49 protein-coding genes and 1 pseudogene (2 of these 50 cut by a window edge) are annotated in these 57671 nt (G+C 40.3%); 25 read left to right on the forward strand and 25 right to left on the reverse strand.

The genetic code is table 11. The features are described from left to right. Positions 1-473 carry the 3' portion of a substrate-binding periplasmic protein gene (locus tag CWB80_RS00640; protein ID WP_138599821.1) on the forward strand. 220 nt of this gene lie to the left of the window's left edge, so 473 of the gene's 693 nt are visible here — the last part of the coding sequence; the start codon falls outside the window, past its left edge; it ends in the stop codon at positions 471-473. A gap of 138 nt (positions 474-611) precedes the next feature. Continuing rightward, complete coding sequence (paeA, locus tag CWB80_RS00645) at positions 612-1898, forward strand: polyamine export protein PaeA (RefSeq protein ID WP_054552168.1); 1287 nt, start codon at positions 612-614, stop codon at positions 1896-1898. A gap of 15 nt (positions 1899-1913) precedes the next feature. On the opposite strand, the gene iadA is transcribed toward paeA, so the two are convergent. From iadA to CWB80_RS00660, 3 genes and pseudogenes are all read right to left on the reverse strand, one after another. Then, positions 1914-3080, reverse strand: coding sequence for a beta-aspartyl-peptidase (gene iadA, locus CWB80_RS00650; protein ID WP_138599820.1), 1167 nt, complete (start codon positions 3078-3080; stop codon positions 1914-1916). 11 nt (positions 3081-3091) lie between these two features. Beyond that, positions 3092-4500 (reverse strand): annotated as a pseudogene (gene yfcC, locus CWB80_RS00655) (putative basic amino acid antiporter YfcC). A gap of 142 nt (positions 4501-4642) precedes the next feature. Further along, positions 4643-7570 (reverse strand): TonB-dependent receptor domain-containing protein, encoded by a 2928-nt coding sequence (locus CWB80_RS00660; RefSeq protein WP_138599819.1) that lies wholly within the window; start codon positions 7568-7570, stop codon positions 4643-4645. 343 nt (positions 7571-7913) lie between these two features. On the opposite strand from CWB80_RS00660, the gene CWB80_RS00665 reads away from it, so the two are divergent. From CWB80_RS00665 to CWB80_RS00695, 7 genes are all read left to right on the forward strand, one after another. Beyond that, complete coding sequence (locus CWB80_RS00665) at positions 7914-9608, forward strand: cyanophycinase (RefSeq protein WP_138599818.1); 1695 nt, start codon at positions 7914-7916, stop codon at positions 9606-9608. A gap of 87 nt (positions 9609-9695) precedes the next feature. Beyond that, positions 9696-10109 (forward strand): hypothetical protein, encoded by a 414-nt coding sequence (locus CWB80_RS00670; protein ID WP_138599817.1) that lies wholly within the window; start codon positions 9696-9698, stop codon positions 10107-10109. Between the two features lie 71 nt (positions 10110-10180). Beyond that, positions 10181-11269 (forward strand): 6-phosphofructokinase, encoded by a 1089-nt coding sequence (locus tag CWB80_RS00675; RefSeq protein WP_138599816.1) that lies wholly within the window; start codon positions 10181-10183, stop codon positions 11267-11269. Between the two features lie 213 nt (positions 11270-11482). Next, positions 11483-12646: an efflux RND transporter periplasmic adaptor subunit gene (locus tag CWB80_RS00680; protein WP_138599815.1), complete on the forward strand. Its 1164-nt coding sequence runs from the start codon at positions 11483-11485 to the stop codon at positions 12644-12646. A gap of 12 nt (positions 12647-12658) precedes the next feature. After that, entirely contained in the window at positions 12659-15790 is a 3132-nt protein-coding gene (locus CWB80_RS00685; protein ID WP_138599814.1) for an efflux RND transporter permease subunit, read from the forward strand. Next, entirely contained in the window at positions 15790-17193 is a 1404-nt protein-coding gene (locus CWB80_RS00690; protein WP_054552176.1) for an efflux transporter outer membrane subunit, read from the forward strand. The genes CWB80_RS00685 and CWB80_RS00690 overlap by 1 nt, the downstream gene beginning before the upstream one ends. Before the next feature lie 128 nt (positions 17194-17321). Then, positions 17322-17939, forward strand: coding sequence for a TetR/AcrR family transcriptional regulator (locus CWB80_RS00695; RefSeq protein WP_054552177.1), 618 nt, complete (start codon positions 17322-17324; stop codon positions 17937-17939). Positions 17940-18065: 126 nt separating this feature from the next. Here CWB80_RS00695 and CWB80_RS00700 read toward each other — a convergent pair whose 3' ends face one another. From CWB80_RS00700 to CWB80_RS00725, 6 genes are all read right to left on the reverse strand, one after another. Beyond that, positions 18066-18575, reverse strand: coding sequence for a hypothetical protein (locus CWB80_RS00700; RefSeq protein WP_138599813.1), 510 nt, complete (start codon positions 18573-18575; stop codon positions 18066-18068). A gap of 9 nt (positions 18576-18584) precedes the next feature. Then, a complete protein-coding gene (locus CWB80_RS00705; protein WP_138599812.1) occupies positions 18585-19577 on the reverse strand; it encodes a tetratricopeptide repeat protein in 993 nt (330 codons plus the stop codon). Positions 19578-19616: 39 nt separating this feature from the next. Next, on the reverse strand, positions 19617-20129 hold the full coding sequence (locus tag CWB80_RS00710) for an Ig-like domain-containing protein (RefSeq protein WP_138599811.1): 513 nt from the start codon (positions 20127-20129) through the stop codon (positions 19617-19619). A 14-nt stretch (positions 20130-20143) separates the two neighbouring features. Next, positions 20144-21736 (reverse strand): DUF4331 domain-containing protein, encoded by a 1593-nt coding sequence (locus CWB80_RS00715; RefSeq protein ID WP_054552181.1) that lies wholly within the window; start codon positions 21734-21736, stop codon positions 20144-20146. Between the two features lie 122 nt (positions 21737-21858). Continuing rightward, entirely contained in the window at positions 21859-22548 is a 690-nt protein-coding gene (locus CWB80_RS00720; protein WP_138599810.1) for an anti-sigma factor, read from the reverse strand. Continuing rightward, on the reverse strand, positions 22545-23075 hold the full coding sequence (locus tag CWB80_RS00725; protein WP_138599809.1) for a sigma-70 family RNA polymerase sigma factor: 531 nt from the start codon (positions 23073-23075) through the stop codon (positions 22545-22547). Before CWB80_RS00725 ends, CWB80_RS00720 begins: the two co-directional genes overlap by 4 nt. A 335-nt stretch (positions 23076-23410) precedes the next feature. On the opposite strand from CWB80_RS00725, the gene CWB80_RS00730 reads away from it, so the two are divergent. Then, positions 23411-25033, forward strand: a complete 1623-nt coding sequence (locus tag CWB80_RS00730; protein ID WP_138599808.1) for a diacylglycerol kinase family protein — start codon at positions 23411-23413, stop codon at positions 25031-25033. Positions 25034-25037: 4 nt separating this feature from the next. Here the strand turns inward: CWB80_RS00730 and CWB80_RS00735 are convergent, their stop codons facing one another. Next, a complete protein-coding gene (locus CWB80_RS00735; RefSeq protein ID WP_054552185.1) occupies positions 25038-25304 on the reverse strand; it encodes a VF530 family protein in 267 nt (88 codons plus the stop codon). A gap of 56 nt (positions 25305-25360) precedes the next feature. Next, entirely contained in the window at positions 25361-25660 is a 300-nt protein-coding gene (locus tag CWB80_RS00740) for a DUF1496 domain-containing protein (RefSeq protein WP_054552186.1), read from the reverse strand. Between the two features lie 77 nt (positions 25661-25737). Between CWB80_RS00740 and CWB80_RS00745 the strand changes: the two genes are divergently transcribed. Then, positions 25738-25968 carry a TIGR02647 family protein gene (locus CWB80_RS00745; RefSeq protein WP_054552187.1) on the forward strand — a complete coding sequence of 77 codons (231 nt, stop codon included), beginning with the start codon at positions 25738-25740 and terminating at the stop codon, positions 25966-25968. A gap of 53 nt (positions 25969-26021) precedes the next feature. On the opposite strand, the gene maiA is transcribed toward CWB80_RS00745, so the two are convergent. Together maiA and hmgA are read right to left on the reverse strand one after the other, a co-directional pair. Beyond that, the gene (gene maiA / locus CWB80_RS00750) at positions 26022-26651 is read right to left on the reverse strand and encodes a maleylacetoacetate isomerase (protein WP_054563060.1); all 630 of its coding nucleotides are present in this window, start codon (positions 26649-26651) and stop codon (positions 26022-26024) included. 8 nt (positions 26652-26659) lie between these two features. Further along, entirely contained in the window at positions 26660-27955 is a 1296-nt protein-coding gene (hmgA, locus tag CWB80_RS00755; protein WP_138599807.1) for a homogentisate 1,2-dioxygenase, read from the reverse strand. Positions 27956-28058: 103 nt separating this feature from the next. On the opposite strand from hmgA, the gene CWB80_RS00760 reads away from it, so the two are divergent. The 5 genes from CWB80_RS00760 (at position 28059) to CWB80_RS00780 (ending at position 32983) form a co-directional block, all read left to right on the forward strand. Beyond that, positions 28059-28514, forward strand: coding sequence for a MarR family winged helix-turn-helix transcriptional regulator (locus tag CWB80_RS00760; RefSeq protein WP_138599806.1), 456 nt, complete (start codon positions 28059-28061; stop codon positions 28512-28514). 95 nt (positions 28515-28609) lie between these two features. Then, positions 28610-29422 carry a hypothetical protein gene (locus CWB80_RS00765; protein ID WP_138599805.1) on the forward strand — a complete coding sequence of 271 codons (813 nt, stop codon included), beginning with the start codon at positions 28610-28612 and terminating at the stop codon, positions 29420-29422. Beyond that, complete coding sequence (locus CWB80_RS00770; protein WP_138599804.1) at positions 29422-30462, forward strand: extracellular solute-binding protein; 1041 nt, start codon at positions 29422-29424, stop codon at positions 30460-30462. The genes CWB80_RS00765 and CWB80_RS00770 overlap by 1 nt, the downstream gene beginning before the upstream one ends. Continuing rightward, complete coding sequence (locus CWB80_RS00775) at positions 30462-31961, forward strand: ABC transporter permease (RefSeq protein WP_054552193.1); 1500 nt, start codon at positions 30462-30464, stop codon at positions 31959-31961. Before CWB80_RS00770 ends, CWB80_RS00775 begins: the two co-directional genes overlap by 1 nt. 11 nt (positions 31962-31972) lie before the next feature. Beyond that, positions 31973-32983: an ABC transporter ATP-binding protein gene (locus tag CWB80_RS00780; RefSeq protein WP_138599803.1), complete on the forward strand. Its 1011-nt coding sequence runs from the start codon at positions 31973-31975 to the stop codon at positions 32981-32983. Positions 32984-33430: 447 nt separating this feature from the next. On the opposite strand, the gene CWB80_RS00785 is transcribed toward CWB80_RS00780, so the two are convergent. After that, positions 33431-36610, reverse strand: a complete 3180-nt coding sequence (locus CWB80_RS00785; protein ID WP_138599802.1) for a TonB-dependent receptor — start codon at positions 36608-36610, stop codon at positions 33431-33433. 34 nt (positions 36611-36644) lie between these two features. Continuing rightward, positions 36645-37508: a S1/P1 nuclease gene (locus tag CWB80_RS00790; protein ID WP_138599856.1), complete on the reverse strand. Its 864-nt coding sequence runs from the start codon at positions 37506-37508 to the stop codon at positions 36645-36647. 218 nt (positions 37509-37726) lie between these two features. Between CWB80_RS00790 and CWB80_RS00795 the strand changes: the two genes are divergently transcribed. Continuing rightward, a complete protein-coding gene (locus tag CWB80_RS00795) occupies positions 37727-38629 on the forward strand; it encodes a type 2 periplasmic-binding domain-containing protein (protein ID WP_054552196.1) in 903 nt (300 codons plus the stop codon). Further along, a complete protein-coding gene (locus CWB80_RS00800; RefSeq protein ID WP_054552197.1) occupies positions 38616-39563 on the forward strand; it encodes a hypothetical protein in 948 nt (315 codons plus the stop codon). Before CWB80_RS00795 ends, CWB80_RS00800 begins: the two co-directional genes overlap by 14 nt. A 69-nt stretch (positions 39564-39632) precedes the next feature. Here the strand turns inward: CWB80_RS00800 and ushA are convergent, their stop codons facing one another. The 3 genes from ushA to CWB80_RS23205 all read right to left on the reverse strand — a co-directional run bounded on the left by ushA (position 39633) and on the right by CWB80_RS23205 (position 41858). Next, positions 39633-41246: a bifunctional UDP-sugar hydrolase/5'-nucleotidase UshA gene (gene ushA / locus CWB80_RS00805; protein ID WP_138599801.1), complete on the reverse strand. Its 1614-nt coding sequence runs from the start codon at positions 41244-41246 to the stop codon at positions 39633-39635. Between the two features lie 75 nt (positions 41247-41321). Continuing rightward, positions 41322-41519, reverse strand: a complete 198-nt coding sequence (locus tag CWB80_RS00810; RefSeq protein ID WP_054552199.1) for a hypothetical protein — start codon at positions 41517-41519, stop codon at positions 41322-41324. 231 nt (positions 41520-41750) lie between these two features. After that, entirely contained in the window at positions 41751-41858 is a 108-nt protein-coding gene (locus CWB80_RS23205; RefSeq protein WP_365995968.1) for an AgrD family cyclic lactone autoinducer peptide, read from the reverse strand. Here CWB80_RS23205 and CWB80_RS00815 point away from each other — a divergent pair. Then, entirely contained in the window at positions 41827-42504 is a 678-nt protein-coding gene (locus CWB80_RS00815; protein WP_366035299.1) for a peptidylprolyl isomerase, read from the forward strand. The two genes, CWB80_RS23205 and CWB80_RS00815, sit on opposite strands and share 32 nt — an antisense overlap. Before the next feature lie 61 nt (positions 42505-42565). Here the strand turns inward: CWB80_RS00815 and CWB80_RS00820 are convergent, their stop codons facing one another. Further along, entirely contained in the window at positions 42566-42979 is a 414-nt protein-coding gene (locus CWB80_RS00820; RefSeq protein WP_138599799.1) for an MAPEG family protein, read from the reverse strand. A gap of 166 nt (positions 42980-43145) precedes the next feature. On the opposite strand from CWB80_RS00820, the gene CWB80_RS00825 reads away from it, so the two are divergent. Further along, positions 43146-46031: an insulinase family protein gene (locus CWB80_RS00825; RefSeq protein ID WP_138599798.1), complete on the forward strand. Its 2886-nt coding sequence runs from the start codon at positions 43146-43148 to the stop codon at positions 46029-46031. Between the two features lie 49 nt (positions 46032-46080). Here the strand turns inward: CWB80_RS00825 and CWB80_RS00830 are convergent, their stop codons facing one another. Beyond that, entirely contained in the window at positions 46081-47463 is a 1383-nt protein-coding gene (locus tag CWB80_RS00830; protein ID WP_138599797.1) for a Na+/H+ antiporter NhaC family protein, read from the reverse strand. A gap of 284 nt (positions 47464-47747) precedes the next feature. On the opposite strand from CWB80_RS00830, the gene CWB80_RS00835 reads away from it, so the two are divergent. Together CWB80_RS00835 and CWB80_RS00840 are read left to right on the forward strand one after the other, a co-directional pair. Continuing rightward, positions 47748-48152 (forward strand): NUDIX hydrolase, encoded by a 405-nt coding sequence (locus tag CWB80_RS00835; protein WP_138599796.1) that lies wholly within the window; start codon positions 47748-47750, stop codon positions 48150-48152. Positions 48153-48155: 3 nt separating this feature from the next. Beyond that, positions 48156-48647, forward strand: a complete 492-nt coding sequence (locus tag CWB80_RS00840; protein WP_138599795.1) for a GNAT family N-acetyltransferase — start codon at positions 48156-48158, stop codon at positions 48645-48647. Here CWB80_RS00840 and CWB80_RS00845 read toward each other — a convergent pair. From CWB80_RS00845 to CWB80_RS00855, 3 genes are read right to left on the reverse strand one after another with little or no spacing between them, the layout of a single operon-like run. Further along, positions 48630-49241: a PqiC family protein gene (locus tag CWB80_RS00845; RefSeq protein ID WP_138599794.1), complete on the reverse strand. Its 612-nt coding sequence runs from the start codon at positions 49239-49241 to the stop codon at positions 48630-48632. The genes CWB80_RS00840 and CWB80_RS00845 overlap by 18 nt on opposite strands. Beyond that, a complete protein-coding gene (pqiB, locus tag CWB80_RS00850) occupies positions 49241-50896 on the reverse strand; it encodes an intermembrane transport protein PqiB (RefSeq protein WP_138599793.1) in 1656 nt (551 codons plus the stop codon). Before pqiB ends, CWB80_RS00845 begins: the two co-directional genes overlap by 1 nt. Beyond that, positions 50893-52131 carry a PqiA/YebS family transporter subunit gene (locus tag CWB80_RS00855; RefSeq protein WP_138599792.1) on the reverse strand — a complete coding sequence of 413 codons (1239 nt, stop codon included), beginning with the start codon at positions 52129-52131 and terminating at the stop codon, positions 50893-50895. Before CWB80_RS00855 ends, pqiB begins: the two co-directional genes overlap by 4 nt. A 140-nt stretch (positions 52132-52271) precedes the next feature. On the opposite strand from CWB80_RS00855, the gene CWB80_RS00860 reads away from it, so the two are divergent. Next, positions 52272-53048 (forward strand): substrate-binding periplasmic protein, encoded by a 777-nt coding sequence (locus CWB80_RS00860; protein WP_249362482.1) that lies wholly within the window; start codon positions 52272-52274, stop codon positions 53046-53048. On the opposite strand, the gene CWB80_RS00865 is transcribed toward CWB80_RS00860, so the two are convergent. Continuing rightward, a complete protein-coding gene (locus CWB80_RS00865) occupies positions 53037-53837 on the reverse strand; it encodes a thioesterase family protein (RefSeq protein WP_138599791.1) in 801 nt (266 codons plus the stop codon). The genes CWB80_RS00860 and CWB80_RS00865 overlap by 12 nt on opposite strands. Positions 53838-54076: 239 nt before the next feature. On the opposite strand from CWB80_RS00865, the gene dnaK reads away from it, so the two are divergent. Together dnaK and dnaJ are read left to right on the forward strand one after the other, a co-directional pair. Beyond that, complete coding sequence (gene dnaK, locus CWB80_RS00870; RefSeq protein ID WP_138599790.1) at positions 54077-55999, forward strand: molecular chaperone DnaK; 1923 nt, start codon at positions 54077-54079, stop codon at positions 55997-55999. A gap of 183 nt (positions 56000-56182) precedes the next feature. Beyond that, a complete protein-coding gene (gene dnaJ / locus CWB80_RS00875; protein WP_138599789.1) occupies positions 56183-57322 on the forward strand; it encodes a molecular chaperone DnaJ in 1140 nt (379 codons plus the stop codon). A 62-nt stretch (positions 57323-57384) separates the two neighbouring features. Here dnaJ and CWB80_RS00880 read toward each other — a convergent pair whose 3' ends face one another. Next, positions 57385-57671: the end of an HlyD family secretion protein gene (locus CWB80_RS00880; protein ID WP_138599788.1), read on the reverse strand. It continues 844 nt past the right edge of the window; only the last 287 of its 1131 coding nucleotides appear in the window; its start codon lies off the right edge, out of view; its stop codon occupies positions 57385-57387.

Consider the following 57671-nt stretch of genomic DNA (forward strand, 5'->3'; position numbering starts at 1 on the left):
GAGATGAAAATACATGTATATTCTCAATAGCTAGATTACCTGCTAGGGAGCGTGATTTTATCTGGTTGTCAAAACTTGGACGTTTCTCTGCTTCATTTTATTCGTTTAATTTCCAGCAAATTTCAATTAGTAATTTACAACAAGCTAAGCAATACCGTATTGCGGTGCTAAAAGATAATTACTCTCATATTTTCTTAAAAGAACATGGCTTTGATGAAACAAATCAGCTGATATTACTTGATAGTTTTGACAATATTTATGATGTGTTAAAAAGTCGTCGAACGAGCATAGATTTAGTCGTTTTAAGTGATCAACAATTTGATTTTGAATTACAAAAAGACTCTACACTCAACTCACTAAAACCAGTGTTTAGTATTCCTGTTGTTAATCCTGACTTATATTTTGCTTGTAATAAAAATATGAACACTGCATGGCTTGAGAAGTTAAGTAAAGCCTTTGCTGATTACGATTAAAAATAGCACTTGTTGATTGTAATAAAGCGGCTATAATCAGCTGCTTTTTGTCCATTCTCGCCAAACTCTAGCTAGCAAAACGAGCAAAAAGTTGTTTGCATTCAACACCCTGAATGCGTTTAAATGTTAGGAGTTACAATGAGTGACTTACTCATTATTATTATTTTAATTCTGATCAGTGCGTTGTTTGCTATGAGCGAAATTGCAATAGCAGCATCACGCAAGATTAAATTACGAGTAATGGTGGACGAGGGAAGTTCTAAAGCCCAAGCGGTGCTGGCGTTGCAAGAGCAACCTGGTGCTTTCTTTGCCATGATACAAATTGCCCTAAATGCAATTGCCATTTTGGGTGGTATTGTTGGTGAGCAAGCATTATCGCCTTATATCGAACAAATCTTAGGTATGATTTACCAAGGACCTTTACTAAGCCAAATCAGCTTTTTGATTTCGTTTTTGAGTATTACCTCTTTGTTTATTCTATTTGCTGACTTATTACCTAAACGGTTAGCGATGATTATGCCGGAAGCCGTTGCAGTTAATGTGGTTTCTATAATGCGCTGGGTAACTTTTGCGTTAACACCCTTTGTCGTTTTCTTTAATGGAATTACCAACCTGATTTTGCGCGCGTTTAAAGTACCCGCTGAACGAGAAGACATTGTTACGACAGAAGACATTGTGGCGATGATGGATGCAGGGGCAGAGTACGGTAGCTTACAGCAACAAGAATATGAGTTAATTGGCAATGTATTCGATTTAGAAGCGCGTTTTTTATCGAGTGTAATGACTCCTCGTGATCAAATTGTCTATTTTGATGTTAAAGCTGATGCTCAAGAAGTGGCGACCAAAATTATCGAACATCCACATAACCACTTTTTAGTCTGTGATGGTAATTTAGATAAATTAATAGGTTCAGTTGAATCAAAAGATATTTTGCGCAAAGTGCTTAAAGGGCAAAGCGCCGAAATTGATAATGAATTGATAAGCCAAGATATTTTTTATCTTCCAGAAACATTGAGTTTGTCTGAAGCTTTAAACACATTCAAAAAAGCGGCTGAACCATTTGCCGTTGTGGTTAACGAGTATGCACTCATGGTAGGTATTGTCACTGTCAAAGATTTAATGAAAGGCTTTATGGGGGATTTAATTAGCCATCAGGGTGAAGAGTTAATTATTCAACGTGATAATTCATCTTGGCTGGTTGATGGTTTAACACCTGTGGTTGAGCTTGCTAAGGTACTTGAAATTGAAGAGTTCCCAGAACAATCTCATTACGAAACAGTCGCAGGGTTTTTGATTTACACCATGAAACGCCTGCCTAAACGCGCTGAGTTTATTAATTTTGGTGGCTATAAGTTTGAAGTTGTCGATGTTGAAGGAGTGAAAGTCGAGCAACTACTCGTTACTCGCATTTCGGATACTGTTTAGGCCGCCGATGCGGCCTTACTCAAAGGCGCCTTTCACAAGGGCTTTGCCTTTGCTTACCATATGAACACCCTTTGACCAGCATTCTGTTGGCGCAAGCGTTGTTTTATTAAGTAGCACAAGATCGGCATCTGCATTTTGCTTAATGACACCTTTATTGATACCCAGTATCTGTGCAGGGTTTGATGTAATCGCCATTAAAGCGTGTTCAATCGAAACATTAAACTTTTGCACTGCTTCTACAAACGAGCCATGCAATGTGGACTCTTTACCGACTTCAAGGCCAAGCAGATTATAGCTTTTGTCAAAAATAGGGAGGCTTGCATGGCCATCAGAGCTCATAGTGAGCTTTGTTGGGTCGACCTTATTCTCTAGGCAATAAGCGAGTGCGTGTGCGGCAGAGTATTCGCCATGAGCAAGGTCATACTCGGTTGTACTTGTTGTAAAATCGATAGTGCCACCGGCTTTACAAAACTCTACCCCAGCATTAAGTAAGTCGATATTACGATTCATGTGAGTTGGGTAAAATTGTGCCAGCGAAATATCGGTTAGCTTATCAACCTCATGTAATAACGATAAATGTGTATCAACAGGGCCAACATGAATGCTGACAGTGCCTTTTTTACCACTTAACATGCCTGCCACTTTTGCCTCAGCGGCAAGCTGTGCCAGCTGTTGCACCGTGGGTTGGCTACTACGATGATCAGATATAGCAACTTCACCCACACCAATAAACTCATCAATGTACATTAAATCGCTGGTGACTGAGCCTGTCAGTGTTTTCGCAGGTAAATGATATGAGCCCGAATGACAAAACACGTTGAGCCCAAGCTCTTTCAGCTCTTTTGCTTTAGCAATCAGGTTACTATGAGTTCGGCTACTTGAGTCAGTGCCAAGGGCTGCAATAACGGTTGTTGTGCCATGCAATGTTGCATCAGTCAGGTTCATTTCTGGAGTTCTGCTTGCAAAGCCAGCTTCGCCGCCTCCGCCAGTTATATGAACGAGTGAATCTACAAACCCTGGGACTAAAATACAATGAGTGCCATCGACTGTGGTAATCCTCTGATAAGTATCGATGGTGATTTCAGGCTGTATATCAACTATTTTTCCGCCAGCAATAAGAACATCTTGAGTGCCTAAAGGTGAGGGGGCGAAAACGTCTGCGCCTTTTATAAGTGTTAACATAATTAAATCTTTTACTGATAGTTAATAAAGTGTGCGAGAAAAATAAAGCAGCTAGCAAGGCCAAACAAAGCTAAAGTGAAGCGCCAAATAAAACGTGCCCATTCACTCCAATCTAATTTAACAATACCTAAAGAGCCAATGAGACTAGCAGAAGTCGGAATAAAAATATTGGTTAAACCATCACCCAACTGAAATGCTAACACCACAATTTGACGTGATATATTTAATAAATCACCGAGCGGTGACATTAGCGGCATCGTTATGGCTGCTTGTCCAGAGCCTGACGAAACAAAGAAGTTAAATACACTTTGAAATAATAGCATGCCCCAAGCCGCAATATAGTCGGGTACAACTGAAATGCTGGTGGCACTGTAGTACAGCAAGGTATTTAGAGTTGAAGGCGAGGTTAAGTCACTACCGCCAAGTATTAAAATAACGCCTTTTGCCAGAGCAACTAAAAGCGCTGCAGGTAGGAGCTCTTGAGCACCTTCTTTAAATGCGTTTGCGCTTTCATTGGCAGTTTGTTTTTAAATAGGCTGGCGATTACAGCACAAGCAATCCCTAGGCAAAAGAATTGCGCTGCTAATTCAGGAATATAATACTGCCTAGCCATCACGCCCCAAATAACCCAAACAATGCCAGCAATAAAAGTAAGTAAGATTAGTTTATCTGCGTTATCTAAATTTATTGCACTGTCTTGGTGTTGGTTAGATTGTTGTTTAGTGGCTCTGATAGAGTTGGCATAGCGAATAGTGAATACAAGGCCAAATGAAGTAAAAACAAGCTAAGCAACCATTCTGAACCCTGCGCCAGAAAAAACGGGAATTTCAGCTATAGACTGAGCTATGGCAATGCTAAACGGGTTCATCCATGAGGTGGCAAAGCCAATTTGTGTAGCAACATAGGTTGTTAATACCGTTACTTTTGCGTCATAGCCAAGTTGTTTCATAATCGGGAATAACACAATACAAAAGGCAATGGCTTCCTCACCCATGCCGAAAACCGCACCACCTAAAGAGAAAAGCACGAACAAGAGAGGAATGAATACCCACTCAATATGTTGTGTTTTATTGATCAGTGCCATGATGCCGTTATTTACCGCACCGGTTTTTAAGATAATCCCAAACGCACCGCCAGTGATTAAAATAAACGCCATCACACCAATCGCTGCGCCATACTTATCACCTGACACTAATCCTTCAAATAAGACATTAGCGAGGCCAATTTCACCACCTTCTGCAAATAATGCTGGCGGGGTATGATCTGAGGCTGTTTGATATTGTGATAATTCAACACTATGGCTATCTTTTTCGGCATTAAATACACCGGGGGTTATAAATAGGCTGGCAAAATAGGCGATAACTGCGACGCACAACAAAATGATGCTCGCATCTGGCATCGCAAACTGTTTGTTTTTCATAAAGTCACTTAAATGTCATTCGACGTTTATAAGATAAGCAAGGTATTGTAGCCCTTGCTAAGAAAGATTAATACTGAGAGTCGTCAGTTTAAGATAACGTAAGCTCAAAAGTGTGGGCGACGATTAAGCCGCCCATACCTTGCTAAAAGCGATAGCTCAAACTTAACGTATAGCGACTGCCATAAGCATTATGGTTTATAGAATCAAAACCTCGACTTGAACCATATAGTTTAGGTGGTTCTTTATTAAAGATATTATCGATACGAGCACGGATTGATAATGCATCATTGATAAAATATCCGGCTGATAAATCCCATACTAGCCAGTCATCAACATCACGCTTTAACTCATCATTAAGCTCGCCAAGTTCTTCTATCTCGTCTATTTCACGGCCACGAAGCCCTTCAATATCATCCTCATAGCTACTGGTATAATTGGCACCTAGATTTATGTAATAACTCTCGGTATCCCAATCGATAGAGAACCTGCCAACATTTTCAGGGTAGCGATAAGTGCCGATTAGCTTTTCGATTGCATCTGAACCGGGTTTATTTCTCTCAAACTCTAAATAGTGAGTACCATCAAAAGCGAGCGTTAAGTTACCTTGTGCAAAAAGAAAACGATGATCGAACTTAAAGTCGATTCCCGCTAAGGTTTGTGTGCCGGTATTTTCCAGTGGAATAACATGGTCTCTAAATAGCGGCAGGAATAGCTCATCTTCTCGCGGATTAAATTCACTAATATAGTTTGTTAGGATCTCTGAAAGATTAGCGCCATCACTTTCGATATTAAGGCCTGCATTATCGGTTACTTCACACAGCTGCTGCTCGTACGAAATACCTTGTTGTCCTTGTGGTACTAAGCCACAGTGACGAAGAGACGCTTCCGTAATTGCTCTATCAAGCACGGCAGTCATATTGGTATCGATGACTTGTTCATGATCAAAATGCCAATAATCGACGGTTAGATTGGTATTTACAGATGGACTCCATGCAAAGCCAATGCTGAGCGCTTCAGACTCCTCGGCTTTGAGTGCTTGATTACCAAGTTCTAGGCTGTTAACACTGACTTCTGTACCATCACCCATACAGTATAAATCTGCAACAGCCTGATTTGCGCCGCAATCAAAGCTTGATTGTGTGGTCCGTAATTTTACGCCAGCTTGAGTTAATGATGGTGCTCTAAACGACGTTGACCAAGAGCTTCTAATGATCAGAGAATCTGAAGGGCGGTAGCTTAAACCCACTTTAGGGTTAAACGTTCCACCAAAGTTATCGTAATGATCGTAACGACCAGCAACTTGCAGTTCTAGCTGCTCAGTAACTGGCATATTCAACTCTACAAATGCAGCGTACTGCGTACGGTCTGCTTCTGATAAGCTCGAGCCAAAACCAAAAACATCAACTAAATAACCATTTTCAGCACGCGCTTGAGAGTCTAAAGACGGAATATCTTTTAACTCTTCTCGGCGAGCCTCAATACCAAATGCAGCATAAATGGGTAACTCATTAAATGTAAATAAGTCGCCATTAAAGTTTAAATCCCATCCGTAAACTGTACTTTCACCACTTCTACTAGGGTTTGCTTTTGCAAGCTCAAGCACCGCATCATTATTAGCATCACCCTGTAAAAAAGGGTTGTAGAATGGCATTAACTGACCTTGCGAACAATTGAGCTGAGTTCCATCAAATGTAGCTAATGAACCGTCGGAGCATAATTCACCGGTGATTGCAGCATGAAATTGGTAGCGGTTGTAAATACCATCAATCGCTTCTTGCTCTGACTTAGAACGAGAAAATGTTACACCAGACTCCCAACTCCAGTCCCCAATGTAACCAGCTAGGCTACTGACTAAGCGCAAGTTTTTAGTTTCAACTTCAACTGTACGCGGTGAATTAAAACGTGCATCAAATGCAAAGCCATACACTTCTCGACCCGCTTGAGTGGTAAATGGATCAATATAAAGCTGGTCCATTAAGTCGTTACTGCCATCAGCGTTATCATAAATGAATAGCGCATCTTCTATGATAAACGGACCATCATCGTCGTTTATTTGATTGATTGGTGCAGGTGATGAATAGGCTTTTGATTTAGTTTGGCTATAGAAGAAATCGGTATGCCAATCTAAATCACCTAAGGTGCTGTTAAACATAAAGCCAGTTGAAAGGCTTTCAAATGGGGTTTCTAGGTAATCATCTTGGTTTGCATAGTAAGCACAAATTTGCTCACCATGCTCAGTCGTGACAAGCTCTGTTTTACAGTTTGGCGCTGGTAGTTCATTGCCATCTCGGCTGCTGAAGTAATAAATGTTTGGTGAGTTCTCAAGTTTCGGTAAATATGAGTAACCATTCACTAGATTAGGTGTTGCGGTATAACTTCTGTCGGTCGCTTTAAAGGCATTGCGGTCGTAAATATCAGCAAATACCGTTAAGTTACTTTCACCGATATTGGTTCCGTAGACTAAGTTAAGTTGCTTCTTAGCTTCATCATGACTGTCAAAACTATTGGTGTAAGAAGTGTTTACTTCAGCTCCTTGATAGTCATCTTTAAGAATATAGTTAATAACACCGGCTACCGCATCAGCACCATAAATTGCTGATGCGCCAGTGGCTAAAATATCAATGCGCTCGATTGCAGCAAGCGGAATTGAGTTTACATCGACAAAGTTCTCAGTGCCTGCTGCGAACGAGCTTGGTGCTACACGCCTACCATTAATGAGTGTTAATGTGGCAGATGGCCCCATACCTCGAAGGCTCGCAGCGGATTGACCCGCTGGCGTTGAGGTTGATGTACCACCACTTTCAGATGTTGAAAAGGTACCGGATCCGCCTTTAAATACGGATAAATCTTTTAATAATTCATGAATAGTGTTCGCTCCTGAGCGCTTGATTGCATCTTGGTCAAGCACGGTAAGCGGGATGGTTCCTTCTAAATCAACCCCTTTAATTCGTGATCCTGTTACTTCTACTCGTTCAATTTTTTCTGATTGTTGGTCGTTTTGAGCATACACAGTTTGTACTGGGCACAGCACAGCACTGATTGCTACAGCAATTGATAACTGACGAAACATATTGATTTACCTTTGCCTTAAAAAACACACGGCAAAACCGTGACATTTTGAATAATTGTTATAATTTTTTAGACAGGGCAGTGGGTTATAGACACAACTAGCCCCTCACAGGAAGTGAGGTGTGGCTACTCGTCAAACCACTCCGAAAGGTAGTGTGGAGAGTAGAAATATGTGCAAAGCGATAATGCGTTTTTCAACATAATTCCAATCCGTAAGGTCTTTTGACAAAGCTAGCGATACAGTGCTAGCTTACTCGCGTTTTTAAATGTTCCTTTTTTTTATAGCAAGCAACAAAAAGCTGCGCAAGCAATTTTCTAATATTTTTTTACAAGAGTGTAACAATATGAACATCCTTAAGGAGCAAAAGACTAAATATCAAACTTCAGCTTTTTCTTTGGTATTTAGTTTGTTTTTCGCATCATTTGGCGGCAAAGTCTATGCAAATGATCAACAGCAAACGTTGGTTTTAATTGGCGGATCTTTGACCACCTGCTCAAGTATGAGCCCTAAAAATTGTCTTTCGAATAAACAGATTAGTGGTAAACAGACTAATCAATATCGATTAAATAATGATGCTTTATCTGCAATAAAGACAAATTGGCCAACCAAGAACAAAAAAAATCGTCAGCAAACGCTTAAGGTATTAGCACAGATTGCACATCAAAAGTCAGGTGTGATCACCAAAAGTGATATTTTATGGGCTTGGCGCGATTTAGATAACAAGTTACTAAACGAGCTTACTGATTCAGAATACAACTTTGTCATAGACTCACTTGAAGTGGCTGTATCAAATACAGATTCGACCCGCCAAAAAGAGCAGGTCAGTACAAGCGATAATAACGAACGTGCAGCCAATGATATTTTAGACTTTGTTGCTGCTTCATTAAAAACAACCACCGAATCACCAACAATTTTAGCGGTTACTGCATCAAGCAGAGATCCATATGAATCAGCTGACTTTTATGAAGGGTTATTAAACTTTACTGGTGTTGAATCAAGCTGGTTACCTCTAACACCCGCCTTAGCAATTGCGATTACTAGTAAGCAATGTGAGAGTTTGGAATCTTTACGTACAGAGTCTATGGGCGTTTTTAATCGTGAGACTATTTACCCTGATCGAATCAAGGCCGAAAAAGCGCTTTGTGATAAAGGGGTCGATCATTTAGTTAAGCTGATTAAAAACGCGACGGGTATTATGTTTAACGGTGGCGATCAGAGTTTAACCAGAAAAGTACTGTTTGATGATAACGGTCAGCAATATCCTTGGACTCAGGCAATTTTACAAAGACCATTACTTGTTGGCACAAGCGCAGGTACAGCGGTGCAAAGTGGTGGTAAAAATGCCTATGGCACAGTGCCGATGATTTCAAATGGTACAAGTTTAGCGGCAATGAGAGAAGGCTCGTTTGCGGTATCACCGCCAAGTGAGCGCTGTGAAAATGAATGCGGTGATAAGCTTTCGGCTGATAGTCTTACCTATGAAAAACAAGGTGGGCTTGGCAGCTTTACTTATGGTGTTCTTGATACACACTTTAGCGAGCGCAACAGAACAATGCGTTTGGCAAGATTACTGGCAGATACCGGGCAACAGCATGGTTTTGGCATTGATGAGACCACCGCCCTTGTGTCAATTCGAGCTGGTGAAACTGCACTAATGACGGTGATTGGTAAAAGCGGTGTCGTGCATGTTCAATCAGATGCTAAAAACAGCGGCGCAATCAGTTATTGGCCTGCTGGTGCAGTTATTGATGTAACAAAGGATGGTTTTACTCTAGCTAAACGAACTGTAGATAATGCGCTCCCTAGTATTAAAATTCAGCCACTGCCGATGCAGCGTTTCGGCACTATATTTTCAGATGCTAAATTACGTTCGCTTGTACAAGCTATGTGCTTAACACAAGAGCAACAAGCAGTCGCTCAGCATGATGAGTTTTTATTGGACTTAAATGCCACTGACAATACTCATTATTACCGTGTAAACACCAGTAGTACAGGCTGTGCGGTAGAAAACCTAGCCTTTAAAGTTAAGACATTTTAAGGGTGTAAGGTACTGAAAAAGTAGTGGATTATTTGTTCATTATTAGTTAGCGTAAGACTAATAATGAACAAACCATGGAATGGGGTTATGAAATATAACGTACTACTTTTATTTATTTTTGGCTGTTTATTTGCCTATTTATCTATACCAGTCATAGGTTATGGTTCAGCTATTGCGATTCCAACCGAAGTACTTTCAGCCCTTTATGACTTGTCACCTAACTTTGCTTTATCAATGGTTGATATCGTTACTTTAGGCCTTCCTTTGTTAGCGTTACTTTTAGTATTTTTACTCATTAGTAAGTCCCTGTACCTTAGAGATAAAGCGTATTCATACTTTATATTGCTGACACCATTTTTAGCGCTGCATTTATATTTTGCTGTTAACAGCTTTTCTGCAAATATTGATAACACCACTTTACTGACTAGTCTGCCTAAGTATCTATTACTAGTGCTTTTTGTTGCGCTTTTTTCTACTCATAAGAAACCGAACTTTAGTTGATGTAAGTCATACGCGAAAGTTCAACATATAAGCTAATCTGTAATTAATCAGTGAACGAAGTTGATAACACAATGAAAAAATTACTGCTATTAACAAGTGGGGGTGATTGCCCTGGGCTTAATGGGGTGATCAGAGCGGTGGTTAAAGTAGCCGAGCATGATGGCAATTGGCAGGTGTATGGTAGCCGAAGAGCTTACTGTGGTGTGCTTGAAAAACCAAATGATATTATACACTTAACTAGTGAAGTGGTGGCGGGTATTCATGTTCGTGGTGGAACAATTCTCGAAACTGTTAATAAAGGGAATCCAACCGCTTTTCCTGCTGAAATAGCAGGCGAACAAGTGTTTATTGACCGCTCTGATGAGTTAATCAGTATTATTAAGCAACTTGGGTTTGATGCCGTTATAAATATTGGTGGTGATGGTTCGCATAGGGTATCTCAGCATTTATTTGAGCATGGCTTAAATATCGTAGGCGTACCAAAAACCATTGATAATGATTTATATGGCACTGATTACACAATTGGTTTTCAGACTGCTGTCGACACCGCCACCGAAGCAATTGATCGATTAATACCAACAGCGCAAAGTCATAACCGAGTGATTGTGACTGAGGTAATGGGACGCGATGCCGGTTGGATTTGTTTGCACTCTGCTATTGCAGCTGGCGCAGAAGTCGCGCTTATTCCAGAAATTCCTTACGATATTGAAGCGATTAAAGCCAAACTAACATCACGTTTTGATAAAGGCCACGGATTTGCCAATATTGTCATTTCAGAAGGAGCTAAACCTGTTGCTGGTGGTGTTGTTAGTAAACAATCAAATGAACTCGGTTACGAAAACCCTGTACTAGGTGGTATTGCTGAGCAGCTTGCTTCACAAATACGTGTAGCGCTTGACCTTGATGTAAGAGTAACCGTATTAGGGCATATTCAACGTGGTGGCACACCTAATGCGTTTGATAGGGTGCTTGCAGCAGAGTTTGGGGTGCAAGCATTTGATCTAGTAAAGCAAGGCCAATTTGGTTTTATCCCTGTCAGTAAAGACGGTGAAATTAAACCAATCAGTTTAAAAGAAGCTACTTCTCAATATCGCGTCATTCCTCTAGAACATCCTTTAATAACAAGTGCCCGCGCAATGGGCATGTGTTTAGGCGAATAATCTGCGAATTGATATAACTTCAATTCGCATAACTAATAGTTTTAAAACAACTTTCTCAGTTACGTTCGTAATAATTCATTGCGCAATTTATGTATTGCACAAAATTTATGCGTTAAAGCAAGCATTTTATTTAATGTAAAGTTCTTTAAAGATGGTTGATCTGTGCCTTTTTTGGTTTAGAATGATCGTTCACTCTAAACTAAGGAACTACACATGCAGCGCTCTCGCATTCCATTTTTTGCAGTGTCAGCTTTGGCTGGTGCTGTTTTATTATCAGGCTGCGGCCAATCAGAATCGGCTCAAGGGCAAACGCAGGCAGCTCAAGCTGTTCCTGTTGGCGTTATTGAGATGCAAAGTAAACCACTTACACTAACTAAAGAATTGCCAGGTCGTGTGGCTGCTTCACGTATTGCGCAAATTCGTCCGCAGGTTAACGGTATTATTCAGTCTCGTATGTTTGTTGAAGGTGCTGAGGTTGAAAAAGGCCAAGCTTTATATCAGATTGACCCATCTACATTTGAAGCTGAAGTAGCGACTAGTAAAGCCGCTATTACTAAAGCTCAAGCCAGTATTGCTAATGCCAAGGCAAAAGCAGAACGCTACAAAGAGCTATTGAGCATCAAAGCTGTAAGCCAACAAGATTACGACGAAGCTGATGCAGCATACAAAGGTGCAAAAGCTGATTTACTAACGGCTCAAGCGCAGCTTAAAACCGCTGAAATCAATTTAAACTACAGCAAAGTATTAGCGCCAATTAGTGGCCAAATTGGTAAATCAGATGTCACAGCCGGTGCCCTTGTGAGTGCTAATCAAGCAACAGCATTAGCAACCATTACTCAATTAGACCCAATCTATGTTGATTTAACTCAGTCAAGCAGTGAACTAACACGTTTGAAAAAAGCCATTGCTGCGGGTGAGCTTGATAAAGATGCCGCTTTACATTCAAAAGTTGAATTAAAGATGGAAGACGGCAGCACTTATCAACATAAAGGTACATTGCAATTCTCTGAAGTGACTGTTGATCCAAGCACAGGCTCAGTAACCTTGCGTGCTGAATTTCCTAACCCTGAAAAATTACTGTTGCCAGGTATGTATGTTCGTGCAGTGATTGTTGAAGGTGTGAAAAGTGATGCGATTTTAGCACCACAGCGTGGCGTAAGCAGAAACACCAAAGGTGAGCCTACTGCCATGGTAGTAAGCAAAGGCAATACCGTAGAAGCACGCGTGCTTAAAACTGATCGTACTGTTGGTTCAAATTGGTTAGTGACAGACGGCCTAAACAGTGGCGATAAGTTAATTGTTGAAGGTTTACAGAAAATCCGCCCAGGTGCACCAGTCAATGCAATGCCTGCAGAATCAGCAGCTAACAGCCAGTAACGGAGAAACTTAATGTCACGATTTTTTATTGATCGGCCCATATTTGCATGGGTGCTTGCTATCGTTGTGATGCTGGCAGGTATCTTAGCAATTAGAAGTTTGCCGGTTGCGCAGTATCCATCCATTGCACCACCTGCAATTAGTATTCAAGCCACATACCCTGGTGCGTCGGCCCGTACTCTAGAAGATACGGTTACACAGGTTATTGAACAAAAAATGAAAGGGTTAGATGGCTTGCTCTACATGTCTTCAACCTCTGAGTCTAACGGCTCAGCGACGTTAACCTTAACATTTAGTGCAGATACAGACCCTGATATCGCACAGGTTCAAGTACAAAACAAATTGTCGCTTGCAACACCGTTATTACCAGAAGAAGTACAACGTCAAGGTGTGTCGGTTGCAAAATCTGCCCGTAACTTCTTAATGGTTGTAGGATTTGTATCTGAGGACGGCAGTATGAACAACATCGATATCGGTGATTATGTTTCATCAAACGTGCTTGATATTATTTCGCGTGTAAACGGTGTAGGTGAAGTACAGCTGTTTGGCTCTCAATACGCAATGCGTATTTGGTTAGACCCAGCTAAATTACTAAAATACTCATTAACTCCTGCTGATATTAGTGCTGCAATCAGTGCTCAAAATGCGCAGGTTTCAGCAGGTCAACTAGGTGCATTGCCAGCGGTGAGTGGCCAGCAATTAAATGCAACGGTGACTGCACAAAGCCGCTTACAAACGCCTGAGCAATTTAGAAATATTTTTGTAAAAACCAATGCTGATGGTTCAGTTGTTCGTTTAAGTGACGTTGCTGATGTTGAATTAGGTGGTGAAAACTACGGTGTTGTTGCGCGTTTTAACGGCAAACCGGCATCAGGTTTAGGTGTTAAGCTTGCCAGTGGTGCTAATGCACTTGATACAGCAGATGGCGTAAAAGCCGCTCTTGCTGAACTTGAGCCTTTCTTCCCTGAAGGTTTAACAACGGTTGTTCCTTACGATACGACGCCATTCGTATCACTTTCAATTGAAAAAGTTGTCAGCACTCTCATCGAAGCTGTTGTGCTGGTGTTCTTGGTCATGTACTTATTCTTACAGAACTTCAGAGCAACACTTATTCCGACTATTGCAGTACCTGTTGTATTGCTTGGTACGTTTGCTATCTTGCAAGTGTTTGGCTTCTCAATTAATACCCTAACCATGTTTGCGATGGTACTTGCAATCGGTCTACTGGTAGATGATGCAATCGTCGTGGTTGAAAACGTTGAACGTGTTATGACTGAAGAGAACTTATCTCCTCTTGAAGCAACACGTAAATCAATGGATGAAATTAAAGGTGCCCTTGTTGGTATTGCGATGGTGCTTTCGGCAGTATTCGTGCCTATGGCGTTCTTCCCTGGCTCAACAGGGGTTATTTATCGCCAGTTCTCAATTACCTTGGTAACTGCGATGAGTTTATCAGTGTTGGTTGCATTGATTTTAACGCCAGCTTTATGTGCGACTATGCTAAAACCTAGTCATGTACATAACGATAAGTCTTTATTTGGTCGTTTCTTCCTTGGCTTTAACCGTGGTTTTGACAGAACGAACTCGGGTACACAAGGTTTTGTGTCTCGCATGATCAAGCACAGTAAACGCTATTTACTTATTTACGGTTTAATCGTTGGTGGCATGGTGTTTATTTTCTCACAATTACCATCGGCATTCTTACCAGATGAAGACCAAGGTATTTTGTTTAATCAAGTAAGCTTACCTGCCGGTGCAACCACAGAGCAAACGTTAAAAGTTGTTGAAAAGATGGAACATCACTTCTTAGAAGAACAATCAGAAGCGGTAAAATCTATCTTTACGGTAACAGGCTTTAGCTTTGCAGGTTCTGGTCAAAACGCGGCAATCGGTTTTGTGGGTTTAAAACACTGGGATGAGCGTCAACGCCCTGATCTAACCGTCGGTGCGGTTGCAGGTAAAGCCATGGGGTACTTCTCAACCATTAAAGAAGCATTCGTGTTTGCTTTCCCACCTCCTGCGGTTGTTGAGCTTGGTACTGCAAACGGTTTCACCTTGTTCTTACAAGATAGGGTTGGTCTAGGTCACGAAAAACTACTTGAAGCACGCAACATGTTTTTAGGTATGGCTGCACAAAACCCGGTGTTATCAGGTGTGCGCCCGAATGGTCAAGAAGATAAGCCAGAGCTTGAGCTTGATATTGATTTAGCAAAAGCCGAAGCATTAGGCCTAACGCAAGCAGATATCAATAATACGTTATCAACGGCTTGGGGTAGTAGCTATGTAAATGACTTTATTGACCGTGGTCGTGTGAAAAAAGTGTACTTACAAGGTACGCCAGAATCACGCATGGTGCCAGAAGACCTAGATGAGTGGTATGTACGTAACAATAATGGTGACATGGTGCCATTTACTGCCTTTGCTCATTCTTATTGGACTTATGGCTCACCGCGTCTTGAGCGTTATAACGGCTTCTCAGCGATGGAAATCCAAGGTGCTGCTGCACCGGGTTACAGTACGGGTCAAGCGATGGCTGAAGTTGAGAAAATGGTTAAAAAGTTACCACCGGGTGTATCGTTCGAATGGACAGGTATTTCATATGAAGAACGTTTAAGTGGTGGTCAAGCGCCATTACTTTATGCACTTTCATTATTGGTTGTATTCCTATGTTTAGCGGCGTTATATGAGAGCTGGTCAGTTCCTGCAGCGGTTATGCTCATTGTACCGCTTGGTGTATTTGGTGCGTCGATTGCGTCATTTGTATTTAATTTATCAAACGATATTTATCTACAAGTGGGTCTATTAACCACCATAGGTTTGGCATCAAAAAATGCCATCTTAATTGTAGAGTTTGCTATTCATAAAATGGATGAAGGTATGAAACTTGTCGATGCCGCGGTAGCAGCTATTCGTCTACGTTTACGTCCAATCTTTATGACATCAATGGCATTTGTGTGTGGTGTACTACCACTGGCAATTGCATCAAGTGCAGGCTCAGGTGCACAAAACGCACTCGGTATTGCTGTTATTGGCGGTACGCTTGCGTCATCGACCATTGTGGTAATCTTTGTGCCGCTGTTCTTTGTACTGGTGCGCCGAGTATTCCCAGGCAAAACAAAATCAACTAATGAGGAGCAGGCATAATGAAAGCTAAACTTATCTCAGTGTCTGTTGCTGCACTTATGTTATCTGCATGTAATATGGCGCCAGATATGGAGCAACGTGAATTACCCGTTGCTCAAAACTATGATATTCAAGGTACAGCGGGCGATATCAATGCGCTCAATTGGCAGTCATTTTTCAGTAATGCGCAACTTCAACAACTAATTGCGCTAACGCTTGAAAACAACAAAGATATTAAAACTGCTGCACTGAATGTGCAGCAGGTTAGAGCAATGTATCAGATTGAAGATTCTGCACTTTACCCAAGCATTGATCTCAATGCATCGGGTACTCGTCAGCGTCTTCCAGCAGATTTATCTGGTACTGGTCAAGCAACTATCTCTGAAAACTATTCAGCAACTGTTGGCTTAACCGCTTATGAGATTGATCTTTGGGGCAAAGTCCGCAACCAATCCGAGCAGGCTTTGCAAAACCTATATGCTGCTGAGTACAGTTTAACCAGTGTTCGCATTAGTTTGATTTCTGAATTAGTGAATGCATGGCTTAACTATGCGACTGACAAAGAGCTATTGGCTTTAGCAAACGAGACTTTAAAGTCTCAGCAGGAGTCTTTAGAGCTAACCCGTAAAACATTTGCTCTAGGTGCTGCCTCTCAGTTAACGCTATCGCAACTTGAAAGCACAGTAGCAACCGCGAAAGTTGATATCGCAAACTATCAGCGTTTATTAAAGCGCGATAAAAATGCCCTCGACTTTTTAGTGGGTAAAACCGTGACTGCGGATTTATTACCATCACAAAATATTGATGATGTACTGAGTTTACCGGATGTGCCAGTAGGGTTACCGTCAGAGCTTCTTACTCAGCGACCTGATATCAAAGCTGCAGAGCATGATTTATTGGCAGCCAATGCAAATATTGGTGTGGCAAAAGCGGCATTCTATCCAAGCATCAGTTTAACCGCGAATGCGGGTACAGCTTCTGCTGACTTGAGTAATCTTTTTGATTCAGGTTCAGGTACTTGGAGTTTTGTACCTTCAGTAAACTTGCCTATTTTTAATATGGGTCGCAATCAAGCTAATCTCGATGTTGCAAAAGCACAGCAAGAAATGGCAATAACCAGTTACGAGCAAACCATTCAACAGGCATTTAAAGAAGTCTCTGATGCCCTTGCTGACCGTGAAGGTTATATGCACCAGCTAGATGCCCTGAATGATTTGTACCAAAGTAATGAGCTATCTTTTACTTTATCGGATGCGCGTTTTCAAAAAGGCGCAGACAGCTACTTGCAAGTATTGGATGCACAACGAAATTGGTACAGTGCAGGACAACAGTTAATTTTGGGTAAGCAAGCGTATTTGGCGAGCCAAATTAATTTGTATAAAGCACTGGGCGGCGGCTGGAATGCACAAAATACTGTGCAATAAATCAGCAAAAGCATAATTTATTTAAGGTTTTGCAGGATCTTAGTTGTTTTGACTCTCCTCTAAGATTAAGATCCTGTAAACCTTATTTAAATTAAAGTTAACCATAGTCAGTAAAGCTTGGAGAAACCATGACGCAAAAAACAAAAAGACACAATGACCCTGCGCTTGCCGAGGCAAGACGTAATCAAGTGCTTTGTGCCGCGGCAGATTGTTTTCGACGTAAAGGCTATCATGGCGCGGGAATGGCGGAAATCTCGAAGACTGCGGGTATGAGTGCTGGCCATATCTATAATTACTTCGCCAGTAAAGAAGCAATTATAGAATCGATTGTTGAACGTGATATGGAAGAAATGTTCTCAATCTTTAAAGAGTTTGCTGATAAACCCGGCGATCGTGTCACTGTTCTGCTAGATGGTCTTGACCGAGGCGTTGAGCGCCATACCGATTTGAGTCAAGGTGCGCTTGATTTAGAAATGCTTGCCGAGGCAGCACGTAATGAAAAAGTCGCTAACTTACTGCGTGAGTCAGATAGCCACGCCCGTGATTCAATGCGCGAATTATTAGTGGGTGAAAGAGGGCCGTTACAAGGAACGGCACTTGAAGAAGTGAATGCTCGTATCGAAGTGATGTTTTCTGTGATGGGGGGGCTTTTACTACGCAAAATGCTGAACCCAGATCTAGATATTAATGAATTACTTAAAGCACTTCGCCCAACAATGAAAACCTTGTTACTACCTTTTGAATAAAGCGCATCTACTAGCGCTTACTAAAGCTTTAGATAGTTACGAACTAAATTTAATGGCAATAAATCGATTTACAAAACGAAATTTTGCCTTAGTAGCATAGGGTTTTCATACCTATCAATCGACGTACTAATTAGGTAAATTGGTATCAAATGATTGATTATTTTCACTTAACGTGAACACTCTACTAAAGTTTGCAATGTCAGCAATTGCCTTGTGATTAGCATCAACTTCAAACAACGCACTGTAGTTTATGGTGAATGCTTGTGTTGTAGGGCATGTTATTTGAACAGGCACGACAATATATGATTCATTAAAATGTGAGTCGATTTTTAAATCCCCCTTATTATGCAGCTTACAGCCTATGTCATTCTGATTCACAACCAAATGTTTAGCTAAGTATTTTAAAATACTCTCTTTTTGGCTCTTGATCTCTTGCCATGTAATTACATCATTTGTGTTAATGTCAAAAGGTATAACATGTTCTAAGTCAATAACAGCAACTTGCCATTGCCCTTTTAACACTAACTGCTCGTTTTCGGTTTTTGTTAAGTTAAGATACGCTGTACTTAATTGATGGGCGTTTATTTTAAAGCTACATGCTATTAAAAATAAAAGAGCCGCTGCTAAGATTTTCATGATAATTCCTTAATTGCTAGTGTTAGTGAGTGCTAAAAGTTTTTTATCACTGTCTAATTTAGCTTGTTGCCAGTTCATTTCTGCCCAGTATTTAGCTTTTACATTATTTTTATCTAGTGTTAAGTAATACAAAGCTAAATCACTGGCATGATAGGTGTCTTGACGCCGTTCTCTTAGTATCACTCGCTTTCTCATTTTTTCTTGCCATTTATCTGATTGGTTCTCAATTTTTTCAGCTTGCGCTAGGCGTAATAATATAGCGTCTTCCAAATTAGTATTTTCAGCAGTTAAACGTGCTAACGTTGATAATACTAGCTGGTGGTTTTTCTTTGCCATCTGAGCGTCAGCCCATAGAACAACTAAACTGACAGGGGCTGTTTTTAGGTCAAGGTTACTGAGGTAAGTTATCGTTTGTTCTGGATTGCCTAACCTATAGGCCATCTCGGCGAGCACATGACGCGTGTTTCTAGTCATTGACGATTCTTTTACAATGGTTTGTAAAGCTTGATAACTTTGCTCAAGTTCACCTGTTTGACTCTTAACATCGAGAGAGCAGGTAGAAATAGTTTCCAGTCCAACTAAACCAAATAATGATAAACACTGTGCAAGTGCTTGTTCAAATCGACCTTTAACCATCAGTAAATTTGCTTTTAATAAAATAGCATTCGTATGATCAGGTTTGCGTGAGATAACTTCTGTCAGAATATTAATTGCTGTTTCAAACTCATGTTCTCTTTGTAGTAAGCGAGCATAAAAATAATGTATATCGGGATCTTCGGTTAGAGTAATTTGTTTTTCTAAATAGCTTTTTAACATACCTTGATTTGTTTCTGTTTGACCAACAAATTGGCTTTTATTAAATAAGGCGGTTAGTTGCTCTTTAGTGAATTCAGTTTCTTTCGGTTTGCTTGATAAGGCTATAACATCTTTATCATTGGGTATATAAGGATCCGCATGAGTGTAAGTGCTAAAAACGAAAGCTATGTATAAAAGATATTTCATGATTGCTCCAGAAATAGCCATCCGTGGCCAAGCTAAAAACTAATTCCCGTTTAATAGATCATCAAAATTTGCCTCAGAACCTGTATTAATAAATTCTCGACCATTCAATCGAAGAGGTTCATCATTTACATCTTGAATAAATGCGGCGCGACCAAGCGTTGCAAAGTCAACTTGTAAGGTCTCTATCGTGATACTTACTGTTGCTGTTACCTGACTATTCACACCATCACTGACTGCAAATTGAAAACTATCAGAACCGACAGTCTCTAGGTTTGGCGTATAAATATAGCTACCATCCGTATTTACATTTACAGTACCTAAACTTGGCTCACTCACTAAACTAAACGTTAACGTATCGCCATCAGGGTCTGAGCCTTCAAGCATGTCGTTAATAACGGTTTCAGTCTGAGTGGTTACCATTACATCTTCTGCGCTAGGTGCTGAATTAACGACTTCAGTATCCATATTTTTCTTACTATCACTATCGTTACAAGCGACTAGTAAGCCAGACAATACAATGAGTGTGATACTTGAGAGTTGTAATTTACACATAATGACTCTCCTGTTTATTTAGAACCAGCAATTGGAGTCGCAAGGTATGGGAAACTGCTATCCATCATGCTTGCATCAAGAGGCGCACCATCTGTGAAAGGTACATTACCAACACTTGCATCATCTGATGTACATAAACCAAGATCTGTGTCTGTGCCATTAACAGGGATCGGATAACATAAACGGCCCATTACAACACGTAATGCGATATCAACTACATCATCACCAGGGCGACGGCCATTCGGAAAGCCTGCTAAATCATCACCTGCGACACCAAATGCTGATTGCTCATTTTGAGGTGTTGCGGCAATTGCTGTGTTTAAGCGCAGCATTTCAGATGGCGTTACTGTAGCAAGTTGATTTACACCAGGGAAACCCGTTAAAAATGCGGTGACTAAATCATTTCGTGGGAAGTTAGTCGGTGCCAATGTTTCAATATCTGTGCCCAACGTCGTATTAACAGCGTCTTTAAAGAGAATATTTAATAATTCAGGTAAAGAAGGGTGGGTAACATAGTCGGCAAATTGACCATCATCGGCAGGTGCTGAAGTAGAAAATGTGTCTTTATCTTTAAGGCCAATTACTAATTCGTTCACTAATGGGTTACCAAGACGCGAAACCTGCGTTAAAGCACCGCCATTTACCGAAGTTTTTGCAAATGCGGCATTAGGATTTAAAATGCGTGCTTGGGGCAAACTTGCGGTTGTCCAGCTACCAATTGTGCCATTCCCTTCACCTATTACACAGGCTTTTGGTACCTCTACAGCAATTGCAGTGACATTCTTCATAGCTAAGTCATCATTATCAGCTGTTTGTGTAATACCGCCTGGGAATCCACCACCATCCCCTGCACCTGGCGCACTATCACCTTCAACAGGGACGTAATTAACTAAATCAAATGTTTTGCCTAGATTCACAACAAATGGGTCTTTTCTTTGACCTACAAACACTTTGCCCATGCCATCACACCCAGGCAGTGCGACACTATAAACAAATTGATTTGCGTACTCTTGGTATGAAGCCATTGAAGAGAATGTCTTATTACCAATGTAATCGAGAGGTTTATAAAAATCGTTGCTGCTATTGGTGGTGTTTGTCAGCATGCTTTTTGTGCCGGAACGTTGTGAGCCAGAAATTACACTCACAGTATATGACTCACTGAAATTAACGGCAGCATTATTGCCTGCTGAAACGCCACCAACATTTTTTAGAGGAACTGCGACTGTTCTTTGATTACCTTCGGGGCCGACGGTAAGAGCAACTCCCATATTGTTGTTCGGTAACATACTTTTAAAATTAAATGCGAATGTCATATCTTCAACAGCATCACCATCGTTATCAATATGGATGCTATAAGTCGCGTCTGGATCCATCGCAAAGTAGTTTGGTCCGCCATAGGCATCTTGCAAAGGAATATAATTGGCAATAAAGGTTACGTAGTCACCTCGACCTTCTTCGTAACTATTAAAAGCATAAAAGTCAGTCGAATCTAACGTTGGAAAGCGCGTAATATTAGGTGCTTCTCGGTGGCTAGATGCTTCAGAAATAGAAGTGAATAAGGTACTACATACTGCAATAGTGATTAGAGATGGTATTACTTTGTTCATGACTTTTTCCTTAGTTGTAAAATAAGTCATTGCTAGTAACGAATTGGTAATCTTATTGGATGCAAAAAAGTTAAAGTTTTTTAGAAAAAAGTAAAAAGCCGTGTTTAAACACGGCTTTTAATTTACAAAATAATGAGCTCTGTAGTGAAAAGTACCTCAGTTGGAGAGCCATTTGGCGAGCCTCCTAGAGGCTCTAAACTGATAGCGAGTAGTGAAATTTCTGTCGCATCAAACTCTATGTGTTTTGATAATTCAAGTGTTCCCGATTTTGGAAGTAAACCTAAAGAAACCGGCGCATCTTTACCTTTTAAGATCATCCATAGCTCATAATCTTTATCAGTGCGCGGAACAAGTGCTGTTGCAGCTCGAATCGATAAGTTTTCATCTTTTACATCAATAAACCAAAGGGGTTGTTCAGCCTCATTTTTAAAAAGGGCTATTTGTTCTGATTTAACTTTCGTTATTTCCTGAGGTTGCCAAATAATTAAAGCTAACACTATACATGCAGCCGTAGCGATGAGTGACCAAGCTTGTAATATTGATGATTTAGATTTATTTGGCTTGCTTGTTATAGGTATTACCTGAGGATCGATCCTGCTAACAATTTTCTGCCAAACATGTTCATCTGGAGGCACAGATTCTATTGAACTTGCAAGGTTGTTCAAGTGTTGTTCCCACATCCAAGTTGCTTCACGTGCCCGCGTTGAAGTTAGCATTAACCGAGTGAATCTATCTCTTGCTGAACCACGTAATGTCCCCAGTACATATTCAGCCGCTAACATATCAATGAGTGTTTGATTTTCATAATTCATAGCGTTAAGCACCTTTGTAGTTGCTGTAAACCACGTCGGATCCAGCTTTTGACTGTTCCAAGCGGTGTCGCGATGTGGTCAACTAATTCGTGATGAGTCAAACCTCTATAGTATGCTAAATGAATAGCCTGTCTTTGCTGAGGATCAAGCTGTTCGATACAATCTACCAATTTGCTGTTGTCTTCATAATTAACATCAATAGGTAAATCATCTAAATGATCATTTTCATCAACAAGAGTTTGTTCCTTACGGACTTTGTGATGGCGAATCATATCTAGGCTTCGATATCTAACTATGCTGATCATCCAAGACATAACAGCGCCTTTAGATGATTGATATTCACTTGCGTTATGCCAAACTTTAACAAAAGCATCTTGTAAAGCTTCCTCGGCGTGCGCTCGATTGCCAAGCATCTTAAGACTTATTGCGAAAAGTGTTGCGCTGGTCTTCTGATATAAGTGACCAAAAGCAATTTTATCGCCTTTAGCTGTAGCACTTAATAGGGTTAATAATTCATCGTTTTCCATAGATTTCCTTTGTTATTATTAATAACGATTAGCTGACAGTTTTAGATGCAATTCATTTATGTTTTTACAAAAAGAATGGTTTAATTTTGTAAAAGTAATTCTTTTCCATTAGTTAGCGTAGCAGGGTTGCAAGACAAGGCAAACTTACATGTGAATATTATGTAAACTTGTGTAAGTTATTCATAAAGTAGTGAAAAAATGTCCTAAACTAAATTGGTAAGCTTTTTAATAATTGCTAAGTTGCTGATTTTTCATAGTCTATAAAGCTATTTAAATGGCTTTATATGGAGTGAAATTTGCAAGGTATTGTGCAATTAGAATAACAGGGAGTGATTATGTGGGCAGCATTTAGTTACTTAGCATTAGCGATTGTATTTATAATTGCGGCTATTCGCGTAGAAACTGTGTACTTTGCACTGTTTTTTTATTGGACTGCACTGTCGTTACTATTAGTCAGTGGCGCATATATTTTTAATATCGCACGTATTTTCAGAAAACGTGAAAATGGCGTTATTCCTATCTATATTCGTTGGGCTTTTATCCCCTTTTTATTGGGTGCACAGCTTTACAATGCTTGGTCGCGTAAACACGATAAAGTGCCGCCATTACAACAAATTAATGAGCATTTATTTTTAGCCTGTCGTTTATTTCCTTCCGATATAGACACTATGAAAGAAATGGGTATTACGGCTATTTTAGATGTAACTTGCGAGTTTGATGGCCTTGAATGGTCTTCTACCCAAGAGAATATTCGTTATTTAAATATTCCTGTTCTTGATCATAGCGTGCCAACACGCGCGCAACTACATCAAGCAATTAATTGGATTGACCATCAAGTAAAAGCTGATAGACGTGTGGTAGTGCATTGCGCTTTAGGACGAGGCCGTTCTGTATTTGTGATGGCAGCTTACTTACTTAGCCAAAATAAAGATGCCGATGTACACCAAGTACTCGCACAAATTAAAGAAACTAGAGAAACTGCAAATTTAAACAAGCGCCAGCTGCGTCATCTAGTGCGTCGCCATCGTAGAGGTGACTTATTAATCAAAAATAAAGCTGTGCTCATTGCTAACCCTGTTTCTGGCACAAAACTGTGGGAAGCTAAACGTAAGCAAATTACATCTCGTTTGTCTGAGTATTACGATTTAACTGTTTACACCACTTCAGAGCAGGTAAATGGTACTGAGTTAGCCAAAGAAGCACTTGAATTGAACCCTGATGTAGTCATCGCCTGTGGTGGTGATGGTACAGTAACAGAGGTGGCAAGTGTACTTGTTAATACAGACTGTAAACTGGGGATTATTCCTTTAGGTACTGCAAATGCCCTCGCTCATGTGTTGATGGGTATACAATCGAAGCTTATTCCGGTAGAGCAGGCGTGTGAGCTTATTATTGAAGGGCAGGCGAGTCGGATAGATACCGCTGTGTGTAATGGCGAGCGTATGTTATTACTTGCAGGAATTGGTTTTGAACAAAAGATGATTGAAAAAGCCCATCGTGATGCTAAAAATGAGTCTGGGCAATTAGCTTATTTACAAGGGTTTTGGCAAGCATTAGGTGAGCATGAAGCGCAAGACTATATTGTTACTATTGATAATAACGATGAGCAAACAATCAATACCACCAGTTTAATCATCGCCAACGCCGCGCCATTTACTACTTTACTTGCTCAATCTGCAGGGCAGCCAGATCACAAAGATGGTTTATTGGATGTTAACTGGCTAACACCTAGTGCCGATTCTAAAGCGAGTACTTTAAGTATTGCGGAGTTAGTGTTCTCGAGTATTACACAAACTAGTTTTGCTATTAACAGTCACCACACAAATGCTAAACGAGTGACAGTACAAGCAGCAAAAGGGTTGAGCTATGTTATTGATGGTGAGGTGAAAACCGCAGATAAACTAGAGGTGGAGATATCACCGAAATCGCTTTCGGTGATTGTAGCTGCTGAAGATTAAGTGGTTACTTTTTGATGCTTTTCCATTGGAAAGTGCCATCATCAGCTAGGTCATTATTTATAAAGGTATCAATATATAACTGCTCTACTTTTTCACGTGCCCAAGGGGTCTTTCGTAAAAATTTAAGACTCGACTTTACACTTGGGTCATTTTGAAAGCAGCGTACATCGACGTGCGCTGCCATACCTTCCCAACCAAGTTTTTCTTCAAGTTTAGTAACGATGTCGGCTAATTTAACGCCATGTAACGGATTATTTGGTTGATTGTCCATGATAAGTCTTAGGTTATTTGCAACCGCGCAATAGTACCCTATCTGTACGTTTTAATCTAATTGACGTGAATCGTTTTCGTTTGTTTAGGGTAAATAATCTCGCCATTTGCATTTAGTCTGAGCCACGCCAAATCACTGTTTGAAAAATTAGGCTGTTTGGCGCTGCAAATTAAGGTCATCTCGCCAACGACAATATAGGCACCTTCGGTATAGCGTTTATTTTCATACCAACACACTTTTTCATTGTTTAACGCCTCTTGACCATCAAGCACGATTAATGGTTTTTCCTTAGCGTGCGCTTGATTTAGAAACCCTAAAGTAAACAAAGTACTTAACAGTAAAATTTTCTTTAACAAAATACGCCTCCCGTTGGGCAGATTTGTATAACTACACTAAGCTTATGACAAGGAATAAATAATAAAAAGGTGAACACATGCAATTTGATAAAAATATGATCGATGAACTAACCCTGCTTGCAAAATTTCCTCGTAACTCTCAAATGCAGGGAATTAAAATACACTCCGATGCAGAAAACTCAATTAAAGATGCAGCAAAACGGCTTTATGATAAAGGTATTACTGACAGTCCTGATGGGGGCTACTTAACGGACTTAGGGCTCGATTTAATTAACCATGTGAGTGTGATTAACTCAGCGCTTAGATAACAAATAAAAAAGGCCCGAAATGTTCGGGCCTTTTTAAAAACAAATCTTAAAGCTTAAATCGCATCTGGCTGGTTTTGCGGTGCAGCATCAATAAAGGCATCAAGCTTATTACATTGCTCATATACCGCAGCAATTTTAGGGTACTTGGTCATATCGACTTTAAAGCGCAAGGCATTAAATACTTGCGGCACTAAGCACACATCAGCAAGCGTTGGTTTGTTGCCCACACAAAAAGTGTTCGCTTCATTAAGTAGCTTTTCGATACTTTCAAAGCCAACTTCTACCCAATGCTTATACCAGGTCGTTTTTGCTTCTTCATCAACACCAAGATCGTTAGCCAAGTACTTTAATACACGCAAATTATCGATAGGGTGGATATCGCACGCTACGGCATAACATAAATTACGGATCTGAGCTTTTTGCCATGCATCACCCGTTAAAAGAGGCGTTTCTGGATGAGTTTCTTCTAACCACTCTAAAATAGCCAGCGATTGCGCAAGTACACCTTGATCAGTTTCAAGTGCTGGCAATAACCCTTGTGGGTTCTTAGCTAGGTACTCGTCACTTTGCTGTTCTGATTTTAATAAATTAACCGTCACCAACTCGTGATCAATGTTCTTTAAATTAAGCGCAATGCGAACTCGGTATGCAGCTGATGAACGAAAATAGCTATAAAGTTTCATTATACGTCCTATTTACCTGTGAAATGTTTTTTAATAGTGCGCCAACAATCTGTGTAGTTAGGCTGACGCTCTTTACCTTCAAGGGCATATTTAGTTGGTGAAATAACGTAACGCGATTCGAACATAAATGCCAAAGTGTTTTCGTAGCGTTGTGGTTCAAGCTCAGCATTTGATGCTTTTTCGAATACATCTGCTTCTGGACCATGTGGCGACATACAGTTATGTAAGCTCGAACCACCTGGTACAAAGCCATGTTCTTTGGCATCGTACACACCTTCGATTAAGCCCATAAACTCACTCATAATATTACGGTGGTAATAAGGTGGGCGGAATGTGTTCTCAGCCACCATCCAACGTGGAGGGAAGATAGCAAAATCGATATTAGCGACACCTTCTGTACCCGATGGTGATGTTAATACAGTAAAGATTGATGGATCTGGGTGATCGTAACTTACTGTATTCATAACATTGAATCGAGCAAGGTCATACTTGTAAGGTGCACTGTTACCCGTCCAAGCAACCACATCTAATGGCGAGTGGCCAATATCACAACGGAACATATTGCCATTGAATTTAGCAACGAGTTCAAAATCACCTTCTACATCTTCAAAAGCAGCTACAGGGTAGTGGAAGTCACGGTCATTAGCATAACCATTGGCACCCACTGGGCCGCGCTCTGGTAAAATATAGGCATGGCCATAGTTTTCACAGATGTAGCCACGTGCTGTATCGGTGAGCAAATCAACTGCGAACTTAATGCCACGAGGAATTACGGCAATTTCTCCTGCACGAACGGTGAGTATCCCGCACTCGGTTTTAAGTAATAGCTCACCTTGTTGCGGCACGAATAACATTTCACCGTCAGCATTATAAAAGTAACGGTGTTGCATTGATTTATTAGCGACATAAATATGAATACCAATACCTGTTTGTGCATTGGCACTACCGTTGGCAGCCATAGTGACTAAACCATCTATAAAATCAGTTGGCTTCGAAGGAATGTCAATTGGATCCCAACGCAGCATTGTCGGAGGTGTTGGCACTTCTGTAATAGGAGCGGTGCGAATAAGGCCATTATCAATTGGCGTGTAATCACCTTGTATTACAGACGGGCGAATGCGGTAAAACCAAGTACGACGGTTATCAGCACGGGGCGCTGTAAATGCCGTTGTGCTGAACTGCTCAGCATATAAATCGTATTTTACTTTTTGCGGGCTGAATTGACCGATAGGTAATGCACCGGGTAATGCTTCGGTTTCCAATTCATTACCAAAGCCTGTCATATATTGTAATTCGTTATTCATCACTAGACTCCTGAAAGGTTTTAGGTAAGATACTCTCATGTGAGACTAAATTCAAACTACACTGAATTTACTTGTGTAAATATTCTTTGACAGTAGTGCAGCCATGACGACAGATAATCAAACAACGCTCGATTTACAACAGTTCTTACCTTATTCACTAACTAATATTGCAATGCAAATGAGTGAACAGTTTAGTGAGCTATATCAACAGCAGTTCGATTTAACCGTGCCACAATGGCGTATAGTTGCGAATTTGGCCCAATATGGCGAGCGCACTGCTAAAGAATTATGTGATATGGCACGAATGAATAAATCAACGGTGTCTCGAGCAGTAAAGTCGCTATTGACCAGAAACCTTATAATAGCCAAAGAAAACCCTAAGGATAAACGCGCAAGTTTGTTATCGCTTTCCGTTGAGGGGAACCGTCTTCATGAACAAATTGTGCCGTTAGCAAATGAGTGGCAAGCAAGTTTAGTGAGTGACTTAGATAGCCAAGAACTTAAACAATTTATGAACACTCTTAGTAAGCTTTCCAATCACTTAAATAAAAATGTTTAAATCTGTAATCAAGGCTTTATAGCAATTGATTTAGACAATCGATACGTATATGATAATGGCTATCATTTACAATTAGAAACTTGGATGTCCCCCCTATGAAATTAGCGTTAAACACCGTTAAAACACTAGGTCTTAGCCTAGTATTAGCATCTACTTTTATTGCCCAACCTGTATTGGCAAATGGCCCAATTGGTGAGCACGTTAATCATCTAAAAGAAAATTTAAAAGATTACTCAGAAGACGTTGAGTGGATGATCGGTAAAGTTGACACCATGGTTACCGATTATGAAACAAAAGGCGCAAAAGCAGTTAAAAGCGATGATTTAATTGAATACTGGGAATCAGTAAAGTTTCACAGTGCGATTGAAACGAATTATGTACCGGTTTATGCATCAATCTGGCAAGGGATTTATGGTATCAAAATGGCTATTGATGACAAAAAACCAGCAAGCGAAGTACGTGAGCATCAAAAGGCCTTAAATGCTGCCTTGTGGCAGGGTCTTGGAGCTGTTAAACTTGCTGCCGACTTCCAGCAAAAAGGCTTATTAAAAGCTGTAAAAGCAACTGCTTCTGAAACAATGACGCAAAGCGCTACTATCGATGAGATCAAACATAAATTAGACCGTGTTGTTGCAAAATACGCAGAACGTTTAAGCGATGAAGCAACGCAAATTGTACACGATACTTACCTTCACTTATTCGAAGGTGTTGAAGGTACACTTATCGAAAAAGATGCGAAGTTAGTAGAAGTTCTCGAAAAAGATTTTAACGTAACCCTGCCTAAAGCTATTTCTGATAAAGGGCCTGTTGACCAAGTACGTGCAGTGGTTGTTGATATGCAAGAAAAACTAGATCGCGCTAAGGTGTTACTAGAAGAAGCCGAAAAAGCACGTAAGGATGTATTTTAGTGAAGCGTAGGACCTTTATTCAAGGCCTGGCTGCGTTTGGGGTAGTGGGCGCAATGCCACTACCTCTTTCTCGTGCCTTTGCAGCCTCTGCTGCAAGCCCAATTTCAGTGAAAGACTTACCCGCCCTAGAGGGTGACTTAACCTTATATTTAGGTCGTGGTGAAGGTGGTTTGTACGAAAACGTACTGCAATCAATCCAAAAGAAAAACCCAAAACTTAATTTATCAATTCGCCGTGGCCCAACTGCTGCACTTGCCAACATGATTGTGGCTGAAGCAAAAGCGGGTGTTAAACGTGCTGATTTATTTTGGGCCGTTGACTCAGGTGCGATTGGTCTAGTCACCGACGCAGGTTTAGCTAAACCGCTACCAAGTGACTTAGAAGCGCAATTACAACCGCAGTTCCGCTATCCGGGCTGGGCACCAGTGACAGGTCGTATTCGTACATTACCTTACAACACTAAGCGTTTATCAAAAGATCAGATCCCAGATAGCATAATGGCTATTGCCGATAGCGATTTATCAATTGGTTGGGCACCTGCTTATGCTTCTTTCCAATCATTTGTCACGGCAATGCGCATTCTTGAAGGTGAAGATAAAACGGCTAAATGGCTTAAGAAAGTTCAAAAACGCTCGAAAACCTATGCCGGCGAGCTTGGCGTAGTGATGGCCGTTGAACGTGGTGAAGTGGATATTGGTTTTGCAAACCATTATTACACGTTACGTCTTAAATCAGGTAAACCAGATGCAAACCTTGATCTTGCTTTTACCAATCAAGATGCCGGTTGTTTAGTTAATGCATCAGGTGTGTTATCACTGACAGCCAACCCAAATGCAATGAACTTTATGCGCTACTTACTAAGTTCTGAAGTACAAAGTTACTTAGCACGTGAAGCGTACGAAATTCCATTGATCCAGGGCATTGAACAGCCTGCTGGGTTACCAGCATTAACGGATGTGTCACCGCCGAAAATCGATTTAACTCAATTGGCAGATTTAAGGCCAACACTTGACCTTATGCGCAGTAGCGGTATTTTATAATGCGCATACCTGCTTCTTATCCCATGGCGCTGCTTGCAGCGCTTTTGGCGTTAGTGCCAGTTTATATTCTGATCACCTTAGCCAGTGATGCGACGGCTGTTTTTGATAGTCATAATTTAAAAATTCTTGGTAACACTTTATCACTTATGGTGTTAACTGTTTTAGGCTCTATTTTAATTGGCGTGCCTCTGGCGTTTATTAGTGCCTATGTTCAACTTCCTTTTAAAAAGCTTTGGCTTGTTTTGTTTGCAGCGCCACTTGCTATTCCAAGTTATATTGGCGCGTTTACTTTATATGCAGCATTTGGCCCCGGTGGTGAGATAAATCAGCTGCTAGGCTTTGAAACCCCGCCTATGTATGGCTTAACGGGGGCAGCCATTGTAATGACGCTATACACATTTCCGTTTGTGATGCTAACTACGCGTTCGTCTTTACTTAGTCTCGATGCCAGCATGGTAAACGCGGCTCGCACTTTAGGCATGTCGATGCCGATGAGTGTGTTTAAAGTCATATTACCGCGCGTAATAAACGGTATTGCGGCGGGCTCATTACTGGTTGCACTTTATACCCTATCAGATTTTGGTACACCGGCGATGATGCGCTTAGATACCTTTACTCGGGTAATTTATGTTGAATATAACGCCTTTGGCTTAAGTCGTGCAGCGATGTTGTCGCTTCAATTAATGGTAATAGTAGGCTTTTTACTGTTCATCGAATCACAAATTAAAACGGCTTCAGAGCGCCACGGTAGACCGCTGATGTTATTCCCATCTAACGGGCAAAAGTTAGCCATGCTGGTGACTTTTCTACCTGTTTTATTATTGGCTATTTGTTTGCCGTTAGCCATTTTTACCCTTTGGCTTGCCCGTGATGGTGTTGCTGATTTTGATTTCAGCATTGCGTGGAACTCAGCTTATGCATCTGGCATTGCGGCTATTGTCGCTGTTGTGGTTGCTGTGCCTGTAGCGCATGCTGCCTTAAGCGGTAAAGTAGGGCGCATTATGGAACGGGTTACTTATTTCGGATTTGGTATTCCTGGTATCGTAATGGGTACTGCACTTGTTTATGGTGGCCTGCAATTACCGCTTTTATACCAAACTCTGGCATTATTAGTGATTGCCTATGTGCTGCGCTTCTTACCGTTGGCAGTTGGCTCTGTGCGAACCAGCACAGAGCACTTAGATTCGAGTTTAATTAAATCAGCACGCGTATTAGGCGCAAGCCCTCGTGAAGCATTTATGCGTATTACCCTGCCTTTAACACTGCGCGGTATCATTGCTGGTGCAGCCTTGGTATTTTTAGAATCAATGCGAGAGCTTGAAGCAACATTGTTACTCGGCCCAACAGGATTTGAAACCCTATCAACCTATTTGTGGCGAGTTTATGAAGCCGGTTATTTCGGTCGCGCTGCCATTCCTGGGCTCTTGTTAGTAGTGATATCAGCATGTGGCTTAGCTATAATGCTCTCAGGTGAAAAGCGCAGTCAATTAGAACATTAAGGATCAGTTTAATGCTATCAGTTAGTAAGCTGTCTATCGATTATGGTAGCAATCGTGTGGTAAGTGAACTTAACTTATCACTTGGGGAAAGTGAGATCCTCATGCTAGTTGGTCCAACTGGCTGTGGTAAAAGTACAATTTTACAAGCGTTAGCAGGGCTTATTCCTATCAGCGAAGGCGAAATTAACTTAGGCTCATGGCGGGCAACACCCAAATTAAAAGTGCCACCAGAAAAGCGTAAAGTAGGGATGGTATTTCAAGACTTTGCGTTATTCCCGCATTTAACAGTACAGCAAAATATTTGCTTTAGATTAACCGATACTTCAAAAGCAGATCACTGGATTAAGTTACTGGGTCTTGAAGCTTTTCGTGATAAAAAGCCCGCTACTTTATCGGGTGGTCAAAAGCAGCGTGTAGCACTTGCCCGTACATTGGCTCACGAACCTGACTTTGTATTGCTTGACGAACCGTTATCAAACCTTGATGCAGCTTTAAAAGATACCCTTCGTTGGGATATTCGTAATGCATTAAAAGATGCGGGTGTACCTGCTATTTGGGTAACCCATGACCAAGAAGAAGCCTTATCTGTCGGTGACCGAGTTGGCGTACTGAAAGAAGGGATTATTCAGCAAATAGATACCCCTGAACGCTGCTTTAGCTTACCAAGCAATCGCTTTGTTGCACGTTTCTTAGGTGAAGCAAGTTTCATTGCCGGTAACTGTGAAGGTGATATCGCCACCACTGATTTAGGTAATGCCCCAGCTATTAAGGTTGATCATGAAACCGCGAAGGTTGATGTATTACTTCGCCCTGATGATATTAATCTTATTCAAAATGCAGCTACTAGCAATGGTAAAGTGACATGGGTACGTTACGAAGGTGGTAGCCGTTTATGCGCTGTTAAACTGGCATGTGATACTGTGGTGACAAGCCGTGTTAGCCATGAAGTGATGGTACGCCCAGGTGATGAAGTACATGTTTCTATTAATACAACACATCCACTTGCGGTTTACGCAGCTTAAATAGACATAACTGTGCAGGTCTCATTGGCCTGCATTTACATATCAGTGTAGGTCGGGCTTTAGCCCGTCATCATTCGGTGTTTAAACATTTGTCGCCATAAATGACGACCTACATAACAATCTTAGATCGAGTTAAACATCAGCCCTCAGACGCGATGTAAAATCTGCTTCATATAAATGCATTAATTTGTTACTTCAAGCTTTAATCTTGGTACTGGCTTATTTTCCTCTCGTATCTCGTATCTCATTTCTACAACCATTCCCGGCTAAAGCCAGTCCTACGAAAAGATTTATCAGGTGTTAGGTCTAGGTTTTATGTAGAAGGGCGCGATGTAAAATCGCTGCTACCTAGCAACTCGCTAACTTTACTCTTGCCAACTTTCCCCCAAACGTAAAAAGCCCGCCAGTAGGGGCGGGCTTTTGCTTTATAACAAGGTTAACTTGTTATTAGAATGTGTAACGTACACCTACACGCATTTCCCAAACTGATGCACCGCTTTGAGTTGCAGTTTTACCATTGTTAGGGCTGAAGTCAGAGTATACGTAACGACCTTGGTCATCGATTGATGTTTTGATCATACGGTTACCAACGAAGTTACCTTTCTTAAGTACGCCCCAGTCATCGTTTAACATGTTAGTTAAGTTATCGATAACGAAGAATACTTCACCTTTGTGACCAGGCATGAAACCAGGTAACTCTTGAGTCATCTTGAAGTTAACTTTAGTGAACCAATCAGCATTTTGGCTGTTACGGCCAACGATTTCACCGCGTTCAAGGCCTTGAGCTGAAATCCACTCGTTAAACTCAGTTACTTCTTCAGGTGTCATGTCGTAAACAACGTTAGGGTCATTTACTTCAGGGATATACATTAGCTGACGGCTGCGGTTAGAGTTGCTATCACCCCAAACACCGTCACTACCGTTATATGTATAGCTGTAAGGTAGACCTTTGAACGTTTCGCTGAATAAGTTGAAACGTGTGCTGTAGCCATCAAACAACTCAGTTGTATAACCTAATGTCATTGTGAAGCGATGAGGGATCTCGTAATCAGATGTGTGTGCACCTGGGTTAGTCGGATCGTATGTCGCCATGTTACCGTAGTTTGAACTCGCTACAGAGCTAGTCATTGGGTTTACATCTGTTGAGTCAGTGTAAGCATAAGCAAGTTGTACGCTAATACCGTTATCAAAACGCTTACTCATTGCAGCAGAAATGATGTGAGACTCACCGCTATCACCACTTACGTTAGTCAGCAGTAAGTCACCGCTACGACCTTCGATAGACTCAAGAATTGGACGACCGTCAAATGTAGTTCTGCCTGAATCTTGTAATGCGATGTCTTGTAAAATTGCAGCATCTTTACGCTTAGTGAATAAGTAATCTAGAGAGAAAACGTATTCATCTTCAGTTGTGTATGTTGCACCTACTGAGTATTTCCACTCTGATGGCATTTCAAAGTCTGGGTCAACAGCATTTACTGATGAGTCACCTGCACCTATTTCAGTGTTAGCAACTTTATCATATAAATCTTGAGGTACTTCGTAACCTGGAGTACCACCATTAACATTTGGAGTGTCAAATAGGTTTAGACGTGCTTGTCTTTGTTCTTCATCTAGATAATAAACACCGTCTACATCTTTAATACCGGTACTAATATTAGTGATACCGTCGTTTGAGTACGAGTTAGATAACCAAACGTTCGGGTTACCACCAGAGAATAGGCCTACACCTGCACGTACTTCTAACGAGTCTGTTGCATACCATTCAAAGCCAACACGTGGTTGCAGTAGATCTATACCATCGAATGTAGCTTGGTTATTGAAATTAGGGTTCGCAGGTGATTTGTAACGATCAGCAAAGTTCTTATTGTAATTTGGTTTGTCGTCACTTGTGTATTTATCATAGCGAAGACCAAATGTTAACGTCGCATCTAAATCTGTGAAGCTATACTCATCTTGTACATAGAAAGTATGCTGAGCATAAGAGAAGCTTGCAGCTGCATCGGTCGGGTTGTTTGTACCCGCAGCATTGTTGTAGTACAAGCCATCAGCAATTCCATCTTCAAAATCATCTACAGAGTTAAAACGCCACTCACCTTGCGTATGCTGTACGAATTGGTTAAATACGTCTAGCTTTTCGTACTCATAGCCACCGGTAATCGTGTGTTGATCAAGGTAGTAAGTACCTGCAAGTTTTACAGTCGTTGTCTCATAGTCTAGGTCATTTGATTGACGTGAGTCATCTGGACCAATGTAGATAGTACCACCGTCAGCGGTATCAATTTGCATTTCACCAAAGCTGCTTGCAGCATCTAAAGATTGTACAGTTGCATCTAGCTCTGACTTACCAATACGAACTTCAGTTGAGAAGTTGTCTGACCAATCTGAGTATAGTGAACCGATGATTGATGTAAACTCAGCACCTTGCTTGAAGAAGTGATTATCTAAAGCTACTGTATCGCTGTATGCATCTGATTGAGATAGCGTGAAAGCATCATTGTAGTTATAGATTAAGTTTGCACGATGGTCATCGTTGATGTTCCAGTCTAACTTAACTAAGATTTTTTCATCTTCTACTGGAGCACTAGATGGCATGCCACCTGCGTCATAACCGTATACGTCTTGTGCGATTTGCTGTACACGAGCAACGTCTGCAGCTGAAACGCTACCTGTGTTTAAACCGCCGTACTCATATTGTTTAACGCCTTCAACTTTTTCGTATGATGTGAATAAGAAAAGGTTATCTTTGATTAGTGGTAAACCAACGTTGAAGCCGTAACGTTTTTCAGTGTAATCACCGTTGTCGTAGTCTTCACCTTCGATTTTATCGCCTTTCATTGAATCATTTGTGTAATCGAAGAAAACACCACCGTGTACTTCGTTACCACCAGATTTAGTAACTGCGTTGATGTTACATGATGTGAAACCGCCATATTGAACATCAAATGGTGCTAGCTCAACTGCAACTTGCTCGATTGAATCGAAAGAGAAAGGAGCACCGATAGTTGGGTAACCATTTGAGCTTAAACCGAAGTTATCGTTCATACGAACGCCGTCAAGGGTTAAGCTGTTAAAACGTGGGTTACCACCACCACAGTTGATTGAACCGCGGCTATCATCGATAGTTACACGTGGGTCGATACGGATGATATCTTTTAAATCACGGTTGATAGCTGGTTGGTTTTCTAAATCTTCAAGAGTGAACGTTGCAGCAGGACCTGTACCACCAGACATACGGCTGATAGGGCGACCAGTAACTACGATTTGTTCTACATCAGATTGTCTCTCTAACGTAACATTAACTGGGTAGTCAGCACCCACTTGTAGGTTAATGTTGTTGAATGTTTGATCTGCGAATACGTCAGAATCTACAACAACGCGGTAAGGACCACCTACACGTAGGCCTTTTGCTGTGAAGTAACCCGCATCGTTCGTTTCAGTTTCTTTAGTTGAACCTGAAGGTAAGTGAACGATAGTGATCTTAGTGCCAGCAGCAGGGTTGCCGCTAGGACCTTTGATTTGACCCTTGATAGCAGATGTTGTTTCATTTGCTAACGCTGCACCACTCACACCAACACATGCTGCAATAGCAAGTGATAGAGCTGTTTTGCGGAGTTGGATTTTCATTATGTTATTTCCCGTGTTAGAGGTTATGTTTCATTTATAGTTTGCTGTCAGTTGGCATCTTAAGTGCCTTTACTAACGGTTTTGCTGATTTATCAAATAACGTATTTAATAAACCAGCCAATCTTATACCGCCTTGTTGTAGGCGAGTTTTAACAATGGGTAAGTTTTTGTAGATATAACTATAACTTACGTTTGTTTCATTTTCGTTATACAGTGAATTTGCAATATTATTTGATTCGATTAACCAATCGCTAGGTGAACTGGCAAGATAGTCCGTGATTAACGCTTGATTTGTTGTATTTATAAATTGCGCAAACTCAGTATAGGACAAATTTTCATTTTCAATGAGTTTTGTGTCCCATAGGCTATGTAAATTGGTATCTTGACCGAAGAATGTGACAGAAATATTGTTGCCACCACGATCTTCACCGCGTCCGGCATGAAAAGGTTGGTGGCTGTCACCAACTAGATGAACTAAAAAACGCAGTGCGAACTGTTTTTCAGCTAGTGAGGCTTTCTGGTTTTGTAAAACTGAGATTGAGTATTCCATGCCTTCAAGGATATCTGACACAGTTTCTTTATTATGATGGGCATCTGAATCGTAATTGGGTTTAGCATCGCCTTCTTTAAAGTTAATGTAATGCCAGCGCGAAGATTTCTTTTGCCAGAAATTTTCTGGAGCAGAACGCATTTCATCAGCCCACGTTGCAACTTGTGCTAGTGAGTCACCATCGAGTAGAGGAACTAATGCTAGTTTAGTGGTGTCTGTAATATGCTTAGATGCAATTTCACCAACAATACGATGACCATTTTGACCCCATGCATTTGCAGGGGTGCTTAACACTGCTGAAATAACTGGTGTTGATAACAGCAACATTTTTATTGTTTTTTGTAACATTGACTCAGTGTCCAAAATGAATGTGCAATGAAGCACGATTTCTTGTGGCATATTTTCCTGAATTTAAAATCAAATAGAAAGGACTCAATAAGATTCATAATTTCTTGTTCATATATTTTATTTATCAATGGTTTAAATTATTCAAGTAAAATTACTTGTTGTAATAAGTAAGAATAATTGTTCAAATAGAGACAACGGAGCGTTGTTGGCTATTAAAATTGAATTTAAGAACAATACTAATAAAAAAATCGTCGATTGTTACATTTTTGTTTCTATCAGTTATTTTGTTTTTTTATATCGGAATTTTGCAGGGTAAACCGGCTGTTTCTGATATCGATGCATTTATTGAAACGTCTTTTCAATGTGATACCAAATCAGAGGTTAACCTTAACGAGTTAGTGGTGTATTCATCGGGCAAAGTGTTGGCTGAGGATGTTGCTAAAACCTTATGCAATGATGACATCATAAGTAAACAATATGGCAAGGTAACCTCTTATTGGGGTTATAAAACCTCAGACACGATTGAGTTTTTAGGCAAAGGGATTGCTGATTTAATCCTTGCTAAAGAAAATTTAATTAACGCTTTTATGGCGGAGTCAACTTACAACTATCAAGCTGTTGTTGGATTTCCTGATTACACTGCCTATTTAATTTCGAGTAAAGAAAAACCTAGAATTGATAAGAGCTACTTTTTAGATAAACGCATTGGTTTACTTGATTACCCAACCAGTCGCTCAGGACATATTTTACCAAAGCAGCTATTTAAAAAATTAGATATCAACCTAGAAAACCTAGATATAACTTACGCTAGTTCCCATACTGAGTTAAGAGAGCTGCTTGCCAGCGGAAAGGTTGATTTAATTTCTTCTTATTGGCAAGACAGTGATCAACAACGTTTTTCTAAAAATTATATTACGCCTATACGCGACAATATAAGTGGCAGTCGTTGGTATTTAAAAATGCAGGACGAGAACACCGACCTTTTATGTGCAGTTCAAGCGCAGTTAACCCTATTGGCACACAATCAAAATTCTCATTACTTTAATCATGTTGAGTCTTTTTGGGAATGTGACTCGACTCAGCAAACAATGAAAGTAGGGGATAGCAATGCTGCCAATTAGAATTAAGCTTGTTTATGGCGCAATATTTTTAAGCTGCTGCTTGGTATTATTTGCTACCTTCATTATTGCAAAAGCTTATAAGACAACAACTAATGATGCACTGACTTTAGCAAAAGTTGAAAACCGTATTGCTCTTGATTTAAACCATTTAAATTTACCAGATGGTTTTTTGAAGCACTCCGGTAGTAGAGACATGGTACTCAATTATATCACGCGTCTTAATGCTCAATTAGCAGACTCAGGCGTGATGGTTTACTCTATTGAAGGTATTTCGGAATATCCTGCTCGTGCTGATTTAATTACTAAGCAATTACATGCACCTCAAAAATCATTAACGGTTAGCTTTGTTATCGCATCTTCTTTATTAGATAAAAACGATATAGCTGTGTTCATTCTGGTCTGCTTATTTGCATCTACATTTACCTACTTATTATTTATCAGTGAACGAACCAAGATTCAAATAGCTAAAAACGAACCTGAAGTCGCAGTTCAGATAGAAGAAAAACCTAAATTGATAGTTGATCTTCAAAATAAAACCTTGGCTGCTAGTTGCGATGTCGATAAAACAGTGGCCCTTGCGAATAAACCATTGTGTTTTTATCTCGCTTTAGTTGAGTTTTGTATTGAGCAACCAGACGTAGTGCTTAATCAAAATAAAGATGTACCAGAAGAATTACTGACTTTAGCGAACAAGTATTTTTACCGGTTAGTTGAGCTTGGTCACACAATACGTAAACGACCAAACTTTACCAATAGCTTAGAAAAAACTTTAAGCGAAATTCGGGCAGCCCTTGATGAAGTTTGGCAAGACCAGCTTGAGATAAAAGAAACCTATTATCCGCCTAAAGCCCATGGTGAAGGTTCACGCTCTCGATTACATCATTACGGATTGAAGTCGATTGAGATCACCGATATTGAAGTCATAGGGAAATAATCTAGTTTTAAAGTAAAAAGGGAAGTCACTGACTTCCCTTTATCTATTTAGATATTGATGATTAGGTATCTAAAACTGCTTAGGAGTGTAATCAGCCGCTTTAACAGGGCTATTTTGCTCAAAGAAACGTTTTAATGCCTGTGCATCGGTATCATCTGTACTTACAAAGCCTTTTTTATTGGTAAGCGTAGGGTAGCCATCACCACCAGAGGCGTTGTAGCTATTAATACTCATTCGATATGTTTTAGTCATATCAAGTGGTTTACCAGCAATTTTAACATCAGATAAAGTGTCGTTATCGCGTTTGAAGCTTAGCTTATAGTATTGTAAGTAGGCACCTGAATCAGGTGGGAAAGAAGTAACAACCTGCAAGTAGTCATATAGCTCTTGGCCTGTCATATCAATATAGGTGATACGGTTTTTAAAAGGATGAACTTTTAAAATATCTTTATAACTAACATCGCCAACTTGAATGCTATCACGAATACCGCCACCGCTTATCAAACCAAAATCAGCACCCACTGACTGCATTTGTGCAGCAATAATAACGCGTGCTAAGTTTACTTGCTCATAGCGTACTTTATTGCGGTCACCTTCAAGTTTTGCATCCACGTTACCTATTTTACCAGCAATTTGTGCTGCACCTTTTTTCTGATAAACCGCGAGCATGTCTTGTAAGTTTTTGTTTGGCTCGATGTACTCAGCCGCTAGCTGTTTATTGCCATTTTCATCATCGATATAAAGATTGACAGGAATAAGTGAGTAATTGAGCAGAGTTAATTCATCGTTTTCTAATTTGAATTCAGCTTTTCCCACATATTTACCCCACTCATGGGCTTGCATGATCCAAGTACCGTTTTGTTGATCAGGCTTACACGCTTTACCTGGCATAAAGCTTTCGTCAGCAACATTGGCTTCTTTCATACACACCGGCTCTTGTGAATGACCGCCGACAATAATATCTAGCATTCCTTTTGGTAAGTTACGCGCCATAGTCACATCACCGGGTGCATTAATACCAAAGTTAGCATCAACATAGTGACCCATGTGCGTTACAGCAATAGTGATATCAGGCTTGTACTGCTTTTCAATTTTTGGGGCTAACTTTGCAGTCACTTCTGTAGGGTCTTTAAATTCTAGGCCACCGATATACTGCGGGTTACCTATTTTTGCTGTATCTGTTGTGGTTAAACCAATGACAGCAATTTTGAGTCCGTTTTTTTCAAAGATTTTGTATGCTTGATAACGAGTTTCACCGGTCGTTTTATCTATAATATTGGCTGATAAAAAAGGGAAGTTAGACCATTTTTGCTGTTTATCGAGTACAGCCAGCGGGTTATCAAACTCATGGTTACCAATTGCCATGGCATCGTAACCAATTACAGACATACCTTTAAAATCCGGTTCTGCGTGTTGTAGATCTGATTCAGGAATACCTGTATTGATATCGCCACCAGACAGCAGTAAAACTGCATGTCCTTGTGCTTTAGCATCGGCTCTTAATTGATCAATTAAAGTCTTGCGAGCAGCCATACCATATTCACCATGTTCGTTATGCCAAAAACGACCGTGATTATCATTAGTATGGAGCAGAGTGAAATATTGGGCTGAATCTGTATTGTTAGAAGAGGAGCTACACGCGGTTAGGGTAACCAGTAGCGATGTTAGTAAAAAAAAACGCATAATTGTTTGCCTGAATAGAGCAGTAGGTTAATTATGCGCTTAGTTTAAACGACTTAAGTTTAAATTAAATGTCTTTTATAAACTTTTGTCGCTATTTTCTGTATTTAGTTGTCCTGTTGCGGCAAGTTGTCTTCGTTGTAGTTCTTGTTCTGCATAATGAGACTTAAGATGATTATTGCCGACCATCCAATTTAAAAAACTAGCGGGTAACTTACTATAAGGCTCACCTTGGTGTAGGCCAAAATCGCATATTGCGTTCTCTTCATTCGCCATGGTTCATTCCTGTGTGTTCATTGTTGTCGTGCAGATACTAACAAACTGAGCCTATTTGATAAGACGATTTTGATTTAATCTTTAAACTTTTTATAACCATAATGAATACACAGTGTAAATTAATGTAACTGAGATGTAATTGATTTGACGCGTTTTGTGTAACTGTTTTGTTTGCTATTTAAGCACCTGCCTATTTTGTTTAAGCTTCTTGCAGTTTTATAATAAAAATTATCAGGAAAGATAAACAATGAAAAAACATCTACTTGCAACAGCTTTATTGGCTAGCAGTTTTACAGCGAATGCAACTATTGTCGAAATGCAAACGGACCTGGGCAGCATTACGATTCATCTTTATGATCAACAGACACCTGTTACAGTTGAGAACTTTTTAAATTATGTTGCAGATGGTAGCTACGATGGCACCGTTATCCATCGTTCTGTTGATAACTTTATTTTACAAGGTGGGGGTTTTAAATTTGGTACTGACTTTGATGCGATAGACACCGCAGACGCTATTACTAATGAACCAGAGTTGTCTAATGTGAAAGGTACCATTGCAATGGCTAAGCTTGGTGGCAATGCTAACAGTGCAACCAGTCAGTGGTTTTTTAATTTAAAAGATAACAGCGCAAATCTTGACTTACAAAATGGTGGCTTTACCGTTTTTGGCGAGGTAACTGTCCAGAGTATGGCTGTGATAGAGCAAATCACAGAATTAGTACATTGTGGAGAGATCCCAGTAGTAAACTTAAATGAAGAGCAGTGCCCAGATACAACATCAGGTTTTAGTGGTGAAAACTTATTTTACATTAACAGTGTAACTGTGATTGACGATGACCCTAATTCATCTGCTTCTTTATCACCAAAAGAAAACACGCTGATTGATGAAGATGACGCTTCAGACAACGGCGGTAGTAGTTCAGGTGGTAGTCTTGCATGGATGCTATCTTTATTAGCCCTAGCAGGCTTTGCTCGTCGTAAATAATTCCAACCAACAAAGTTAATAAGGCGCTAAAAAGCGCCTTATTTCTTTGTATTGATGATTATTAAAAGATTCTAACTAAAATCAGCACCCACATTATTAGCATTATAAAGCTACTGACAACGAAACTATAATAGCGCGCCTTCAAGGTGTTTGAAGTTAAGTGTATTACGCTATGAATAATTCTTAATGCAACATAAACCCAAGCAAGGGCAACAAAAACAGTACCTACAGCATTGACTTGCAGAGCTGTTAAACAGGCAATAAAAAACAGCACAGGCATTTCGAATTGATTGATAAAGTTACGATCTGCTACGCGAACATTATCCCCAGCTTTTTCAAGTTCCATTAATAAGAAGTCTTTCATCTCAATGGTTTTTTGCTTTGCCGCACGAAAACGGCGCTTACCCATAATGTACATCACAATAAATGTCAGTAACACCTGAGTGAACATTGCTACAATTAGCCACCTTTCCATAGCTCATCCTTTGTTATAGTTATTGCTATTAATCTTAACCGTAAGTACTGCATTTTCACAATGTGTTACAAAGTTTTGCTGTAACTTAACTGAAAAGCATTGAATTGCGGCGCTCGAAAACACATGATAAATAAAAATTTATTCAATTTCTAATGGATACAAAATAATGAAAAAAATAATGGGACTCAGTGCAATCGCTTTTGCAGTGTTAGCAGGTTGTTCTTCTACTTCTACCACAACGCCTCCTGCTGCTAATACTAACCTTATTCCAGACTCGTTAGTTATCAGCCCAAACGACACCCGTGAGTACAAAACATTAAAACTTGATAACGAAATTGATGTAATTTTAATTTCAGATCCAAGTGCTGAAAAATCAGCTGCTGCATTGAGTGTTGGTGTTGGTTTATTGCACGACCCTATGTCGCAACAAGGTATGGCGCACTATTTAGAGCATATGCTGTTCCTTGGTACGGACCGTTACCCAGACACCAAAGGTTACAGTGATTTTATGACTAAAAATGGCGGTGCTCATAACGCTTACACTTGGTTAGATATCACAAACTACATGTTCAAAGTGAACAATGATGCCTACGATGAAGCACTTGACCGTTTTGCGGATTTCTTTAAATCACCAAAGCTTTACCCTGAGTACACAGACAAAGAAAAAAATGCCGTAAATGCCGAATGGTCAATGCGCCGTGAGATGGACTTTTTTGGTCAATTCAAACTGGCACGTCAAATGATGGGCTCACATCCTGCTAACCGCTTCTTGATTGGTAACCTAGAAACACTAGGTGATAAAGAAGGCAGCAATCTTCATAAAGAAACCGTTGCTTTTTATAACAAGTACTATTCATCGAACATTATGAAAGTGGCGATGATTTCTAATCGTCCACTTGCTGAGATGGAAGCAAAAGCAAAACAGTACTTTGCTGATATTGAAAATAAAAATATCGAAAAGCCAACGGTGACTGATAAGTTAGATTTCTCTGAAGCTGGCGGTAAACGTGTTTATTACGCACCGAATGAAGACGTAAAACAACTGCAATTAGAATTCACTATTGCTGATAACAGTTCACAATTTGCAGTTAAACCAAACCGTTTTGTTTCTTACCTTTTAAGTAACGAAATGCAAGGCAGCCCAGCACAAATACTACGTGATAAAGGTTGGGTATCAGGTTTATCGTCTTCTGCTTCACCAACGCAATATGGGAACTACGGAAGCTTAACAGTTGATATTGAATTGACTGATGCCGGCATGCAAAACCGCGAAGAAATTGTTGCTATGGTTATGCAATATATTGCACTTATCAAAGAGCAGGGTGTTGATAGCAAATACTTTAATGAAATTCGTACATCGTTAAACAATTCGTTTCAATTCCTAGAAAAAGGGGATGAGTTTGGTTATGTAAGTAACTTAACTGATAGCATGCAAAAGTTCCCTGTGAACAACGCAATTAACGCACCTTATTATTATGCCAAGTTTGATGCAGATGCGGTGCAAAATGTCCTTTCGCAATTAAACGAAGATACTTTACGTATTTGGTATATTTCAAAACAAGAAGAGACAGATTCACAGCTGCATTTTTACGATGGTAAATATCGTATTGAAGATATCAGCGAGTCAGAAGTTGCAAGCTGGAATAAACCAAGTGAATACGCGTTAGCATTACCAACAGTAAACCGCTTATTACCTGAAAGCTTTGCAATTAAAACAGCTGAGTTTAAACAACAAGCGCACCCTGAACTCGTATTTGATCAGCAAGGCGTTAAAGTTTGGCGTCAAGCAAGTCAGCAGTTTGCTGAGCAGCCTAAAGGTCTTGTTGAAGTTTATATTAATACGCCAGATGCCCTTGTGAATGTAAAATCACAGGTTCTTTACTCAATTTGGGCTGATCTTTATAACTTACAACAAAGTAAATTAAGCACAGAAGCCGCTGTTGCAGGTATGAGTTTAGGGTTACAGCCAAGTAATGGCCTTGTGTTATCGCTTAGTGGTTTCACTGATAAACAAGATGTCCTTTTAGCTCAGGCGCTTGAAAATCTTACCTTAGAGGTGTCTGAAGAAGGTTTTGCCCAAGCAATCGATCGTTTTAAGCGTGATTTACTAAATCAGCAAAAACAGTTCCCGTTCTATCAAGCATTCGGTGAGTACTCTAAGCTTACTCGTAGTGGTAAATTTGATACCGAAACCTTGATTGCTGCGGCAGATGCGCTTACCTTAGCTGATTTTACGGCTATTAAGCAATCAACACTTGCTGCCAATGACTTACGCGTATTCACGTTTGGTAACTACAACCAAAATGATGTTGACGCTATTGCGAGTAAACTAACCGCTATTTTACCAAAAGGTCATAAAGCGACCGAGTTTGCTAGAAGTAAAGCCTGGTTGCCTCAGCCTGGTGAGCGTATCGTTTTACAAAAAGATATTGATGTAGCTGATGTAGCAATCATTGACATGGTTGTTCACCCAACCCCTGGCTATAAACAACAAGCACAGGCACAAATTTTACAAAGCCACTTTAGAACCGTAGCGTTTGATAAGTTACGTACTGAAGAGCAACTTGCTTATGCGGTTGGTGCGTTAGCGCGTCCAATCGAAGATTATTCTGCATTAGGTCTTTACATTCAAACACCGGTTAAAGGTCCTAAAGAGATGCAGGCGCGCTTTGATGAGTTTAAAAAGCAATACGCAGTTGAGCTTGATAACATGACAGAAGAAACGTTTGCACAACTTAAAAATGCAACGCTTGTGTCTTTAAAAGAGCAACCTAAGAATTTAAGTGATGAAATGTCGCCACTTATTACAGACTGGTATCGTGAGAACTTTAAGTTTGACTCTAAAGAAAAGCTTATCGCTGAAGTTGAAAAAGTAACCTTGGCTGATCTGAAAGATTATTACAAGAAAACGATGCTCAATAGTGAAGCTGCGCGTTTAAACATTCAAATGCGTGGTAGTAAGTTTGCAGACAAGCCATTTGCAGATCTGAAAAGCCAAACAAAAGTTGAAAACTTAGAAAGTTTTTACAAAGGCATTAAATTCCAAAACTAATTTAATAGTTGATAAACAAAAGCCCAAGCTATTGCTTGGGCTTTTTGATTTATGCGATAAGCAAAAATCCTATAAATGCAGCCGTTGCAGCAAGTAAGGTATAAGGCAGTTGCGTGATAGCATGGCTGACTAAATCACACCCTGAGCCTTGTGCAGCAAGTACGGTGGAATCTGAATAGAAGCACGCTTGACTACCAAATGACGACGCCGATAACAAAGCACCAATCACTAAAGGAATATTGGCATCAATTGCGTAAGCCAGTGGCATTACAATAGGAATAGTTACTGCGAAAATCCCCCAGCTTGAACCCGTTGCAAAAGCAAGGACTGCCATTGCTAAAAACACCACGGCTGGTAAGTACTGTGCTGTCATATAAGGGCTCAAGGTATTTATGACATATTGCGGTAGCATTAATTGGTCACACACATCTTTAAATATAAATGCTGCAACCACAGTTCCTATAGCGGGTATCATGCTTTTAAAACCATCGAGCATACGCTCAACGAGTTCTGACAATGTCATCAACTTTTGTAACATATAAAAAGGCAAAACAACGGTAAAGGTTGCCAGCAGCCCTTTATAGACGTCAATGTCAAAGTAAACAGTAAACGTAACAAGTAAAACTATAGGTACTAAAAAGTTATAGAGTTTGCCGTTTGAAGCGGCTGTTTCAAAGTTTTCTTCTGCTGCTTTTACTGCGTATTCATCCGCTGTTTGAACATCTGTGTACTGGCTATTTGATATTTCGATTTGATTATTCATGGCACGTAGTTGTGCTTTTTTCATCGGACCAAAAGCAGGAATGACATTTAAGCTAACTAGTAATACCACAATGACTGCAAACCAAGCATATAACATGTAAGGTATTGCTTGGATATATACAGCAATACCTTGACCTTCTGGTGCAACATTATTATCAACTAACAAGCCACCAAAAAAAACGGCCCATGTAGAGAGTGGTACAAGCACACAAATAGGCGCAGCCGTTGAGTCAACAACATAAGCGAGCATTTCGCGGCTAATTTTAAACTTATCGGTGATACGCTTCATAGTTTCACCGACGGTTAATGCATTTAGGTAATCATCGATAAAAATAATTACACCTAGCACAAAGGTCATTACTAACGATGAACGCTGGCCTTTGGCAAATTTTAACGCTAATTCGGCGAATGCACTTGCACCCCCGGTTCTCACTAATAAAGCGATTAATGCACCAAATCCACCACAGACTAGAATTAGCCAGGCAATGGTTTCGTCTTGCATTACTTTTAATGAAATATCAGCAAAATTGGCTAACACAGCGGTCGGACCTAGCATGGCTAAACCAAATAAAGCACCAATCAGTAAAGATAAAATAGGGCGGCGTAAAAATACGGCCAAAACCACCACCAATACTGGCGGCAGTAAACTTAACGCAGAAGGTTCTTGCATTATAATTTTCACACAGTTAAGCAATCGAGATTGCTTAGAGAAATCAAAAGTCTATTGACTCAATTAACTGCTTTACGCGAACACACTTTTATGGACCCTTTAGGGAAAGTGCCTGCGTTGGCTGGCGCCAGACAGTATAGAGGGTATACTGCTTTTGTTTTGCCCAAAACATCGCAAGAAAAATAATCCTGAATATTAATTTAGTCAATAACAATTTTAATTGCGATGATAATTATTTTACACTCATCTATAACGTCACTTTTTATTAATTGAGCAAAGGGATTATGGCATTTTCAGATACTTACAGACTCAGTAGCCATGCGGTTATCACCAACAACCAAGGTCAGGTGTTATTACTAAAAGCTGATTACGGTCAAAAAAGTTGGGGGCTACCTGGCGGCGCTTTAGATAAAGGTGAAACCATTCATCAAGCGTTACTTCGCGAATGCCAAGAAGAACTTAATTGTGATGTAGATATCGCTTATTTAAGTGGCGTTTATTATCACACAGCGTTTAACTCTCATGCGTTTATTTTTCGTGCTCATATAGCTGAGGACGCTGAGATAATGTTGAGTAATGAGCACACAGAGTATGGCTATTTCGATATTGACGAGTTATCTAAAGTACAAAAAGAGCGTGTTCTTGATTGCCTTAATTTTACCAATGATGTCGTGAGTAAGGTGTTTTAATAAATGTTAGATATATATTTGCGCGCTGGGCAGCCTGATGATGCCGCGTTTATCGTTGAGCTTTTAAACCAAGCAACATTTTTAGAGCACATAGGTAATAAAAACATTAATACGCCCGCACAAGCAGAGCATTATATTCAACAAACGTTTATAAATAGCCACCAGCAATTTGGCTTTGGCAGTTATATTGTTTGTTTAGCTGATGATACACCGGTTGGAATGGTGGGGCTCTTTCAGCGCGATGCGTTAGCTATCCCCGATTTAGGATTTGCCTTGTTAGCTAAATATGAAGGCAAGGGTATTATTACATCTGCTGCTAGGTTATTGATGGCCAAAAAACACGTATTAGAGCTTGGTGTACTTGCAGCAATAACCTCACCAACAAATATTGGCTCACAAAAGGTGTTACAGAAACTTGGCTTTGAGTTCATAGGCGATGTCATCATTAACGATGACAATCAGCCTCTAAAACTCTTTTTAAAGAGTAAGCTTTGATACTTCGTTTGCAACTTGTTTGTTTACCTTTAACCATGTTGACTCAAGTGTCGCGACAAGCCCTTCGTAATCACTTGCTTGTAATGGTGTGAGCTCATTGAAGTAATTAACCGCTTTTAACTTTCGGCCCGACTCAGGGTTTGTATAGTACAAACGCCAAAGCCCTGCAATGTTGGCATTGCCTTGCTCATCGCCATTAAAGTGATGTAGCTCATATTCTAATTCATAATAGCTTTGTTGATCTAAATCGGTGATCACCGGTAAACCTTTTATTACCATCCAATTATCAAGGTCAGTGTAAAGCTGTTGATGGGCACTGGCGGTTAACATTAAATCCGGTGATTCACTCCATAAATGGTAGTTAGCAGCATTGACTCGGTTGTTGTCGAGTACCATAGCAATACCGCGATTATTAAGCGCACCACGTAATTGTACTGTGTTGATCCTTAGCTGAGCTTGCGTATTTTCAGCTAACCGCTGCATATTCACGATTGGCTGCGAGAATTGATAATACTCAATAGTTGAGAATGACGTCTGACTGCAGGCCGAAAGTAACAGTACTGCTGCGATTGAAACACAGCGTTTATAGTTCATTATTGTTTCCTCGGCGTTGGATCTGCGGGTAGTTCTTTATCAAATATCAGCATATTAGGCTGCTGGTTCAAGCCACGTGTAAGTGGTTGTAGCTCTTCACTTAAACGTTTAAATTCGGACAAGGTAGTTTGTAACTGCTGATGGAAAGACGAACCTTGTTCGTAACTTGCCATGGTTTTTTCAAATTGTTTCATGGTTTTATCGAACTGTTGCATGCTTTTAGTCATTTCTGCAAAGTTGCGATTTATATCACCGGGTAAATCTTGGGTATCTTGTTTATTGATCAATTCTCGCATGTCATGAGCAAGTTCTTGGTACTCAGAAAACGTAGTTTGCATTTGTGCCAAGCTGTCTTCTATCTTAAGGTTGTTCACTTTATTTAACACATCGGATACTTGGTCAGCTATGACCGTAATACCACTCGATACACTTGGGAATACGGTATAATCTGCTATAGTCTTTAATTCGGCAGGTTCCGCGTTATCATAAATGTCTAAGTCAACGTATACAGCGCCGGTAAGTAAGTTACCTGGCTTTAAAGAGGCTCTAAGGCCATTTTTAATCCAGCTATCTAAGCTTGAATGCCAAAACTCGCGTGCAGCTGTACTGTCGTGGTAAAGACGACCATATTCAATTTTAATAAGGGCAGGTACTGCGGTATTGTCAGTTCTAAAGTGTGCAGGCTTGCCGTCGATCATGACACTTGCTGGTGCTTCAACCACACTACCAATACGCATACCACGGTATTCAACAGGTGCCCCAGCTCTTAACCCACGAATTGATTGCTCAAAATCGATTAAGTAATAATCAAAGTCATAAAAGCGCTCTTCTAACGCGGCTTTATAACTATTACTTAATGAAAAACTGTGTCCATTAGTTGCGACTTCACCAGGAGATTGCTGCTCAGGTATACCTACAGAAATTCCACCTTTGAGTAACTTACTTAATGAACCTGTATTTACATTAATTCCATCAGCTGATAGGTCTATTTCGATACCTGAGTTCACCCAAAATATAGAATTTAAGGTAATTAAATTTTGATAAGGCTCATTAATGAAAATGCCATATTTCATGGCCTGATTTTTCCAGTCAAAGGTTGCAGTTTCTATTTGGCCAATTTTGTAATCTTTGAAATAAATACCCGTACTTACATCAAGTACTTCAGCGTTATAGCTAAGCAGTGTGAAACGACCACCTTTAACATCATTGCCAATTAATGCGGGTTCATCCTGAAGTTCAAACTTATCCGTTAGCTTCTTGCTTTCACCCGGTGCAAATTCTAAGTATACGCCTGAGAGCAGAGTGCTCATTCCAGTAATACCTGTATCATCAATTCGTGGTTTAACGACCCAAATTTTTGCATCGTCAGTTAATAGGTCATCATAGTGTTTATCGATTTGAGCTCTTGCAATTACACTATTTTGCTGATCTGACAGACGTACATGATTAATTTGGCCGATTTTTACACTACGTACTTTTATTTCAGTTTTGCCAGCAACGATACCTTCCGCATGAGGCATTTTTATAAAGATAGTGGTGCCTTTATTTGCCTGATACTGGTATAACATCCATGCGCCTATTAGTAGGGCTATTAACGGAATTATCCAAATAGCCGAAATATTTGGCGCTGATTTTATTTTAGCGTTTTCGCTCATGCCAGAGTCTCTTGTTTTACTTTCTTTAAATTAGCAGGGCTGTCCCACAGTAAGCGTGGATCAAATGCATGGGCTGCCAACATTTGGCAAATTACCATAGTGGTAAAAAATATTGTGCCGATGCCTGGTGTCACAGACATTAAATTTCCTAGTTGTACTAAGGCTACTAGAATCGCGACAACAAATACATCAATCATTGACCATTTACCTATAAATTCAGTTAATTGGTAGATACGTGTATAGCCTTTTGTTTGTCTATTTGCAGGCTTCATCACCATATAGCATAAAAAACTTAAGATTAGCGCTTTGGCAAGGGGAACAACTACACTGGCCAAAAATATGATCATGGCTATTGGATAAGAACCACTATTCCACAAAATCATCACACCACCAATAATCGTAGAAGGCATTTCATCACCTAGGCTGGTGGTATACATAATTGGGTAGATGTTGGCTGGGATGTAGCAAGCGACAGATGTGATCAACCAAGCAAACGCTTTTTGTACACTATAAGGATTGCGGGTAAAGGTTTTTGTGTCACATCGCGAGCAAATTTCAGTATTACATAATTGGCCACAAACATGACAAGCACGCAGTCCTTGATCGATAGCTCGTGTGTTTGCAATTGTTTGATCTATATATGCGGGCTCTCTTAATTGCTTCCAAAGATAGTGTTTATTTAACTTCGCCATGGTTGCTACATATAGAACCACAAATGCCACATAGGACCAAAAGCTTACACCAAATTCAATGTCTGCCATTGACATTATTTTGACCATGCTGACCATCACCCCGATTAAGAAAATCTCGGACATGATCCAAGGCTCTAAAGCAAAGGTGGTTTTTAACAATCTTTTGCCCCACAAATAAGGTAGTACTTTTAATACACCTAAATGTAGCGGAATAATCAATAGTAATAACAACATAGGTAAGCCTATGATGCTTATGTCAATAAATAGACCCAAAAAATCGTTATCGTAATTGAATAAAATACGCGCAGCATCAGGAAGCGTAATGGTTTGTGTAATACCGCTACTCGTGAAAGATAAAAAAGGATAAAACATACTGCTTAAAAGCATGACTATTGCGCTTAAGCTCAATGCGACCACTGTACTGTCTTGGCAGGCTTGTGATGTTGATAACTTAGTATTGCAATGTGGGCAAAGCGCTACTTGTTTTGCATTTAAATGTGGGATCTCAACGACCAGATCACAACTAGGGCAGGCTGTTTGCAAACTTAGGGTCTCATAAACAAGAACTTAGTTAAGTTTGCACCAAATACTGCATAAATACAAATGCAGCATTGTTTAATATAAGCTAATATTTGTACAAAGCGATTACGCTTTTTAATACATTTAATTCATTATGGTGATTAGTGAAGCAATTATTTACCCTTTTAATGTTGTTTATTAGTGTTAAAGGTGAGTGTTTATCTGAGCCAAATATACAACAACCTATTGTTGTTGCTGCAAGCGCCTCTTTACCTCCTTATGTTATCGAAGATACCAATAGCGGTATTCAACTTGAAATTTTAAAAGCAGCTTTTAAGTCACAAGGCATCTCTAATATTCATATTCATTACATGTCTAATAAACGTGCAGAGCAACAGCTTATGCAGGGAGAGGTTGATATTGCATTAAACTTTCCTCCAGTTCTCACTCCACATGTTTATAAAAGTGATGAACTACTGCGCTATCAAAATGTCGCGGTCAGCCTTGCTAATAGAGATTTAAAAATTAGCACTATCTATGATTTAGCAGGTAAAAGTGTACTTGCCTTCCAAAACGCAACTAATTTTATTGAAGCACCTTTTAAATCGGTTACCAATATTTTACGCTCTTACGAAGAAGTGGTTAACCAAAAAGCGCAAGTTGATCACCTTATGAAGGGCTGGGTTGATGTTATTATTCTAGAGCGCCGGGTGTTTTTATATTATTTAGAAAAATATAAACAAGGCGCTGAGGTAAAACCTTTTATTGTGCATGCAATCTTTAAAGAAGCACCAAGACCTGCGTTTTTTTACAGTAAAACGTTAAAAAACACGTTTAATTTGGGTCTTGGTGAGATCATAGAATCAGGCGAATACCAAGCAATTATTCACCTTGATGGTACTGAGTACGCGCAGCTTTCAGAGCCAGAGTTACGCGAATAACGCAACAGTTTGGCGGCTCAATGCAATTAGCTTACCGTCTTCACTCCAAATACAGCCATCTTCAAGACCATAGCCATCTTTACTATGATGGGTAACAGCCTCGTAGCCAATCCAAGCATCATGGGCAATTGCAGGTTCTTCTACAAATTCTATGTACCATGACATACTACTTGCTGGTGCAGGTTTCTTGTACATTTGTAATAGAGTCGGTGGCCATGCATCTGTTAAAGCAATGATATGCGCTTCACTCATTTGCTCTGGTACATGTTTGAATTTCATCCAACCACCTAAATGTGAGGTGTCTGCTCCAGAGAAAGGCATATTGCCGTCTTGCAAACACAGTGCAACGTGCTGGAAAAATGCCGGCATCACGCCTTCTTTATAAGGTAGGGTAAAACGTTCATCAACGGGTTTTAGCTGCATGGTTTTAGTGACATCTACTCGTACACTTGATTGACGCTCAGCCCCAAAACAGGCTTGTGTAATAACACAAACATCGCCATTTTGAATCACTTTTGCCAGTACCTGCGCACTGTTTTTTCCTTCACGTAAGACTTCAACGTCGATTGAAAAATCATTGTCAGCGATTAACGGGCCAACAAAGTTAGTACTTAAAGATAATAAACGGCGAGAGCTATCGATATGCTGCCGTATAGCTTGATATAATAAAGCTGCAGATAATCCACCAAACGCTGTGCGACCTTGGCACCAGTTTTCTGGAAACTGCATTACTTTTGTTTTGTCTTTACCAAGTTCAGCTGCCATGGCGAGTAATTGATCAAAATGCATAATTTTCCTTAACGTTTATTGTTATGGTTTAGGTTATAGCACAGCCAAAGTCATCAGACCAGTTTGTTTATTCCGCAATAGGCGTACAAATACAGTGCTTTTTGAGGAAAAAACATGCATTTCAAAAAAAATTTCAAAAAAAAGTAAAATTTTTCATTTTTATAGTTGAATTCAGTTTCCTGCATCCCTATTTACTAGTCATCGAACGTATTAACGAATTTTGAAGTTGGAGAAGATTCATGGGTAGAATTATTGGAATCGATTTAGGTACTACTAACTCTTGTGTAGCAGTACTAGACGGTGATAAAGCACGCGTTATCGAAAACGCGGAAGGCGATCGCACAACACCATCGATCATTGCATACACGCAAGACGGTGAAACATTAGTTGGTCAACCTGCAAAACGCCAAGCAGTAACTAACCCAACTAACACATTATTTGCAATCAAGCGTTTAATTGGTCGTCGTTTTGAAGACGAAGAAGTACAACGTGATATCGGTATCATGCCTTTTAAAATTGTAAAAGCTGATAACGGTGATGCATGGGTTGAAGCGCGTGGCGAGAAACGTGCTGCACCACAAATTTCAGCAGAAGTGCTGAAAAAAATGAAGAAAACAGCAGAAGACTTCCTAGGTGAAGCGGTTACTGAAGCAGTAATTACAGTACCTGCATACTTCAATGACTCACAACGTCAAGCGACTAAAGATGCTGGTCGTATTGCTGGTCTTGAAGTTAAACGTATCATCAATGAGCCAACTGCCGCTGCACTTGCATACGGCATGGACAAAAATAAAGGTGAAAACGTTGTTGCAGTATACGACTTAGGTGGTGGTACTTTCGATATCTCTATTATCGAAATCGACGAAGTTGAAGGCGAGCACACGTTTGAAGTGTTAGCAACTAACGGTGACACTCACTTAGGTGGTGAAGATTTCGATAACCGTGTTATCAACTACTTAGTTGAAGAGTTTAAGAAAGATCAAGGTATCGACCTTAAAAATGACCCGCTTGCAATGCAGCGTGTTAAAGAAGCTGCTGAAAAAGCGAAAATTGAACTTTCTTCTGCACAACAAACAGAAGTTAACTTACCGTACGTGACTGCTGACGCAACAGGTCCTAAGCACATGAACGTGAAAGTTACTCGTGCAAAACTTGAGTCACTTGTTGAAGACTTAGTAACTAAGTCAATTGAGCCACTTAAGCGTGCACTAGCTGATGCTGATTTATCAGTAAGCGACGTAAATGACATCATCCTTGTTGGTGGTCAAACACGTATGCCTCTAGTTCAAAAAACAGTTGCAGAGTTCTTTGGTAAAGAGCCACGTAAAGATGTTAACCCTGATGAAGCAGTTGCAGTAGGTGCAGCGATTCAAGGTGGTGTATTAGCTGGTGACGTTAAAGACGTACTTCTACTTGACGTATCTCCGTTATCACTAGGTATCGAGACTATGGGTCAAGTAATGACTGCGCTAATCGAGAAAAATACGACGATTCCTACTAAGAAATCACAAGTTTTCTCAACAGCTGAAGACAACCAATCAGCGGTAACGATTCACGTATTACAAGGTGAGCGTAAGCGTGCAAGCGATAACAAATCACTAGGTCAATTTAACCTAGAAGGTATTCGCCCAGCACAACGTGGTACGCCACAAATCGAAGTAACATTCGACGTAGATGCGGACGGTATCTTACATGTATCTGCTAAAGATAAAGATACAGGTAAAGAGCAGAAGATCACAATCCAAGCTTCTTCAGGTCTAAGCGACGATGAAGTAGAAAAAATGGTTCGTGATGCTGAAGCGCACGCTGAAGAAGATAAGAAATTCGAAGAGCTAGTAGCAACTCGTAACCAAGCTGATGCAATGGTTCACGGTACACGCAAGCAAATCGAAGAAGCGGGTGATGCATTACCTGCAGAAGATAAAGAAGCAATCGAAGCTGCGCTTACTGAGCTAGAAGCGGCGATTAAAGGTGATAACAAAGAAGAGATTGAAGCGAAAACTCAAGCTCTTGCTGAGAAGTCACAAAAGCTAATGGAAATTGCACAAGCTAAAGCACAGCAACAACAAGGTGGTGCGGATGCAGGTGCACAACAATCTTCTGCAAAACAAGACGACGATGTTGTTGATGCAGAGTTCGAAGAAGTGAAAGACGACAAGTAATTGCTTGTTTCGCTTCTGCCTAACGCATTAATGGCTGCTTTGTTTAGCCAATTAAGTTAGGATGAAATGATTGAGGCGCGCCAGCGATTTCGCTTGACGCGCCTTTTGCATGTATATAAACGGTAAAGTCGTTTGACTTACCTTACGCAGTGTAACTGCAGTAAAAAGAGTAGTGTGATAGATATGTCAAAAAGCGATTATTATGAAGTTCTCGGCGTGAGCAAAGATGCCAGCGAACGAGACATAAAAAAAGCGTATAAGCGCTTAGCGATGAAATATCATCCAGACCGTACCGCAGGCGATAAAGAACTTGAGTCTAAATTCAAGGAAGTAAAAGAAGCCTACGAAGTACTCACTGATGACCAAAAACGTCAGATGTATGATCAATATGGTCACGCAGCCTTTGAACAAGGTGGTGGCGGTCATGGCGGTGGCTTCGGCGGCGGTCATGGTGATTTTGGTGATATTTTCGGTGATGTGTTTGGAGATATCTTTGGTGGTGGCGGTGGTCGTCGTCAATCGCGTCAACAACGTGGTTCGGACTTACGTTACAACATGGATTTAAGCCTTGAAGAGGCCGTTCGTGGTAAAGATGTAGAAATTAAAGTACCAACCTGGGTTAGCTGTAAGCCATGTGATGGTAGCGGTGCAAAAGCGGGTTCAAAACCAAAAACATGTACTACCTGTCATGGTGCTGGTCAAGTACAAATGCGCCAAGGTTTCTTCGCGGTTCAGCAAACTTGTCCTACGTGTCAGGGCACAGGTCAAATTATTTCTGATCCATGTGACAGCTGTCATGGTCAAGGTCGCGTAGAAAAAACTAAGACCTTATCAGTGAAGATCCCAGCGGGTGTTGATACAGGTGACCGTATTCGTCTATCAGGCGAAGGTGAAGCGGGCATGCATGGTGCACCAGCAGGTGATTTATACGTTCAGGTTTCTGTTCGTGAACACCCGATTTTCCAACGTGATGGTAATAATCTGTATTGTGAAGTTCCAATTAGCTTTACGACAGCAGCACTGGGTGGCGAAATTGAAGTGCCGACACTGGATGGTCGTGCAAAACTGAAGATCCCATCAGAAAGCCAAACGGGCAAGATGTTCCGTATGCGTGGTAAAGGTGTTAAGTCTGTACGTAGTGGCGCTCAAGGTGACTTGATCTGTAAAGTGGTTATTGAAACGCCAGTGAATCTAAATGACCGTCAACGTGAATTGCTTGAAGAGCTTGAGCAAAGCATGGGTAAAGATGGCTCTAAAAACCGTCCAAAAGAAAAAGGTTTCTTTGATGGTGTGAAGAAATTCTTCGATGACCTAACTAAGTAACTTCTAGTTAAGTAACTTGAGTTCGAGAATAAAAAGGCGCTGATAAGCGCCTTTTTTATGCCTTAATGATCTAAGAATAGGTAGTTTTGCCAACTTTTCATTCTGATCAATACTTTACGCATCACTGATACGTGTTCGAAGTGTTCTGAATAAACTGCAACTTCTGTGCTTGTTCCTTGTGGCAGGTGATATTCACTCATGTCATCGGTGATTTTTAAGGTGACAATTGCGCGCCCTTGACGAGCAAAAAACTCAGTGCCCATCAGTGTGCCTTGTGCTTGCACTTGCCCTTCACCAATCGCAGGTAATACATCGATTACTTCGCCTGCAAAGGTTTTGCCCGGAATAG

Origin of the sequence: Pseudoalteromonas sp. S1650 (assembly GCF_005887195.1) — a bacterium.
Classification (GTDB): Bacteria; Pseudomonadota; Gammaproteobacteria; order Enterobacterales; family Alteromonadaceae; genus Pseudoalteromonas; species Pseudoalteromonas simplex.

Bases quoted from the DNA above. Each gene is read 5' to 3' on its own strand.
- CWB80_RS00835 (WP_138599796.1), top strand. From the start codon at position 47,748: ATGGCATTTTCAGATACTTACAGACTCAGTAGCCATGCGGTTATCACC.
- CWB80_RS00745 (WP_054552187.1), top strand. From the start codon at position 25,738: ATGCAATTTGATAAAAATATGATCGATGAACTAACCCTGCTTGCAAAA.
- paeA (WP_054552168.1), top strand. From the start codon at position 612: ATGAGTGACTTACTCATTATTATTATTTTAATTCTGATCAGTGCGTTG.
- CWB80_RS00735 (WP_054552185.1), bottom strand. From the start codon at position 25,304: ATGGACAATCAACCAAATAATCCGTTACATGGCGTTAAATTAGCCGAC.
- CWB80_RS00690 (WP_054552176.1), top strand. From the start codon at position 15,790: ATGAAAGCTAAACTTATCTCAGTGTCTGTTGCTGCACTTATGTTATCT.
- dnaK (WP_138599790.1), top strand. From the start codon at position 54,077: ATGGGTAGAATTATTGGAATCGATTTAGGTACTACTAACTCTTGTGTA.
- CWB80_RS00660 (WP_138599819.1), bottom strand. From the start codon at position 7,570: ATGTTTCGTCAGTTATCAATTGCTGTAGCAATCAGTGCTGTGCTGTGC.
- CWB80_RS00810 (WP_054552199.1), bottom strand. From the start codon at position 41,519: ATGGCGAATGAAGAGAACGCAATATGCGATTTTGGCCTACACCAAGGT.
- CWB80_RS00845 (WP_138599794.1), bottom strand. From the start codon at position 49,241: ATGAACTATAAACGCTGTGTTTCAATCGCAGCAGTACTGTTACTTTCG.
- CWB80_RS00725 (WP_138599809.1), bottom strand. From the start codon at position 23,075: ATGGAAAACGATGAATTATTAACCCTATTAAGTGCTACAGCTAAAGGC.
- CWB80_RS00680 (WP_138599815.1), top strand. From the start codon at position 11,483: ATGCAGCGCTCTCGCATTCCATTTTTTGCAGTGTCAGCTTTGGCTGGT.
- pqiB (WP_138599793.1), bottom strand. From the start codon at position 50,896: ATGAGCGAAAACGCTAAAATAAAATCAGCGCCAAATATTTCGGCTATT.
- CWB80_RS00670 (WP_138599817.1), top strand. From the start codon at position 9,696: ATGAAATATAACGTACTACTTTTATTTATTTTTGGCTGTTTATTTGCC.
- CWB80_RS00830 (WP_138599797.1), bottom strand. From the start codon at position 47,463: ATGCAAGAACCTTCTGCGTTAAGTTTACTGCCGCCAGTATTGGTGGTG.
- CWB80_RS00720 (WP_138599810.1), bottom strand. From the start codon at position 22,548: ATGAATTATGAAAATCAAACACTCATTGATATGTTAGCGGCTGAATAT.
- CWB80_RS00825 (WP_138599798.1), top strand. From the start codon at position 43,146: ATGAAAAAAATAATGGGACTCAGTGCAATCGCTTTTGCAGTGTTAGCA.
- CWB80_RS00675 (WP_138599816.1), top strand. From the start codon at position 10,181: ATGAAAAAATTACTGCTATTAACAAGTGGGGGTGATTGCCCTGGGCTT.
- ushA (WP_138599801.1), bottom strand. From the start codon at position 41,246: ATGCGTTTTTTTTTACTAACATCGCTACTGGTTACCCTAACCGCGTGT.
- CWB80_RS00760 (WP_138599806.1), top strand. From the start codon at position 28,059: ATGACGACAGATAATCAAACAACGCTCGATTTACAACAGTTCTTACCT.
- CWB80_RS00715 (WP_054552181.1), bottom strand. From the start codon at position 21,736: ATGAACAAAGTAATACCATCTCTAATCACTATTGCAGTATGTAGTACC.
- CWB80_RS00820 (WP_138599799.1), bottom strand. From the start codon at position 42,979: ATGGAAAGGTGGCTAATTGTAGCAATGTTCACTCAGGTGTTACTGACA.
- CWB80_RS00775 (WP_054552193.1), top strand. From the start codon at position 30,462: ATGCGCATACCTGCTTCTTATCCCATGGCGCTGCTTGCAGCGCTTTTG.
- CWB80_RS00800 (WP_054552197.1), top strand. From the start codon at position 38,616: ATGCTGCCAATTAGAATTAAGCTTGTTTATGGCGCAATATTTTTAAGC.
- dnaJ (WP_138599789.1), top strand. From the start codon at position 56,183: ATGTCAAAAAGCGATTATTATGAAGTTCTCGGCGTGAGCAAAGATGCC.
- CWB80_RS00730 (WP_138599808.1), top strand. From the start codon at position 23,411: ATGTGGGCAGCATTTAGTTACTTAGCATTAGCGATTGTATTTATAATT.
- CWB80_RS00705 (WP_138599812.1), bottom strand. From the start codon at position 19,577: ATGAAATATCTTTTATACATAGCTTTCGTTTTTAGCACTTACACTCAT.
- CWB80_RS00780 (WP_138599803.1), top strand. From the start codon at position 31,973: ATGCTATCAGTTAGTAAGCTGTCTATCGATTATGGTAGCAATCGTGTG.
- CWB80_RS00785 (WP_138599802.1), bottom strand. From the start codon at position 36,610: ATGAAAATCCAACTCCGCAAAACAGCTCTATCACTTGCTATTGCAGCA.
- iadA (WP_138599820.1), bottom strand. From the start codon at position 3,080: ATGTTAACACTTATAAAAGGCGCAGACGTTTTCGCCCCCTCACCTTTA.
- CWB80_RS00695 (WP_054552177.1), top strand. From the start codon at position 17,322: ATGACGCAAAAAACAAAAAGACACAATGACCCTGCGCTTGCCGAGGCA.
- CWB80_RS00710 (WP_138599811.1), bottom strand. From the start codon at position 20,129: ATGTGTAAATTACAACTCTCAAGTATCACACTCATTGTATTGTCTGGC.
- hmgA (WP_138599807.1), bottom strand. From the start codon at position 27,955: ATGAATAACGAATTACAATATATGACAGGCTTTGGTAATGAATTGGAA.
- CWB80_RS00765 (WP_138599805.1), top strand. From the start codon at position 28,610: ATGAAATTAGCGTTAAACACCGTTAAAACACTAGGTCTTAGCCTAGTA.
- CWB80_RS00685 (WP_138599814.1), top strand. From the start codon at position 12,659: ATGTCACGATTTTTTATTGATCGGCCCATATTTGCATGGGTGCTTGCT.
- CWB80_RS00665 (WP_138599818.1), top strand. From the start codon at position 7,914: ATGAACATCCTTAAGGAGCAAAAGACTAAATATCAAACTTCAGCTTTT.
- CWB80_RS00865 (WP_138599791.1), bottom strand. From the start codon at position 53,837: ATGCATTTTGATCAATTACTCGCCATGGCAGCTGAACTTGGTAAAGAC.
- CWB80_RS00790 (WP_138599856.1), bottom strand. From the start codon at position 37,508: ATGTTACAAAAAACAATAAAAATGTTGCTGTTATCAACACCAGTTATT.
- CWB80_RS00700 (WP_138599813.1), bottom strand. From the start codon at position 18,575: ATGAAAATCTTAGCAGCGGCTCTTTTATTTTTAATAGCATGTAGCTTT.
- maiA (WP_054563060.1), bottom strand. From the start codon at position 26,651: ATGAAACTTTATAGCTATTTTCGTTCATCAGCTGCATACCGAGTTCGC.
- CWB80_RS23205 (WP_365995968.1), bottom strand. From the start codon at position 41,858: ATGCTGCCCAGGTCCGTTTGCATTTCGACAATAGTTGCATTCGCTGTA.
- CWB80_RS00840 (WP_138599795.1), top strand. From the start codon at position 48,156: ATGTTAGATATATATTTGCGCGCTGGGCAGCCTGATGATGCCGCGTTT.